Annotated in this window: 52 protein-coding genes and 1 pseudogene (2 of these 53 running past the window's edge); 20 read left to right on the forward strand and 33 right to left on the reverse strand. The window is 41.1% G+C overall.

The window, feature by feature from the left end:
- Window positions 1-599 carry the 5' portion of a PD-(D/E)XK nuclease family protein gene (locus QUB80_RS24070; RefSeq protein ID WP_289792005.1) on the reverse strand. The gene continues 235 nt to the left of window position 1, outside the view, so the window shows 599 of its 834 coding nt (coding positions 1-599); it begins with the start codon at window positions 597-599; the stop codon falls past the left edge of the window.
- 103 nt (window positions 600-702) lie between these two features.
- Between QUB80_RS24070 and QUB80_RS24075 the strand changes: the two genes are divergently transcribed.
- The 3 genes from QUB80_RS24075 (at window position 703) to QUB80_RS24085 (ending at window position 4,349) form a co-directional block, all read left to right on the forward strand.
- Window positions 703-2,142: a phosphoglucomutase/phosphomannomutase family protein gene (locus QUB80_RS24075; RefSeq protein WP_289792128.1), complete on the forward strand. Its 1,440-nt coding sequence runs from the start codon at window positions 703-705 to the stop codon at window positions 2,140-2,142.
- Between the two features lie 171 nt (window positions 2,143-2,313).
- Window positions 2,314-2,589 carry a LapA family protein gene (locus QUB80_RS24080; protein ID WP_289792006.1) on the forward strand — a complete coding sequence of 92 codons (276 nt, stop codon included), beginning with the start codon at window positions 2,314-2,316 and terminating at the stop codon, window positions 2,587-2,589.
- A gap of 728 nt (window positions 2,590-3,317) precedes the next feature.
- Entirely contained in the window at window positions 3,318-4,349 is a 1,032-nt protein-coding gene (locus tag QUB80_RS24085) for a class I SAM-dependent methyltransferase (RefSeq protein ID WP_289792007.1), read from the forward strand.
- A 583-nt stretch (window positions 4,350-4,932) separates the two neighbouring features.
- On the opposite strand, the gene QUB80_RS24090 is transcribed toward QUB80_RS24085, so the two are convergent.
- On the reverse strand, window positions 4,933-5,100 hold the full coding sequence (locus tag QUB80_RS24090; RefSeq protein WP_289792008.1) for a hypothetical protein: 168 nt from the start codon (window positions 5,098-5,100) through the stop codon (window positions 4,933-4,935).
- A 486-nt stretch (window positions 5,101-5,586) separates the two neighbouring features.
- On the opposite strand from QUB80_RS24090, the gene QUB80_RS24095 reads away from it, so the two are divergent.
- From QUB80_RS24095 to QUB80_RS24110, 4 genes are all read left to right on the forward strand, one after another.
- Window positions 5,587-6,210, forward strand: coding sequence for a hypothetical protein (locus QUB80_RS24095; RefSeq protein WP_289792009.1), 624 nt, complete (start codon window positions 5,587-5,589; stop codon window positions 6,208-6,210).
- A gap of 45 nt (window positions 6,211-6,255) precedes the next feature.
- Window positions 6,256-8,052, forward strand: a complete 1,797-nt coding sequence (locus QUB80_RS24100) for a peptidoglycan D,D-transpeptidase FtsI family protein (protein ID WP_289792010.1) — start codon at window positions 6,256-6,258, stop codon at window positions 8,050-8,052.
- A 287-nt stretch (window positions 8,053-8,339) separates the two neighbouring features.
- The gene (locus QUB80_RS24105) at window positions 8,340-9,464 is read left to right on the forward strand and encodes an iron-containing redox enzyme family protein (protein WP_289792011.1); all 1,125 of its coding nucleotides are present in this window, start codon (window positions 8,340-8,342) and stop codon (window positions 9,462-9,464) included.
- A 144-nt stretch (window positions 9,465-9,608) separates the two neighbouring features.
- Window positions 9,609-10,310 (forward strand): class I SAM-dependent methyltransferase, encoded by a 702-nt coding sequence (locus QUB80_RS24110; RefSeq protein WP_289792012.1) that lies wholly within the window; start codon window positions 9,609-9,611, stop codon window positions 10,308-10,310.
- A 396-nt stretch (window positions 10,311-10,706) separates the two neighbouring features.
- On the opposite strand, the gene QUB80_RS24120 is transcribed toward QUB80_RS24110, so the two are convergent.
- The 4 genes from QUB80_RS24120 to QUB80_RS24135 all read right to left on the reverse strand — a co-directional run bounded on the left by QUB80_RS24120 (window position 10,707) and on the right by QUB80_RS24135 (window position 14,319).
- Entirely contained in the window at window positions 10,707-11,666 is a 960-nt protein-coding gene (locus QUB80_RS24120) for a chlorophyll a/b binding light-harvesting protein (protein ID WP_289792014.1), read from the reverse strand.
- Window positions 11,667-11,777: 111 nt separating this feature from the next.
- Window positions 11,778-12,812 (reverse strand): chlorophyll a/b binding light-harvesting protein, encoded by a 1,035-nt coding sequence (locus tag QUB80_RS24125; protein WP_289792015.1) that lies wholly within the window; start codon window positions 12,810-12,812, stop codon window positions 11,778-11,780.
- A gap of 336 nt (window positions 12,813-13,148) precedes the next feature.
- The gene (locus QUB80_RS24130) at window positions 13,149-13,667 is read right to left on the reverse strand and encodes a GNAT family N-acetyltransferase (protein ID WP_289792016.1); all 519 of its coding nucleotides are present in this window, start codon (window positions 13,665-13,667) and stop codon (window positions 13,149-13,151) included.
- 34 nt (window positions 13,668-13,701) lie between these two features.
- Window positions 13,702-14,319, reverse strand: a complete 618-nt coding sequence (locus QUB80_RS24135; RefSeq protein ID WP_289792017.1) for a class I SAM-dependent methyltransferase — start codon at window positions 14,317-14,319, stop codon at window positions 13,702-13,704.
- A 57-nt stretch (window positions 14,320-14,376) separates the two neighbouring features.
- Here QUB80_RS24135 and QUB80_RS24140 point away from each other — a divergent pair, with 57 nt between their 5' ends.
- A complete protein-coding gene (locus QUB80_RS24140; RefSeq protein ID WP_289792018.1) occupies window positions 14,377-14,694 on the forward strand; it encodes a DUF2087 domain-containing protein in 318 nt (105 codons plus the stop codon).
- A gap of 2 nt (window positions 14,695-14,696) precedes the next feature.
- Here the strand turns inward: QUB80_RS24140 and QUB80_RS24145 are convergent, their stop codons facing one another.
- From QUB80_RS24145 to QUB80_RS24155, 3 genes are read right to left on the reverse strand one after another with little or no spacing between them, the layout of a single operon-like run.
- A complete protein-coding gene (locus tag QUB80_RS24145) occupies window positions 14,697-15,743 on the reverse strand; it encodes a serine hydrolase domain-containing protein (protein ID WP_289792019.1) in 1,047 nt (348 codons plus the stop codon).
- Window positions 15,740-16,849 (reverse strand): glutamate--cysteine ligase, encoded by a 1,110-nt coding sequence (locus tag QUB80_RS24150; RefSeq protein ID WP_289792020.1) that lies wholly within the window; start codon window positions 16,847-16,849, stop codon window positions 15,740-15,742. The genes QUB80_RS24145 and QUB80_RS24150 overlap by 4 nt, the downstream gene beginning before the upstream one ends.
- Window positions 16,850-16,883: 34 nt before the next feature.
- Window positions 16,884-17,702 carry a class I SAM-dependent methyltransferase gene (locus tag QUB80_RS24155; RefSeq protein WP_289792021.1) on the reverse strand — a complete coding sequence of 273 codons (819 nt, stop codon included), beginning with the start codon at window positions 17,700-17,702 and terminating at the stop codon, window positions 16,884-16,886.
- Window positions 17,703-17,976: 274 nt separating this feature from the next.
- Here QUB80_RS24155 and QUB80_RS24160 point away from each other — a divergent pair, with 274 nt between their 5' ends.
- The 5 genes from QUB80_RS24160 to QUB80_RS24180 all read left to right on the forward strand — a co-directional run bounded on the left by QUB80_RS24160 (window position 17,977) and on the right by QUB80_RS24180 (window position 21,250).
- The gene (locus QUB80_RS24160; RefSeq protein WP_289792022.1) at window positions 17,977-18,651 is read left to right on the forward strand and encodes a Mo-dependent nitrogenase C-terminal domain-containing protein; all 675 of its coding nucleotides are present in this window, start codon (window positions 17,977-17,979) and stop codon (window positions 18,649-18,651) included.
- Window positions 18,652-18,727: 76 nt separating this feature from the next.
- Window positions 18,728-19,756 carry a GTPase ObgE gene (gene obgE / locus QUB80_RS24165; protein ID WP_289792023.1) on the forward strand — a complete coding sequence of 343 codons (1,029 nt, stop codon included), beginning with the start codon at window positions 18,728-18,730 and terminating at the stop codon, window positions 19,754-19,756.
- 209 nt (window positions 19,757-19,965) lie between these two features.
- Window positions 19,966-20,247, forward strand: a complete 282-nt coding sequence (locus tag QUB80_RS24170; protein ID WP_289792024.1) for a hypothetical protein — start codon at window positions 19,966-19,968, stop codon at window positions 20,245-20,247.
- Between the two features lie 144 nt (window positions 20,248-20,391).
- Window positions 20,392-20,664, forward strand: coding sequence for a type II toxin-antitoxin system VapC family toxin (locus QUB80_RS24175; protein ID WP_289792025.1), 273 nt, complete (start codon window positions 20,392-20,394; stop codon window positions 20,662-20,664).
- 4 nt (window positions 20,665-20,668) lie between these two features.
- Window positions 20,669-21,250 (forward strand): Uma2 family endonuclease, encoded by a 582-nt coding sequence (locus tag QUB80_RS24180; RefSeq protein WP_502875319.1) that lies wholly within the window; start codon window positions 20,669-20,671, stop codon window positions 21,248-21,250.
- A 42-nt stretch (window positions 21,251-21,292) separates the two neighbouring features.
- Here the strand turns inward: QUB80_RS24180 and QUB80_RS24185 are convergent, their stop codons facing one another.
- Window positions 21,293-22,435, reverse strand: coding sequence for an acyltransferase family protein (locus tag QUB80_RS24185; protein WP_289792026.1), 1,143 nt, complete (start codon window positions 22,433-22,435; stop codon window positions 21,293-21,295).
- A 348-nt stretch (window positions 22,436-22,783) separates the two neighbouring features.
- Between QUB80_RS24185 and QUB80_RS24190 the strand changes: the two genes are divergently transcribed.
- Entirely contained in the window at window positions 22,784-23,242 is a 459-nt protein-coding gene (locus tag QUB80_RS24190) for a peroxiredoxin (RefSeq protein WP_289792027.1), read from the forward strand.
- A 118-nt stretch (window positions 23,243-23,360) separates the two neighbouring features.
- Here QUB80_RS24190 and hpf read toward each other — a convergent pair whose 3' ends face one another.
- Window positions 23,361-24,005, reverse strand: a complete 645-nt coding sequence (gene hpf / locus QUB80_RS24195) for a ribosome hibernation-promoting factor, HPF/YfiA family (protein WP_289792028.1) — start codon at window positions 24,003-24,005, stop codon at window positions 23,361-23,363.
- Between the two features lie 533 nt (window positions 24,006-24,538).
- Between hpf and lipB the strand changes: the two genes are divergently transcribed.
- Window positions 24,539-25,207: a lipoyl(octanoyl) transferase LipB gene (gene lipB / locus QUB80_RS24200; protein WP_289792029.1), complete on the forward strand. Its 669-nt coding sequence runs from the start codon at window positions 24,539-24,541 to the stop codon at window positions 25,205-25,207.
- Between the two features lie 77 nt (window positions 25,208-25,284).
- Here lipB and QUB80_RS24205 read toward each other — a convergent pair.
- From QUB80_RS24205 to trxA, 5 genes and pseudogenes are all read right to left on the reverse strand, one after another.
- Window positions 25,285-25,380, reverse strand: a pseudogene (locus QUB80_RS24205) (nitroreductase family protein); the annotation flags it as partial.
- Between the two features lie 286 nt (window positions 25,381-25,666).
- Entirely contained in the window at window positions 25,667-26,767 is a 1,101-nt protein-coding gene (locus QUB80_RS24210) for an alkene reductase (protein WP_289792030.1), read from the reverse strand.
- A gap of 179 nt (window positions 26,768-26,946) precedes the next feature.
- Entirely contained in the window at window positions 26,947-27,648 is a 702-nt protein-coding gene (locus tag QUB80_RS24215; RefSeq protein ID WP_289792031.1) for a glutathione binding-like protein, read from the reverse strand.
- Window positions 27,649-27,692: 44 nt separating this feature from the next.
- A complete protein-coding gene (locus QUB80_RS24220) occupies window positions 27,693-27,821 on the reverse strand; it encodes an SDR family oxidoreductase (protein ID WP_289792032.1) in 129 nt (42 codons plus the stop codon).
- Between the two features lie 368 nt (window positions 27,822-28,189).
- Window positions 28,190-28,516 carry a thioredoxin gene (gene trxA, locus QUB80_RS24225; protein ID WP_289792033.1) on the reverse strand — a complete coding sequence of 109 codons (327 nt, stop codon included), beginning with the start codon at window positions 28,514-28,516 and terminating at the stop codon, window positions 28,190-28,192.
- Between the two features lie 77 nt (window positions 28,517-28,593).
- Here trxA and QUB80_RS24230 point away from each other — a divergent pair, with 77 nt between their 5' ends.
- Window positions 28,594-28,932, forward strand: coding sequence for an ArsR/SmtB family transcription factor (locus tag QUB80_RS24230; RefSeq protein ID WP_289792034.1), 339 nt, complete (start codon window positions 28,594-28,596; stop codon window positions 28,930-28,932).
- Between the two features lie 69 nt (window positions 28,933-29,001).
- Complete coding sequence (locus QUB80_RS24235; RefSeq protein WP_289792035.1) at window positions 29,002-29,169, forward strand: hypothetical protein; 168 nt, start codon at window positions 29,002-29,004, stop codon at window positions 29,167-29,169.
- Here QUB80_RS24235 and QUB80_RS24240 read toward each other — a convergent pair.
- The gene (locus QUB80_RS24240; protein ID WP_289792036.1) at window positions 29,158-29,634 is read right to left on the reverse strand and encodes a GNAT family N-acetyltransferase; all 477 of its coding nucleotides are present in this window, start codon (window positions 29,632-29,634) and stop codon (window positions 29,158-29,160) included. The genes QUB80_RS24235 and QUB80_RS24240 overlap by 12 nt on opposite strands.
- A 129-nt stretch (window positions 29,635-29,763) precedes the next feature.
- Between QUB80_RS24240 and QUB80_RS24245 the strand changes: the two genes are divergently transcribed.
- Complete coding sequence (locus QUB80_RS24245; RefSeq protein ID WP_289792037.1) at window positions 29,764-31,386, forward strand: MFS transporter; 1,623 nt, start codon at window positions 29,764-29,766, stop codon at window positions 31,384-31,386.
- Between the two features lie 28 nt (window positions 31,387-31,414).
- Here QUB80_RS24245 and QUB80_RS24250 read toward each other — a convergent pair whose 3' ends face one another.
- The 13 genes from QUB80_RS24250 to QUB80_RS24310 all read right to left on the reverse strand — a co-directional run bounded on the left by QUB80_RS24250 (window position 31,415) and on the right by QUB80_RS24310 (window position 49,848).
- Window positions 31,415-32,020 (reverse strand): hypothetical protein, encoded by a 606-nt coding sequence (locus tag QUB80_RS24250; protein WP_289792038.1) that lies wholly within the window; start codon window positions 32,018-32,020, stop codon window positions 31,415-31,417.
- A gap of 146 nt (window positions 32,021-32,166) precedes the next feature.
- The gene (locus QUB80_RS24255; protein ID WP_289792039.1) at window positions 32,167-33,219 is read right to left on the reverse strand and encodes an AI-2E family transporter; all 1,053 of its coding nucleotides are present in this window, start codon (window positions 33,217-33,219) and stop codon (window positions 32,167-32,169) included.
- A gap of 43 nt (window positions 33,220-33,262) precedes the next feature.
- Window positions 33,263-34,420 (reverse strand): ABC transporter permease DevC, encoded by a 1,158-nt coding sequence (devC, locus tag QUB80_RS24260; RefSeq protein WP_289792040.1) that lies wholly within the window; start codon window positions 34,418-34,420, stop codon window positions 33,263-33,265.
- A 28-nt stretch (window positions 34,421-34,448) separates the two neighbouring features.
- Entirely contained in the window at window positions 34,449-35,630 is a 1,182-nt protein-coding gene (locus tag QUB80_RS24265; protein ID WP_289792041.1) for an ABC exporter membrane fusion protein, read from the reverse strand.
- 20 nt (window positions 35,631-35,650) lie between these two features.
- Entirely contained in the window at window positions 35,651-36,289 is a 639-nt protein-coding gene (locus QUB80_RS24270) for a hypothetical protein (RefSeq protein WP_289792042.1), read from the reverse strand.
- 589 nt (window positions 36,290-36,878) lie between these two features.
- On the reverse strand, window positions 36,879-38,603 hold the full coding sequence (locus tag QUB80_RS24275; RefSeq protein ID WP_289792043.1) for an alpha/beta hydrolase: 1,725 nt from the start codon (window positions 38,601-38,603) through the stop codon (window positions 36,879-36,881).
- A gap of 63 nt (window positions 38,604-38,666) precedes the next feature.
- Window positions 38,667-39,407, reverse strand: coding sequence for a hypothetical protein (locus QUB80_RS24280; protein WP_289792044.1), 741 nt, complete (start codon window positions 39,405-39,407; stop codon window positions 38,667-38,669).
- A 219-nt stretch (window positions 39,408-39,626) separates the two neighbouring features.
- Entirely contained in the window at window positions 39,627-39,998 is a 372-nt protein-coding gene (locus QUB80_RS24285; RefSeq protein WP_289792045.1) for a response regulator, read from the reverse strand.
- Window position 39,999: 1 nt separating this feature from the next.
- Window positions 40,000-45,177: a PAS domain S-box protein gene (locus tag QUB80_RS24290; RefSeq protein WP_289792046.1), complete on the reverse strand. Its 5,178-nt coding sequence runs from the start codon at window positions 45,175-45,177 to the stop codon at window positions 40,000-40,002.
- A complete protein-coding gene (locus tag QUB80_RS24295) occupies window positions 45,174-47,603 on the reverse strand; it encodes a response regulator (RefSeq protein ID WP_289792047.1) in 2,430 nt (809 codons plus the stop codon). The genes QUB80_RS24290 and QUB80_RS24295 overlap by 4 nt, the downstream gene beginning before the upstream one ends.
- Window positions 47,604-47,872: 269 nt before the next feature.
- Window positions 47,873-48,046 (reverse strand): hypothetical protein, encoded by a 174-nt coding sequence (locus tag QUB80_RS24300; RefSeq protein ID WP_289792048.1) that lies wholly within the window; start codon window positions 48,044-48,046, stop codon window positions 47,873-47,875.
- A gap of 32 nt (window positions 48,047-48,078) precedes the next feature.
- Window positions 48,079-48,912, reverse strand: coding sequence for a GerMN domain-containing protein (locus QUB80_RS24305; RefSeq protein ID WP_289792049.1), 834 nt, complete (start codon window positions 48,910-48,912; stop codon window positions 48,079-48,081).
- Between the two features lie 261 nt (window positions 48,913-49,173).
- Window positions 49,174-49,848: an Hsp20/alpha crystallin family protein gene (locus tag QUB80_RS24310; RefSeq protein ID WP_289792050.1), complete on the reverse strand. Its 675-nt coding sequence runs from the start codon at window positions 49,846-49,848 to the stop codon at window positions 49,174-49,176.
- Window positions 49,849-50,100: 252 nt separating this feature from the next.
- Here QUB80_RS24310 and QUB80_RS24315 point away from each other — a divergent pair, with 252 nt between their 5' ends.
- A complete protein-coding gene (locus QUB80_RS24315) occupies window positions 50,101-50,367 on the forward strand; it encodes a helix-turn-helix domain-containing protein (RefSeq protein WP_289792051.1) in 267 nt (88 codons plus the stop codon).
- A complete protein-coding gene (locus QUB80_RS24320; RefSeq protein ID WP_289792052.1) occupies window positions 50,364-55,811 on the forward strand; it encodes a PAS domain-containing protein in 5,448 nt (1,815 codons plus the stop codon). Before QUB80_RS24315 ends, QUB80_RS24320 begins: the two co-directional genes overlap by 4 nt.
- 101 nt (window positions 55,812-55,912) lie before the next feature.
- Here the strand turns inward: QUB80_RS24320 and QUB80_RS24325 are convergent, their stop codons facing one another.
- From QUB80_RS24325 to QUB80_RS24335, 3 genes are all read right to left on the reverse strand, one after another.
- The gene (locus QUB80_RS24325) at window positions 55,913-56,146 is read right to left on the reverse strand and encodes a hypothetical protein (RefSeq protein ID WP_289792053.1); all 234 of its coding nucleotides are present in this window, start codon (window positions 56,144-56,146) and stop codon (window positions 55,913-55,915) included.
- 598 nt (window positions 56,147-56,744) lie between these two features.
- Window positions 56,745-57,125, reverse strand: coding sequence for a response regulator (locus tag QUB80_RS24330; RefSeq protein WP_289792054.1), 381 nt, complete (start codon window positions 57,123-57,125; stop codon window positions 56,745-56,747).
- A protein-coding gene (locus QUB80_RS24335; protein WP_289792055.1) for a response regulator crosses the window boundary here: on the reverse strand, window positions 57,118-57,671 show its 3' end. The gene runs 4,024 nt beyond the window's last position; only the last 554 of its 4,578 coding nucleotides appear in the window; the start codon falls outside the window, past its right edge; the stop codon is at window positions 57,118-57,120. Before QUB80_RS24335 ends, QUB80_RS24330 begins: the two co-directional genes overlap by 8 nt.

Here is a 57,671-nt window from a genome sequence, read left to right on the forward strand (position 1 = left end):
TCTAAATTATAAAAGGAAGCAACAGCTTTTTGCCTGGGATAAAGATAACGAGCAGCGACCAAATAAACTAATGCTTGGCGACGGTCAAATGTAGATTTGCCTGTTTTGAAATCTAAAATATGTAAAGTGCCAGTGGACTCAATGAAAACACAGTCCATAGTCGCATACAAGCGGAAAGAATAATGCTTTTGCTCAACCCAAATTGGTTTTGGGAAACCCTCGTCGCCACGAGTTAAGAGAATAACTCTTTTTCCTGAAAGTAACGGCTCATCTTGATATTTTGTTAATATTTGCAACACGCGCTGCTGGACTTCTTGTGAAGAGTTAGCGAGTTTGAGTAACTCTGCTATTTTTTGTACGCCATCTGATTGATTTAATAGATGCCTATTGTGATGAAATTCATAAATACCTTTCTGCGCCAATAAACCAATACGCTGGGGTGCAGTAACTTTTGCTAACAGTAATTGAACTTGTGGCTCGTGCTGGCGCGCTTTGATAAATCCCCGTCTCATTTGGCAATGTAAATGTTGCTGCCCTGCTGCTGGGGCAACTAATGACCAAAGATGATAACTGGCGAAAGGTCGCTCAGAAATTGACATTGCTTAGTAACGGTAAGAAGACAAAGGGGATAAATTAGGATACACGCATTTTGCTGAAAGCTTCATGTAGTATTTAGATAATGGATGAGAAAAAGTGGCAAAAATGAACGCCAGTAGCAACTTCAGCAAAATAAAATTTGGTACTGATGGGTGGCGAGGAATAATTGCCGATGACTTTACTTTCTCTAATGTACGGAAAGTAACGCGAGCGATCGCAAGTTACATTGAAACAGCCTATACTAAAAATCGACCAGTTCTTGTTGCCTACGATACTCGCTTTCTAGCTGAACAATTTGCCTTAACAGCAGCTCAAGTCTTAGCGGACTTGGGTTGGACGGTGAAAATCACTGAGCGGGATTGCCCGACACCAGTAATTGCCTATAACGCCCGTTATTTAAATTCTGCTGGGGCATTGATGTTTACTGCCAGCCATAACCCAGCACCATACTGTGGGATTAAATATATCCCCGATTATGCCGGGCCTGCCACTCCAGAAATCACTGATACTATTGTGGCAAATATTGAAGGTGCATCGGATGCTCCACCCCCGAATCATCCAGTTGGCTATATTTCTACCTTCGATCCTAAGCCAGACTATATGCAATTTCTCTACACTCTGCTTGATGTAAAAAAAATTCGCAATGCCCGATTGAAGGTAAAGTATGATGCTCTCTATTCTACTTCTCGCGGTTATCTTGATGAAGTTTTGCAACATTGCAGCTGTGATTTTGAAACTTTTCACGCTTGGCGTGATGTTTTATTCGGTGGGGGAATGCCAGAACCCAAGGAAGAGCAACTCAATCAGCTTGTAGAAGTAGTGCGCTATGACAAAGCCGATTTGGGTTTAGCTACTGATGGAGATAGCGATCGCTTCGGTATTGTTGATGAACAAGGAAATGTTCTCACTCCCAATACTGTGCTGTTAATTTTAATACGTCATTTAATCAAAAATAAAAAGAAAACAGGTGCAATTGTCCGTACTGTGGCAACAACTCACTTGTTAGATAATTTAGCAGCTAAGTATGGATTAAAAATATTTGAAACACCAGTAGGTTTTAAGTATATTGGTGCCAAAATGCGTGAAACCAATGTGTTAATTGGTGGAGAAGAATCTGGTGGTTTAAGTATTATTGGACATATTCCTGAGAAGGATGGCATTTTAGCTAATATGTTAGTAGCAGAAGCGATCGCTTACGAAGGTAAGCCATTGAGTGCTCTTGTCCAAGAAGCGATCATAGAAGCTGAAGGGCCTACATACAACAAGCGTCTTGATTTACACCTTACTGAAGCTCATAAAGCTGCTGTCATTAATTTTTACACCAAATACACCCCTGCGGAAGTTGCAGGAATTACAGTTAAACTAGTAGGGAAGAAAGACGGTGTTAAACTCTATTTGGAAGAAGGTAGCTGGGTACTTTTGCGTCCTTCTGGAACAGAACCTTTAATGCGCATCTATGTGGAAACAAAATCTCCCGAAAAGTTAATCCAAATTGCTCAAGCAATGGAATCTGTAATTAACCAACTCCAACCAGTAGCTGTTTAGAGTAATTAGGGACTAGGGGCTATGAAGACGCGGAGATAGAAAGACGCGGGGAGTGGGAGAAATTATCAAAAATATTCCCCATGTCTCACCCTCCCCGTGTCACCTTGTCCTCTTCTTCCCAATCCCCACTCTTCCTGTTCCCTGTAACCTGTCCCCTGTACCCTTCTTCATATGAAATCCTTTGCTACTCTTGTCACAATCATCGTTATAGCTGTCTGGGTGGTGGCTGTTGCCATTCTGTCTGTTCAAAATGCTACCCCAGTATCTTTGAGATTTCTTACTTTTCAATCTATTCAGCTTCCTGTAGGTTTACTGCTAGCTTTTTGCGCTGGAGTAGGCATGATTGGTATGGCATTAATACAACCTTTGTGGGGTATCGCTGATTCTGGAGAAAGAAGTTCTACCAGAGAAGACGATACTGAATTTTTTGTAGATGAGGATTTTTAAGCCCAAGGATATATATAGTAATCCGATTTGACGACTGAATTACTTGTAGAGATAGGGAACAGGGAACAGCTTGGAAGGTAGTTAAAGGTGTACTGAGTTTTTTCAAAAATCAAATAGGAGTTCTATATCTAAAAGATATAACTAATACTATTTCACGAAAAGGCTGATATGGATGTACCCCACCGCCTACGGCACCTCCCCTTACTAAGGGGGGAGGTTGGGAGGGGTTAAATATGAATCACTCAAAAAGTGAAATGGTATAAGTAGGTGGGCATAATTAAACAAAAATGCTGATCCCCAGAAAGTAAATGGAATAAGGCTTTCTCCTTCTGCGCTCTGCTTCTACTTATTGTCTTTATATTCCTAGCCAATCACTCAATCAGCTATTGATAAAATTTATCTATTAATCCTTGCTTGCAAATTGCGACTATTCCTAGTAAAGTTATATTTAATTGATAATAAATTTCAACAAATTTCTGAATGAGGTAAATAGACAAGTATCAGCCAAATTACATAAATGCAATTTTCCTCCTCTGACCGAGCCTAGCCTAAAAATATTAAATCTAGTGGAGGGCGTCCTGACGCTCTATTTGCAGCCGCTGTATATCCAGTTGAGTACAGCGGTTTTACTTTATCTTGCTTATGCCGGATTGAATAATTAATTTGATTTGTGTGTTAAAAATGAGAAAAATTATCATTAATTATCGATAGTTCCAAGGAGTTTTCAGATGAAGTTAACTGTCAAGGCAGAAAATGTCTTGGAGGCGATCGCACTCAACAGCCGTAAGGAGCTGCAACCTTTTCTGTTGGGTATGCTCGGCATGGGAGTTAGCCAAGTTTTAGTTACTGCCATACGAATGAACGTGTTCGATGCTTTGCAAGACAATCCCAAAACCGCTACTGAATTGGCAACACAGATGAATTGCGATCCTCACGGAATGCAAGTTTTGTTAGAAAGCCTGGATGGATTTGGTTTTCTCCAGCGACAAGGACAACATTATCAACTTACCCAAGATTCTGCTCGTTGGCTGACAAAATCGGGTGGGTTGATTTATGACTTTCTCAGGTTAGGTGGTGATATTAGTCAGCAGTTGGTGTTGCTAGAGAAGGATATTCGCACCGGTGAAGTTCCCAATTTTCACTTCAATCCTCAATCTGCCACCTGTTTTGCAAATTATTACACCATGCTCAAAAGTAGTGGGCAGCAAAGCGCTCCAAATATTCTCAAGTGGGCAAAGCTAAATCCATCTCCCAAGCGGTTGTTGGATGTAGCAGGTGGCCCCGCAGAATACAGCATAGCATTTTGTCAGAAGTATCCCGACTTAAAAGCCGATATCCTGGATTTACCCAACGCGATCCAAGCCGGATTACCCCAAATCGAACAGGCAGGGTTAGGCGATCGCATCCAATACATTGAAGGTAATTTACTAGAGACTGATTGGGGCAACAATTACGATGTTGTGTTTCTCTCCAACATTCTCCATTGCCTGACAGCAGAGCAGTGTGAAATTGCACTGAGTAAGGCATTCCAAGCACTGCATTCAGGTGGAACCATATTAATTAACGACTTGTTCCATCCTGGCGAACAGGGAAAACTCTCGTCGCCGATTAGCCTGTTTTCTCTTATCTATTACGTTACCTGTGGTGGACGTATTTGGCCACAACCTACAGTTTTAAACTGGCTAACGAAGGCAGGTTTTCATCAGATTCGCACAAGTAGGTATCGACTGGCTTTATTTGTCTCAGCACAAAAACCTTAACTTAGCAGCAATTGCTGAATGGCTGTAATCCCACTGTTGTTACTAATTCTAAAGCTAGTAGGTTAGGAATTATCGCCAAACCAATACCTTGCTGAATCATTGCCTTGGTTTGGCGAGCGATCGTATCAGCCTAACCTCTGATTCGGAATTCTGTGTAAGAGTGAAGATTTGTAAAACTTGAAAAAATTTAGAAGTACGAAGAACAGATAAATGTTTTACTTACAGAAAGTATTAGATTACTCTATGCATCAAGTGTTAATCTGCTGCATTTATACTTATGTACGAAGATATCAACAACGTAAAAAGCTTATTTAGGATACGCTGCTGATATTGTAAGTGATATAGTTCAGTTGCTTGTGAACACTTCCCTACAGGGGTAATAAATTGCAGTAGCGATATCAAGAATCTCTGACTGTAATATCGCTAAATAAACTGCAAAATGCAAATAGATTGAGTAAAGCAGGGCTAGAAGCTCCCATTACTCAACTTAACATTACTTGCCGACAATATAGGAAACAACTCAATCATTGTGTAGTGAGGAGCGCTACTAAAAACCTGTTTCAAGCTGATTGGAGGCTACTATTTAGGGACTCTTAGTAGGAGTGGCAGCAGGCGCCTTAGTAGCGGCAGCGTCAGTCGGTTCACCAGGTGCTGGAGTGGTAGTAGTAGTACCATCTTGAGCATTGTCACAAGCTCCAAGCGCTGAAGCTAAACCTAGCAATAAAGCAAAACCAAGAATTTTTATTTTCATAACTCCTCTTTCACCAAATTTGGCACAATTATGAGCTTCGTTGAATACGATACCTCATTTGTTGCTTTTTTTTAATTATTTTATATCAAAAGATTTAAAGGTTATTTTGACTTGCCGAGTAAAAATGTATTATTGTATCATAAGCAACATAATTGCAACACTAAACAGGTAATTTTACTAAAATAACCAATAAAGCTATAAACCATACCAAAGAATATATATAATTTTTAGGCAAACTATTGCTCTTAATGTTCAGCATTGCCATACTTAGATGCAATGCTTAAATGCTAAAGTATCCATTTAAAATTCAAAATTGCCTCAAAATAATATCTAAAGGATGCAAACATTAGTGTAGCTATCTAGACTTCCAAAACAGAGTAGAGTGTTATTTTTAGCTAATTGCACAAAAAGCAATTGTCAGTTGAACCAAAACACACAATCAATTATTCAATTAAGACTTCAATTTTTTACCTAAAAATAAAGATTATGGCTGTTGTTCGTAAATCAGATGTTTCTACAAAGCGCAGTTGGTTCCGATGGCAAGGTTCTCTATTTGGGAGAAACACCACCAGAGAACAACAATCCAAATCAGTCAGAACTGGATCAGAACAAGCTCTGCCTACAATAGTTTCCTCTCAAAGGCAAAAACGTTCATTGCAAAATGTATCGATGAGTACAACCCAGTTCAAAAATAATGCAAGTGTAGTCTCAACCACTACTGTTTCTGATTTAAGCAAACAAGGAACAGTACCTTTATGGTTACTACGCTTGTATAGTTTATATCGTCACTCTTCAGTGATGACATTTTTACTGGTAACAGCCATGCTCGTGGTTTATGGTTGGACAGTTTATTCTCAACAAATGTGGAGTCAGGCATACCGGAAGCTGCAAACTTTACAGCGTGACGAACGACAGTTGACAACAAATAATGAAGTACTAAAAAACCAAATGGCACAGGAAGCACAAACATCAGCAGCAGGATTGGTAACACCATCTCCTGCTGGAACAGTTTTCTTGCGCCCAGCACCTGAGAATTCAAATTCCGTCGTGCCTAATACAACTCCCAATTCTGAACTACAACAGCAAAAACTTACACCACTAGGATATTAAAGTCATTAGGTTGGAATACATTGCTAATGACCAAGGATAGTCCTTATGCAGAAGTCACCAAGTAAAAAAGTCAGGCAAAGACAGCGTTCTAGCACCAGAAAAAGATTTTTTTCCTCATTTTTCTCTAAATTTATAGTACAAACATCGAAAGTTAACTCTCGGCTGTTCATAGTTTGGGCTGTATTAGTTATTGCTGCGTTTGGCTTGGCTGTTAATTTGTACAATATACAAATTATACGTGGGCCGAAGCTTACCCAGAGGGCGCGAAACCAACAGATGGTTAATTTGCGACTTTTTGTGCCTCGTCGCCCGGTAGTAGATCGGAATCGAGATATGTTGGCGATGGATCGGCCTGTATATACAATGTATGTTCATCCCAAACTATTTGACAAATCTAATCAAGAAATTGCCAAGCTACTCGCTCCGATTATGGGTAAGGATGCTACGGAGTTAGAAACAAAGTTTGAAAGCAAAAAAAGTGGTATTTTACTTTCCTCTACCCTACCAGAAGAAGTTGCCGATCGCATTTATTCGTTACGTTTGAATGGCATAGAGTTAACTCAAAGATACTCTCGATTTTATCCGCGACAAGATTTGGTAGCAGAAGTAGTAGGCTATGTTAATGTTGACCGTCGCGGTCAAGCAGGTGTGGAATATAGTCAAGAGAAGTTACTCGAACGTTCTTTAAAAACAGTACGCCTGAGTCGCGCAGGGAATGGGGCATTGATGTCAGATCATGCTCCAGAGGGTTTTATGCATTTTGATGATCTGCAACTACAACTGACTATTGACAGCCGCCTGCAACGAGCAGCTCGCAATGCATTACAAGAACAGATGGACAAATACCATGCCCAACGGGGAGCAGTAATTGTAATGGATGCATGGGATGGTTCTTTGTTGTCATTGGTTTCTTTGCCCACTTATAATCCCAACCAATATTCTAAAGCCAATGTCTCACTGTTCAAAAACTGGACTGTAGCAGATCTATACGAACCTGGTTCGACTTTTAAACCTTTGAGTGTGGCGATCGCCCTAGAAGCAGGAGCGATTAAATCTGAGGATACATTCAACGATCCTGGTTTTATTAAAGTAGCCGATCGCACGATCAGAAATGCCCAAAATAAAAGTTATGGGCAAATCAATGTTGCGCAGATTTTACAACATTCTAGCAATATTGGCATGGTGCAAATGATCCAGCGTTTGCAGACTCCTATTTACTATAGTTGGCTAGAAAAGCTGGGGCTGGGGCAAAGCCTGACTACAGATTTACCTTTTGTTGTAGCGAGTCAACTTAAAAGCCAAGAAAAATTTGCTGCCTCGCCCGTGGAAGCGGCTACTACCTCCTTTGGTCAAGGTTTTTCCTTAACGCCTTTGCAATTGGTACAATTACACGGAGCCTTAGCTAATGGTGGTAAAATTGTCACACCCCATGTAGTGAAAGGTTTGATAGATAGCAAGGGGCAAATACATTACACTCCTTCTTATGCAGCGCCACGGCAACTGTTCTCACCTACCACCAGTCAAAAAGTTGTAGAAATGATGGAAACAGTTGTCGCCAATGGTACTGGTAAAGTATCACAAATTCCGGGATATCGCATTGGAGGTAAAACTGGTACCGCCCAAAAAGCTGGTAGTTCTGGTGGCTATATCAGTGGTGCAAAAATTACTAGTTTCGTAGCTATATTGCCTGTAGAAACTCCCCGCTATGTAGTACTGGCATTGGTAGATGAACCGCAAGGCGCAAATGCCTATGGCGGTACTGTTGCTGCACCAATCGTCAAAGCAGTGATGGAAGCATTAATTACTATTGAACAAATTCCACCCAGTCAATCAACACAGTAGTCATTTGTCATTTGTCATTTTTCATTTGTTAGTAGGGGAGCCAGTGCGCTGCCTCCCGTACAGTAGTTAGTAGTTCTCCCCTGCTCCCCACCTCCTTGTCCCCGCATCCCCTTTCCCCAGATAGTACATTTTTATTGATTCTCCCCTGCTCCCTTGGGTAGAATCTTTAATTGCAGTGCTTAATTGTTCTTTACAACCCAGGGGAGAGGTAGAGAAAACTACTAAATGGAAATCTAGGTATATAAGGTGAAAGTTATCGACACCGATCGCAAAGAACCAAAGATTCCATGCAGAGCAATTTAGTTAAATCGCCTCCTGCTGCTGCGGGGGAAAGTTTACCAATTGGGGTAACAGAAACTACTATTTATGAGCGTGGTGAGCAACAATTTATACAACTGCTTGCCACAGATAATTTAGATCAAAAATTGGCTAGAGAACCCTTACTTGCCAGTGAATTTGAGGGCGCGCTTTCTTTGGGGATTCGTGCTGCTTATCATAATGGTACTGGTGATCATACGGCTCATCTTTTTCTCCAACGTATACTCTATGGTATTAATCGCTTAAACCTTTTCTGGTATGACGATTTGCGCCACTATACTAATGAGCGATCGCTCTACCTATACAAGATACGTGATCAAATCGAGACAGCTTGGCAAGAATGGGAATTAGCAAAAATCGATGTGGCAGCTTTGCAGCAGTTAGATGTCAAGCAAGCGCTGATTGAACGTACTGCATACGATTTAGATCCGCCTTTGTCAGCAGGAAGTCGTTACATCCGCGAGCAAATGACAGAAATTGGTTATCGTCATTTATTAGCGATCGGCTCATTTGATGGGTTAGTTGAGGGCAGTCGTCTTTCCCGCATTCTTGGTGGTGCTGCGAATCCAGTCCAATGTACTCTTGTCAAGGTATTACTGGAAGAATACGGTAACGGTCGCTTCTCTCGCAAGCATTCTACATTTTTTGCTCAAATGCTAGCTGAGTTTGGCATGAACACCGAACCAGAAGGATACTTTGATTTGGTACCCTGGGAAGTTTTAGCTTGTGCCAATCATAACTTTTTACTGACCGAGTGCAAGCGACATTTTCTGCGTTATAGCGGTGGTTTAACCTATTTTGAGGTTGCAGGGCCTTCTGCTTATAGAAATTATCTTACAGCCGCCCAACGTCTAGGATTATCAGATGCGGCGATGGGTTATTGGGAACTGCACATTCGAGAAGATGAACGCCACGGGCGCTGGATGTTGGATGATGTGGCTTTGCCTCTAGCAGAATTGTACCCTAATGATGCGTGGGAGCTAGTACTGGGTTATGACCAAGAAAAGTTAATGGGCGATCGCGCTGCCGAAGCAGTTGTGCAATCAATCTACCAAGTAGAACAAAGCACTCCACTCGCTCCGGAAAAACACTAAGCTCACTAATTCCAGATTTCTAATTTATTTAATTTATCTTTATTCCTTTAGTCAAAAATTCTCTACTAAAGGAGTAATTTTTGCTTGTGAATGAGATGTATACCTTACCAAAATCTGACTGATTGTAATTACTCACACACACATATGAAAGATATATTTTGTTGTCCGGAAGAGTCTAATTTCTACTCTAATTGTTTAGAAAATTTTGCATTGAGAAACTGTCAAAAATCTGAATGTATTGTGGAATTTGGTTCAGGAGATGGCACTCCGGTTATTAATTCTCTACTCAGAAACAGATTTGATGGCATAATACATGGATTTGAATTAAATACCTCTGCCTGGAAGGTCGCCAACTCAATCATTGATGAATATAATCTAGGTCAAAAATATATAGTGCATAATTCATGTCTGTTTAACTCTTCCAACCTTGAAGCTGATTACCTTATCGCCAATCCACCTTACCTCCCTGCACCAGATCAAGATATTTATATGCCACTTTTATTTGGAGGTATAGATGGAGCTACTGTTACCAATAACCTTTTGTCATTGGGTTATGAAAAGGTTTTACTGTTAATATCTAGCTTTTCTCATCCACAAAGTACGATTAATCATGCAAAAGCCAATGGATATCATGTTAGTAATTTCATAGTATTACCCTTGAAATTTGGCTACTACAGTTCTGAGCCAAAAGTCAAAAAACATATAGAGGAATTACGCAAAAACAAAATGGCATTTTATTCTGGTGATTACTACTATTTAGCTGGTGTTTTATTTACAAAGTCCCAGGAAGAACCACCCACAATTGATTTATCGAAAGAGTTAATGCAATTACTCACAAGCCTGTAGAGATTAACTCTTGTGTTTTTGAGAATAATTCTGACAAACCCTGCAAGTGTAATTTTTGGGTTCAAAGTCACGACAGCCTATTGCTTCCTCTGTACAAGCATTTATAGGATGTACTGTACATTTTAAGCGGTAATCATTTGTAAAATATTCACAACCAGAACAGGGAATCTCATGTAATCTTTTCAGATGATATATCCCTTTTTTAAAAGATAGGATAATAGTCCAAAAACTAAGAATTGAAATTCCCCAAGCACAGGTTGTAAAAAAGATTTTACTTAGCATGATTTGTCCTCAATTAGGTCTGAAAAAATAGCCTGCGACTAACTGCTATAAACCGCAGGCAGAAAACAAGACCTTTTTAGGTCAAGTTCATATTTAGGGGAAAGAAAACTCAGCTTACACTTGGCGAGAACGCCAGTAATGCCATGAGCAGCCAACAAGTGCGAAAACACCTAAGCAAAACTGGATAAATACAGACCAAAGACGGCGATCGCCATAAAATTCCTTGGGAAAAACAGTAATATTATGCTCCACAAAAATGGCAGAAATAAAAGCCATAAAAGCTAAACCAAGCAAACTGTAGGCAAGAATATCCTCGCCATTTTCAATCGGCAAAATCCGTCTTACCCACGCAAAAGGTTGTACAAGAATGTGCCACACACCACCTAAAACTAGTATTAATCCAATCCAGATGTGGCCACCGATGACATCTTCTAGATTGTCAACACTTGCCATTCCTAATAAAGTCCAATGATTATCTTTAATTCCAACTAAATAACCAAAGATTGTCATTGGATTAAGAGTGGGGTTGGCAATTAAGCGGACATCTCCCAGATGGGTGTCATAAATTCCGCCAAAAACCATTGCTTTTAGTACAAGTAAAAATGCACCAAAACCCAGAATAATTAGATGATTTCCTAAAATGAAACCTAACTTTTTTGGGTCATTCCATTCATAGTGAAATTGGGCAACCAATCCTCCGCCATTGTGTAAAATTGCTGGAGCGCGAAAGACATGAAAAAGTCCACCTGCACCCAACACAGCAGATGCTACTAAATGCAAAATGCCAATTACAAAATAAGGATAAGTATCGACTACTTCACCCCCAGCACCTACACCCCATCCCAACGTTGCTAAATGGGGTAATACAGTAAAATTCTGCTCATACATTGGTAGGCTAGGAACAAAGCGCGTTACTTCTGAGATAGTAGTTGCTCCTGCCCAAAACATCATCAAACCTGCATGAGCAATGTGAGCGCCTAATAGTTGACCTGATAAATCTATTAAACGAGCATTACCAATTAACCAAGGGAAACTTGTGTCTGCTGCGAATGTTTTATCAGTCGAAATTGCCATAATTGAATTCCTTTTTCAATATGGAATTTTGAACTTTAAGATTATGAAAAGGTACTGGGTAAATTTTTATATCCCCAATTCCCAGTACCAATCCTCAGTCACCTTTAAGATTTACGAGCTAGTCTCAATTACATCTAGTGCTCTTTCCACTCGTTTGAAGTCAAAACCTATTGCTCGTAGCGCGTGCCAGAGATGTCCTTGTAGGAAGAAGAAAGCAAGAAAGAAATGAGTGTTTGCTAACCATGCCCTTGCAGTGTGATTACCATAGGGTAATTTGATAGTGTCAGCAAAATAGGGACAAACTCCAAACTTGAGCTCTAAGGGAGCGCCATAAAATTCCACAGGATAAGCTAAAGTGTTGACTGCACAAAAGTAAGCTGCAACAAACCCTGCTAAGGCAATACCACCCAAAGAATAGGAAAGAATAGCTTCACCAGAAAAAATCAGGAGTTTTTTCGCCCAAGCAAAAGGTTCTGTCAGGATATGCCATACACCACCACCAATTAGAAGCAAACCTACATAGATATGACCACCGACTAAATCTTCTAAGTTGTCAACAGTCGCAAAGTGAGTTTGATAGCCAAAGATGACGAATGGGTTGAGGGTAGGGTTGGTAACGACACGGACATCATGAATTGTGGCATCGTACAGTCCACCCCAGTACATCGCTTTTGCCACCAATAATAAAGCAGCAGCTCCTAAGAAAATCAGATGATGTCCAAAAATAAAGCTGAGTTTCTTTGGATCGTCCCATTCAAAATGAAATTTACGCGCTCGTCCTGTTGCATTTTTTAAGTTGCGAGGCCCTTTGAAAGTATGGAACAATGCACCTGCACCCAGAACAGCTGACGAAATTAGATGTAACGCTCCAATGACGAAATAAGGATAGGTATCAACTATCTGTCCACCTGCGCCTACACCAATACCCAAGGTGGCTAAGTGCGGCAACAAAATTAATCCTTGCTCACCCATCGGTAAGTTAGGGTTGTATCGAGAAATTTCAAACCAAGTAAAAGCTCCTGCCCACAAAGTCGTCAGAGCGGCTTGTGCCACATGAGCACCAATGAATAAACCAGAAAGATTTGCAAAACGGGCGTTACCAGCCCACCAGTCATATTTGACGTTGGAATTACCGTAGGTTTGCATTGGTTAGCTGTTTACTCCTTATTGATATTTATAATCAAGAAAATACCTGCTTGTAAAAGAAAGCCATTTACAAGCAAGCTCTCTGCTTGGATATTGCAAGGAAAAATACTCTGAGAGGAAAAAGCGCTCTATGGCATTCTTAGATTTAGGAAGCCATAAATTATTTACAAACGGATTGTTCGTAAATTGAGATACACCCTGGTTTATTGAAATCAAGAACCAATAGCTTTGACTTCAAAAATAAGTTTATTGAGAATCTATACTAATAAACAAGCGTATTTACAAAACTTAATATTTACTAGGTGGATGGGGAGTGGTAAGTTTTCTTGAACTGAATTAACTAAAAACTCGGCAATATCGTAACTCTGTTAAAGACGCATCTCCACGTACATCTAGCTTAGATGCACCATCTGGATCAAATCCCAAGGCTGCATAAAACCGACGCGCTCTAGTATTGCTATCAAGTACCCAAAGAGTAATTTCATGAAATCCCTGAGCGAGAATATCTTGTATAGCTTGCTCTAATAGCACCTTGCCTAGCTTGCACCCCCAGTGAGATGCCAGTAGATAAATCGCGTTTATTTCGGCGGTTTGATGAATGTCTTTATCAGAGTCACGAGTCGCACCAAAATTTACGAAGCCAAAGATATTCTTGTCTGCAATTACCAGTGTTTTTGTCTTGCCTTGAGCTAAAATCTTTGCCCAAATAGTCTTTCTGCGCTCTACGGTATAACTTTCTATTACTGATGCTGGAATTAAGTCATGATATGTTGATTTCCAAGACGCAACATGAACCTGAGCGATCGCACCAATATCTCTTTCTTCAGCTTCTCTAATAGTCCAAGATTTTTCCATTCCTTCAAAACCTTCTCACACTTGGTGGCAATGCTCAGTAATTTTTTATTACTGCGATTCTCGTTAATTCCTTGCCTTTATAGTAGCCAGATTTACAATCATCTACTTTGAAGTTCCAAGCTCGTAAAATATCATCTACCCAAAGCAGTGACTGAGTATCTTTACTAGAGCGGTATTCAGCTACCAAAAGCTTGCCATTCGGCTGAACAAACAACTCTAGCAAGCGCCTAACAAAGCCTTCTCTCAAACTTTCGGGAACGTACAATAACTCAGTTCGGACAAAATCAAATTTGAGCGGTGGAACAAATGTCCAAGCATTACCAATAAAAATATTACTGGTGAAATTTGGCAATCTTTGCTTTGCTAAATCAGCGAGTTTTGTTGAGATATCCAAGCCGTAGGGCTGAATGTTAATTCCTCTGGCAGCTGTCCATTGTAATAAGCACTCTAGTAAGTAACCATTAGCACAGCCAATATCCAATAAATTTCCGGGTTGATCTACACAATCAGCAATTGGCTTTCTACAAGTAATCCAGCGTTCGTAAGGTCCAGAAAACCCTGATTGTTTCCAGGGTTCAGTTTCTACTGTGTAAGCATTTTCTAGTAAAGTTTTATTAGCTACAAACCATGCAGATAATTCTTCTTGATTCATTTAGATGATAGTTCTCTTATACTTCGTGATGATATCTCATAGTTCTAGGTGCAATGTATGAGTAATCTCAAGTTGGAAGCATGGGAAGAAAAAGTACTCAAAACTTACCTTGATGGTGTAAACCTTATCAAAATTCCCGCTACTCGCAAAAAACGCTTGATCATACTTAGATGGTTAGTAAGAAAATTTGAACAAGAAGTAACTTATACAGAACGTCAAGTCAACGAAATTATTGCCCGTCATCACTCTGATTACGCAACTTTGCGACGCGAATTAATTGGTTATCAATTGATGGAGCGAGAAAATGGTTTTTACTGGCGATTACCAGCATCACTTTGGAAATCAGAGAATGAAATTATGAAGTCAACTCAATAAATTTAATCGTTTTCTAATGGAGGCTGAAGCGCCAATCCGGCAAGGGATGGACAGTAATATCCAGCAATATATGCCGCAATTGCATCCGGTCGCGCTATTCTATCTAAATTACAGAACAAAATCACGGTAATTTTGTCATCGATAAAGCGGGTAATATTGCTAGCGAAACCCAGAATCGAACCATTATGAACAACTACTCGGCGATCGCAATAATTAATTACCCACCAACCTAAACCTGCCACATATTTGAGTTTGTTCCAATCATCACCAAGGTTTGGAGGATGGGGAGTCCACATTAAATCGAGAGTTGATTGCCTCAGCACAGTTGCATTGTAAAGAGCTTGTTCCCACTTCACCATATCTTCCACACAGGAGAGTTGCCCCCCAGCTGAATAGGTAACTGAAGGACTGTAGTAGGGTTTGTTCACAAGCTTATCATTAAGCCATCGGTAACCAGCAGCCCGGTGCGGCACAATATCTCTAGGAGAATTCATTACAGTTGCATTCATGCCCAAAGGAGCAAAAATGCGATCGTGCAATAAATCTCCATAGGATTGCCCCGTTATCTTTTCTAAGATTAAGCCTAATAAATAATAGCCTGTGTTGTCATAGGCACTCAATTCACCCGGTTGGAACTTGAGGGGTAAATTACTAACTAAAGCCAAAATTTCAGATTTAGATAAATCAAGACGGGTGATTTCCCAGTAATTTTTGGCATCAGTATAGCTGGGAATTCCAGATTGGTGAGACAGAATATGCTTGATTGTAACGGGCTGCCACGCTGGAGGTATATTGTCGAGGTAATTGGCGATCACCTCATCTAGAGAAATTACTCCTTCCTCAACCAACATCATTATGAGTGTGGCAGTGAAAGTTTTGCCAACAGACGCAATTTCATAAACTGTACGTTCAGTTGCCGGAACTGAGTGTTCAACATTTGCCCATCCATAGCCCTTGACTAAAACAGGTTCACCTTCCTGCACCACTGCAACAGAAAGCCCCGGAATCTGATTTTGAGCCATAGTGGCTTGGATGTAGTCATCAATCATGCCAATGCAGAGTAAGTATTCTTCAGTACTTGTTCTATTGAACCCAGCTTGTGGAAATCACGAATAAGTTGATGAGCTTTTGTTTCTCGTTTTTCGAGCATCACTTTTAATGGTGCTAGCAAATTTACATCTGGATCGTCTTCAAGGGCAAATTCGGCAGCTTGCAAAACTTGTGAGGCGATCGCATAAATATCTTGATTATCAAATCCTTGCTGTGCTGAAATTTGGTGCTTTTCGATATCTGGTATTGTTGCTCTACCAGGCAGTGATTCATCTAAAATTAGACCTTTTAATAAAGCTAACAAACCAGCATAAATTGAAAAATCATCACAACTATCAAAAGCCTTAAATTCAATCCGACCAACTTCCGCAGGTAGACGTGCTATTTTTGTCAATGAAGGCGTCGACTTAATTATTTGTTCTGGCTTTTCTACAAAAACCATTGCTGCTGCTCTTTTTCCAGTTCTAACAAAAGTCCTCACAGATAAACCGTCCCACAAACTACCTTGATAAAACGGTGAACTATAACTAAAAGGAACAATATAAGGACTGTAATAAGTTAATTTTTTGCCAATATCAATCATATTTTCATTTGATAAATCTGTCATTGATATATTTAAATCTGGCCCATAAGTCACCATATAAATGTTAGCCGTTTGTTCTTCCGGATAAGCCTGTTGTATTTGTTTAATTTCATAATCATTTAATGGCGGTTTAGGCTCAAAAATTGTTTGATAGGGATTAAAACTGATTAAAACTGGCGAAAAGCCAAACTGTAATGCTACTTTACACAGTAAACCAAAACTTTCTGTCAACTCATCAATTGTGCTTTGAATAGTAGAATTTATTGTTGTTCTAATTTCAATTCCTTTGGGAGTACAATCTATAATTTCTTGGGAATTTGCAAATCTTTCAAATCCTTCTATATACCATCTTTTCTTTCTAATGCCAGCGTCTCCAATATGTAATTGGAGATGGTCATTAGGGTATATGGGAAGTTGTTCGATAATTTGATTAAAATCAGCAAATTTTGCACCAGAAAAGTCAACAAACTTTCCTTCGGAATTGAGGAAAGAAACTTCATGCTCGATACCAAAATTAAACATGACTTATATCCTAAAATCTTTTTTGTTATTTAAATTAACCAAGCTTGACTAATGCTAAACGATAAGTATTTCGTAAAGGTGGAATATACGAAAATAAGAGACGATTAATTAAGGAAAAACGTTTTAAATATTTTGCTGGCAAATCTTTAAAAGTACAAACCTCCATAATGTGATAGCGAGAGTCCCAATCTTTTATCTTACGAATATCTGAAATTCCCCAATCGAACTTTGCCGCCATGTGTTTAATTGCATCGTGGCGCTGCTGATTCTTCACGAAAAGCGGTGATATGGAGTCAAAGGCAAACCACGAACCAGGGAACTCTTGTAAGAGATTGCTAAAAAGTTGTTGCACCTGTAGTTCGTTAAGATACATCAACACACCTTCCGCTATAAACATACAAGGTTGTGTACCAATGGCTTTAACGCGCTCAAACCAGTCTGTATCCAGACAAGAAGCAATAATAAACTGACGTCGTTCCGTTTCTTGAAAAAACTGCTTGCGCAAAGCCATCACATCCGGCAAGTCTAAATCAAACCAGCGCACTTGGTTGTTATCCAATCTTTCAAAGCGCGTATTCAATCCTGCGCCAATTTCCACAACTGAGCCTTGAGGATGCTGTTGGAGGAAATTACGTGTCCAGTTGTCGATGATCATTCCTCGCAAACAAGCACCTACTTGAGAGTTCTTGGCATGAGTAAATTTCTCAAAACCGTAATCAATCGCTGCGACAATCTCAGCCGATTTAGAGTCTAATAGAATCGGATCGGCTTGCTTTAATTCGGTAGCTCTAGCCCAGAGAGGAATTAGTAGTGTTTCTTGAATGACACCAAGGTCAATTTTAGTTTTTATCATTAAAAAATCTCCTAAAAAGGAGATTAATTAAAAAAAATCTCAATAATCTTAGCACAAGAGAAAAAAATAATCTCTATTTACTCAGCCACCAGGCAGAGCCACCAAGCCCTCGTTACTACGTTCAACCTGGTAACGAGAAATTCTCCCTACTCCCTGTCCCCTATTCGTGTACGCAATTCATCATTGTTAATTCAAAGATTTAATAAAATAAATAACATTGTATGAAGTAAGCGTCGGCTAGTATGGACTTGGGAAAAGCTAGAGGCGTGAGTTTATGACGAGTGCTGTTCAATCTCCCTATAGCAGCGAACAAATAGCCGCTTGGCTGCGTGGATTACTGACTATTGCTTGGGCAGATGGTGACTTTGATGACCAAGAAAGACAAATGATCGCCAGTATTACCCAGGATGAATTAGCTCCTGGAACTAACTTGGAATCGTTTGATGCCATTGAACCAGAAGAGTTAGCTGCAATCTTGGGTGTAGGTACACCAGCAGCAGAAAACTTCTTACGCACGGCAGTCATGGTAGCGATCGCAGACGGGACTTACTCCAAGAGTGAAGACTATCTGCTGCACCAGTTATGTAAAGCGTTAGGAGCGCCAGAAAATTTACTGGAAGCTTTGCGCCATACTTTGCCACAGCCAACAGGAAAGACACAAACTCCTGTTTTTGCACCCACAAAGCCCCAACTTGATGCATTACATCCTTTACGCGACTGGCTAGACGGATTAGACATTCAAGATCCCAGAGTAGCCCGCTTTTTGTGCAAAATGATTCCCTCTCAGTGTCCTTTTGAGCGGGATATCAAACTATTTGGACGCAAAGTAGTTCATATACCGCCCTTATGCAAGCTCAATCCGCTTTATGAACAACTCGTAAGTTTACGTTTTCGCGCCCTCTCCTATCTGGCAGATGATTGTGGAGAGGATGTTTCAGAATATATTTAGTTAATGGCTAATAGCTAGTGGTTAATGGCAATCAACAATTAACTATTAGCTATTAACAATTAACAAATGACTAATTATGCAATTCATCGATCAAGCAGAAATTGAAGTTGAAGCAGGCAAGGGAGGCGATGGTATTGTCGCTTTCCGACGGGAGAAGTATGTGCCAGCAGGTGGCCCTTCTGGCGGCAATGGAGGAAAAGGTGGTTCAATATATTTCCGTGCAGATGAGAACTTGCAAACCTTGCTTGACTTCAGATACAATCATAAGTTTAAGGCAGAAAATGGTGGTCGTGGCGGGCCAAATAACCGCACTGGGGCAAATGGTAAGGATTTAATGATTGAAGTTCCCTGTGGTACTGTCGTTTATGACGCCCAAACAGGTGATTTATTAGGGGATTTAGTAGAACCTGGGCAGACTTTGCTAATTGCAGCTGGCGGTAAGGGTGGATTAGGAAATCAGCATTTTTTGAGTAACCGCAACCGCGCTCCCGAATATGCCTTGCCAGGGCTGCCAGGAGAAGTTAAGCAACTGCGTTTAGAATTGAAACTTTTGGCAGAAGTGGGAATTATTGGGCTACCAAATGCTGGAAAATCTACATTAATTTCAGCTTTATCAGCAGCACGTCCAAAAATCGCCGATTACCCCTTCACTACCCTAGTGCCTAACTTAGGAGTGGTACGCAAGCCTACAGGTGATGGTACAGTTTTCGCTGACATACCCGGATTAATTGAAGGCGCTTCCCAAGGAACTGGGTTAGGGCATGATTTTTTACGCCATATTGAGCGCACGCGAGTATTGCTGCATTTGATTGATGCCACCAGCGATGATGTTATCAGAGATTACAATACAATTCAGCAAGAATTGCAAGCCTATGGCAGGGGATTAGCCGAGCGATCGCAAGTTTTGGCATTGAATAAAATTGATGCGGTGGATAGGGAAAGCGTAGATTTAGAGGTACTGGCGACACAGCTGAATCATCTTTCCCATGCCCCTGTTTTTTTGATTTCAGGAGTTACGGGTGCTGGGTTGGAGCCAATGTTACAGGAAATTTGGAGAATTCTCGATCAACTCAATCAGCTTGTAGAAGTAGAAAATTTGGGGTGATTAATGCAAAAGTTTTTGAGAATAAAGTAAAAACAAACTGATTACCTCAATCCAGTTGATTTGTTTATCTACCTAAACAGTATTGCTGAACAGTTTTAAGTTGAGAAATATCTAAAAAGTTTATCAACAGTTTGGATGAATCAACAGCTTATAGCCTGTTAGGTATTCATTACCTAACAGATTAGAAAAATATGAAATGAGGTAAGTTTATGACTGCAAAAGAAGAAGTAATGAAGGAAATTGCTCAAGCGCCAGACTTTTTAGTTGAAGAAGTCTTAAATTTTTTACTTTTCATTAAAAATAGACTTAAACAAAGAGTTTCTGAAAATACACCTGTAGAGTCAAACCAAAATTTACCATCTCAATCGTTTTTAGAGTTTATTGATGAGATTAGTCTACAAATTCCTCAAGAGGAATGGGTAAAACTCCCAAATGATATGGCAGCAAATTTGGATTACTATCTATATGGCTCACCCAAAAATGAGGAATGAAAACAGTATTTGCTGATACAGGTTACTGGATTGCTTTACTAAATCCCAACGACCAACTACATCATAAAGCCAAAAATGTTACTGCATATCTCATGCCTTCTTTACATATAGTTACTAGTGAAATAATATTCACTGAATTATTGAATGCTTTTTCTAAGCAAGGTAGTCTATTCAGGCGAGCAGCAGTCAATCTTATTAATCAATACCATCAGCAATCCTAATATCGAAGTTGTTTCCCAAACAAGTGACTTGTTTCTCAGCGTACTAAAGCTTTACAGTCAACGTTTGGATCTAGCTTGGAGCCATACAGACTGTACCTCCTTTAAAATCATGGAACAGCACAACATTTTGGAAGCGCTTGCTTATGATAAACACTTTGAACAAGCAGGTTTTATAGCTCTGTTACGTCAAGATTAATATTATGCAGTTACAAGAACAACGCTACTATTCACATGAAGAATACTTAGAACTAGAGGTTAATTCAGAGGAACGCCACGAATATATTGATGGACAAATTATTTTAATGGCAGGCGGAACACCCAATCACAACCAAATTGCTGGCAACTTTTATTCCACGCTAAATTTTGCTCTCAAGCGTCAGCCCTATCGAGTTTTTGTCGCAGATCAGCGTCTTTGGATTCCAAATAAGCGCATTCATACTTATCCTGATGTCATGGTTGTTGCAGGTGAACTGCAATTTACAGAAGGGAGAAGAGATACTATCACCAATCCAGTCATGATTGCTGAGGTGCTGTCAAAATCTACTAAAAGCTATGATCGCGATGAAAAATTCGCAGCTTACCGTACCATTCCCACCTTTGGGGAATATATTCTTATTGATCAGTACACAATGCACGTTGAGCAGTATTGCAAGGCTGATAACAATAAATGGATATTTTCTGAATATGAAGATGGAGATATAACTTTATCTCTAGCCTCGGTTCCTTGCCAAATTTTGCTGGCGGATATTTACGATAAAGTAGACTTTAATGCAGAAGAATAGAATAAGCGATCGCAAGCAATGGACTGGGCAATAAAAGCAGATTTAAACTTTAATAAACCAGCGTTGGCGATACATTCCATAGGCAACTGCCAACCACAACAACACAGTCGCGATCGCAAATAAAAGTGAACCATTGAACGCACCAGCCCAAGATGTAAACAGATTTTGATAAATCCAATTGTAAGTGTTGGGAGCCTTTTCTCCAGTCCCAACGGTGGTTCTAACCAAAATTTTAATCAACAGTACGGATGCGACAAATATAGATATGGCATTTAATCCTAAGATTTCAAAAGCTTTACCCCAACGCCGCACTCGTCGCACTTCTATTAATTCATAACAAGTTGCAAGTAATAATAAAGCCCATCCAGTAGTAAATACTACGTAGGAACTAGTCCAGAGCTTTTTATTAATCGGAAACGCTAAATCCCAAATTCCACCCAGAACTAGACAGCTAAGACCAAATAAGACTATATCCATACTAGTTTCAGGACTTATCTCTTTTTTACTACGTATCCACTGCCCGGTAAAGTAACCAGCTAAAACACTCACAATAGCCGGAATAGTGCTAAAAAGTCCCTCTGGATCTCCCATGAAGTTGAAGCCATCGCCTTTGTAAAGATGTGCTTTGGGAATAATCAAGCGATCTATATAAGCACCAAAGTTACCTTCCCTTGTCAGCACGCCAGCACCGTAACCGGGAACAGGCACATACATCATCGCCACCCAGTAACCGATGAGTAGCACTGTTGCCAGTATCCATTGCCCTTTGCGCGGTAGGTTGAGAACTGCCAGACTTGCCAGCAGGTAGGTAAGGCTGATGCGTTGCAACACTCCCATCATCCGGATGCTACTGAAATCAAAAGTCCAAATACCTTGATTCCAAAAGCCATTGAGAAGTAATCCCAAAGCAAAGAGAATAGCAGCACGGCGTAAGATGCGCCCGTAAGGTGGATGGGGAGTTTCTCCCTCTGCTTTGTTGTCAGTGTATTTAGAGAAGGAAAAACTCATCGCTACACCAACTATAAACAGAAAAAAGGGAAATACTAAGTCAGTTGGTGTCCAACCGTGCCATTGGGCGTGGAGTAGGGGAGGATAGACATTAGGATCGGCAATACTAGCCATGTTGACGAGAATCATGCCAGCAATGGTAATGCCGCGAAACACATCAAGAGAAGTGAGGCGCATAAATGAAATTTTACGTGGAGATTATAAATTACCTCTCTTAAGACAGACGATCAAGGAAATTTTTAAACCAATACACAAGTTAAAATTTTGTAAAGGAACTATGCCTAGCATGAAAAACTGGGTTGTTCAATAAACCCGGTTTTTATGTCCAATACCTTTGCCCAAATCCGACACCCCAGAAGGGTGCGGCTATACAAACAAAGGCTGCCTCCGCAGCCTATAAGAATTTCAGCCCACCTGCATGGGCTTTGTACGACTACCCCCAGGCTTCTAGCCTGCGGGCGTTTTACAAAATGGGCAGAGGTATTAGTGTCATGTCAATTTTGAAAAGTAAATTTGAAATTGCTTATGTCTGTAAAAGTTGGGGATACTGCGCCTGATTTTACCCTTCCCTCCCAGGACGGTACATCTGTTAGTTTGAAAGATTTTCGGGGCAAATCAGTCGTTCTTTATTTTTACCCCAAGGATGACACGCCCGGATGTACAGCAGAATCTTGTGCTTTTCGCGATCGCTATGAAGTATTTCAATCTGCTGGCGCAGAAATCATTGGCATCAGTGGCGATTCACCGGAATCTCATCAAAAATTTGCTGCCAAATACCAGCTACCATTCACTTTGTTGAGCGACAAAGGCGACAAAGTACGGAAGCTATATGGTGCTACCACAGCTTTTGGTTTAATTCCCGGTCGCGTTACCTATGTGATAGATAACAATGGAGTTGTGCAGTACGTCTTTGACTCGATGTTGAACTTTAAAGCTCACGTCGAGGAGGCACTGAAAACATTGCAGCAGCTAGTTAGTAGTTAGTCTGTACATTAGTAGGGTGTGTTGCCGCCAAGCACAACGCACCATCCAGATTTTCGGTGCGTTAGGACTATCGTCGATAACGCACCCTACGAAGGCTAACTTAACCACTAAACTAGTGTCATTTATGCACGTGCGACTGTTCCGGCGTACCAGCATGAGCCGTCTTGCCGTTTTTGCTGTTGGTATGTCCATTCCCATTGCGGGGTTGAATCACACCATAACCACCGTGATTGCGTTCATAAATAACATTAATTTCGTTAGTTTCTGAATTCCGGAACATATAAAAGTCGTGATCTACCAGTTGCAGCTGCTCCAACGCTTCGGCAACGCTCATTGGCGGCATGGAAAAATATTTTGTGCGAACTACTTCTTCCGGTAATTCGGGAGTGCGATCGCCTATTAAATCTTGGACTACAGTTTGTTGAACAACTCCTTCAATGGTAGTTTGGGCATGAGTTTTCTTCTCATGACGCCGTTCTTTGTATTTACGCAGTTGACGAGCTATTTTATCCGCTACCAAATCGATACTGGCGTATAAATTCTCGCTGCTCTCCTCGGCACGGATGACACTTCCGTTAGCATAAATAGTGACTTCTGCCGATTGCTTGGGATTAATCCGGGGATTGCGAGCTACGCTCAAATGCACATCCACTTCATTTGTGATGTTCTGAAAATGATTCACCGCCTTTTCAATTTTTTGATGTACATAATCCCTGATTGCATCGGTGATTTCAATATTTTTGCCGTGGATGACAAGCTTCATGTAAACTCTCCCGCTCAATGTTTGATGTGTATTTGGTTTGGAGAAAAGGAATTGCGGTAAGGTCTATCACTGCCGCCGGGCTAAATCGGAAAATTCCTACATCCTGCTGTTGGTGTGCTTATCCTCAGCCAACTTTAGTAATTGGCTTTCCGAATCTCTGCAATTGCTGCAACTGCAACAAAGGCATTGATACACCCACGCAGATATCATCAGCTTTACTCCTCCAAGTGGGGTGGATTTGTTTTTCTGTTCATAGACAACACGTGTCTGGTTGTAAGTTTTATCCCGTCTTAGATGCGAACAACTGATTAGACACCATCAGCTAGTACTTTCTACTTTTTTGTTAGCATGATGGTTCTTGCAGAGAATTCCTCCCAACACCATTGAGGTTATATATTCAAACTAGCATTTTGTATTTTACAAAACTGCTTCCCTTTACTTTCCTTTAAAATCCTTTGCATAGCTTGAGGTTTTTTGCCGAAAATTATGTAATTTCTAATACCCATATTTTGACACATCAGTTATTTTTTGCAATGTTCCGTAGTAATCCTTCATACTCTCATCGATGTTTGTTATACAACCAAGGCTTAACACCTTACATAGATGCTTTGAATTGGCAGCGATCGCTTGTTGCCGAACGTATCAAAGACAAGAGCTTAGATGATGTGTTCATGTTGCTGGAACATCCTCCCGTCTACACTTTAGGACAAGGAGCAAATTCTGAATTTCTTAAATTTGACATTAACCACAACAATTATGAAGTACACAAAATTGAGCGAGGTGGTGAAGTCACTTACCATTGTCCCGGTCAGTTGGTGGGGTATCCAATTTTAAATCTACAACGTTATTACAAAGACCTCCATTGGTATTTACGACAGCTAGAGCAAGTAATAATTAATACTTTACATATTTATGGTTTACGAGGAGAGCGCATATCTGGTTTGACTGGCGTTTGGGTGGAAGAACGTAAAGTAGCAGCGATTGGTATTAAAGTTAGTCGCTGGATTACCATGCATGGATTTTCATTCAATGTTTGCCCTGATATGACAGGCTTTGAAAGAATAGTTCCCTGTGGGATATCGGATAAGTCTGTAGCTAGTTTGACTGAGTGGATTCCAGATATCACTTGCGATGAAGTACGTGCAACGATAGTACAGTCTTTTGCAGAAGTATTTGATACAGAATTAGTTGAGCCGCAGTAATTAAGACACGGGGACAAGGAGTTGAGGGAGTTGAGGAAGTAATAAAAGTAAATTCTTCTCCATCTTCCCTATCTTACGACGGTTAGCTCTAGCAAATGCCGGAGCAATTCTGGAGGGATGGGATCTGTCTTGAAATATTTGATAGAACGACGCTGCAAGACGGCGCTTGGCACATTTAAAGGTTGGGTTTATAAGTTCAGTTCCTGAGTAATTGGATTCATGCAATTCCCCTGTTGTTTAATTGAAAAGGTAGAAGGCAGATGGCAGATGATTTTTTACAGAAGGGGATTCTAACCCCTCTAGGAAGCAGCCACTGAACAGGAGTTTAGTGGGGGTTCTAGACTGTTCCTCCGATCAAACTTCTCTCTGCCTCTTGTACTCTGCCTTTCTCGATGAATCTGGGAAGAGAGTACACATGAATACTTTTACCCTTCCCAGGTAGATAGTCAAGCTGTTTGGTTAGCGCAGTTGCTGTAGTTCGAGTGTTGGGTAATCGGTATAGCCCTTCTCTGTTCCACCATAAAAAGTTGATGGATCGGGTTCATTCAGAGGTGCATTTAGAGCAAAGCGCCGGGGTAAATCTGGATTGGCTATAAACAGTCTGCCAAATGCGACTAAATCCGCTTCTTTTGTTGCCAGGACGCTATTACCTTTTTCTAAGGTATAGTCTCCATTAACCATCAATGTGCCTTTGTAGCGTTCTCGGATGTGACTGGTAGGTACGACTGTTCCGCCATATCTAATATCTGCCTCCGTTGCTTCATAAATATGCAAATATGCTAAATCAAACTGATTTAGTGCTTGTGCTGCATAACCAAATGTTGCTAGTGGATTGGAGTCAGACATATCATTGAAGGTTCCACTAGGAGAAAGACGTACTCCTACCCGCTTTGCACCCCAGACACTAGTTACTGCTTCTGTTATTTCCAATAGGAATCTGGCACGATTTTCTAGTGAACCACCGTATATATCTGTACGCTGATTTGTACCATCGCGGAGAAATTGATCAATTAAGTAACCGTTAGCACCATGAATTTCTACGCCATCAAATCCGGCGACTAAGGCATTTTCTGCACCCTGACGATATTGTTCCACAATTTCTGCAATTTCTTCGGTTTCTAATGCACGAGGTGTGACAAAGGGTTTCATTCCCTCAAATGTAGAAGCTTGTCCTTTGGCTGGAATAGCAGAAGGTGCTACAGGTAAGGCTCCGTCTGGTTGCAAATCCGGGTGAGAAATGCGCCCTACGTGCCACAGTTGCAGGTAAATTCTTCCTCCCTGCTGATGCACAGCATCAGTGACTAGCTTCCATCCTGCTATTTGTTCGGGCGAATGAATACCTGGTGTAAAAGGATATCCTTGTCCTTGAGGTGAAACTTGAGTTGCTTCAGAAATAATTAGTCCTGCGGATGCACGTTGAGCGTAGTATTCTGCATTGAGTTCGTGGGGTACATTACCTTCACCTGCACGGTTGCGGGTAAGCGGAGCCATAACAATGCGGTTGTTTAGTTCGATGTCGCCAAGTTGGTAAGGAGTGAATAAATTAATGTCAGTGTTCATAGTTGATTGCCAAAAAATTGACTTTTTACTTTGTTTAGATGAAAGTGAGTACTTGCAATATTGAGCAGGTTATATGAGTTCGTAGTAAGGACTTTAGTCCTTAACTCCCAGAGCGCTAAAACGCTTACTACAAACACCTCAAAACTTACGCGATAGACTACTATCCCCAATCGCCTTTATTAACGTTTCACTGTATTCGCCGATTGGTTAAACAACAATTCTCGTGACTTGTCGGGATCGAGTGCCTGATTTTTGAATGCTTCTGCTTTTTCATAGGCGCGAATTGTTGCCGGACGTGCTTTAATTGCCTCAAACCAGCGCTTGAGGTTCGGAAAATCCTCTAAATTTTGCCCTTGGCGCTCATAAGGTACAATCCAGGGATAAGCTGCGATATCGGCAATTGAATAATTATTACCAGCCACAAATTCGCGATCGCTCAGTCGTTTGTTCAGTACAGCGTACAATCGCCCTGTCTCGTTCACATAGCGGTTGATGGCATAAGGGATTTTTTCAGGCGCATATTGACTGAAGTGGTGGTTCTGACCCGCCATTGGCCCTAAGCCTCCCATTTGCCAGAATAACCATTGGAGGACTTCTGTACGTTCTCGCGTGTTGCTTGGAATTAGCTTGCCAGTTTTTTCTGCTAAGTACAGCAAAATTGCACCAGACTCGAAGACTGAAATGGGTTCGCCACCATCAGTCGGTTCTTTGTCAATAATTGCAGGGATGCGATTGTTGGGTGAAATCTTGAGAAATTCTGGTTTAAATTGATCGCCTGCGCCAATATTTACGGGAATAATGGTGTAGGGAAGTTCGGCTTCCTCAAGGAATATTGTAATTTTGTGACCGTTAGGCGTTGTCCAGTAGTAGAGTTCTATCATGGATTTTTCTCCTGGTTTTTTAAAAAAATTACAATTACTCTGGGCTAAACTATTGAGCGCACAACACCACCATCTGCCCGCAAAGCTGCACCGTTAGTGGCTGAAGCTAAAGGGCTGCACAGGTAAACTACCATCGCTGCAACTTTTGCGGTGGTTGCAAAACGTTTAAGCAAGGAAGTTGAGCGTTTCTAGTGCTAAAGAAGAAGAACATAGAGCAACAAGGGTAAATTTGACTGGTTAGTTCATGCTTTACACTTGCTGCTTTTCTGTTAAAAATTCAGTAGGGCGGGTAAGTAATATACCCAACCTTAGTTTCAAACTAGGTAGTCATGTGAGACATCACATAACAAGGGTAGGAAAACTTTCTTTCCTACCTACGGAAGCCGCTTTGCGTCTACTGCCTCCTGCCTCTTTGCAGTCGCACTCGACGCGCTTAACCCGACGCCAGGTGCTACAACGCGCTTAACCCGCAAGGGCGCACTGGCTCCGCAAGGGCGCACTGGCTCCGCGAACGCGCTGCTCTGTGCCTTCTGCCTTATTCTCAAGACAGATGCTGTGATAGAGTTTTAGCTAAGGTTGTTTTTGGTACTGCACCTACAACCGTATCAACTTGCCGCCCGCCTTTAAACACCATGAGTGTGGGAATGCTACGAATCCCGTAATGACTGGCAACAGTGGGGTTTTGATCTGTGTTTAGTTTCACCACTTTTACCTGTCCTACGTACTCGGCAGCCACCTCATCCACCACTGGTGCCACCATACGACAAGGGCCACACCACGGCGCCCAAAAGTCTACTAATACCGGAACTTCACTTTCGAGGACTTCTTGCTTGAACGTGGCTTCTGTCACATTCGTAACGGATGACATATTTGCCCTCCCTTTATTCGTTATTTCGATATAATCGAATAATTAAAATATAATCTACTTTATGAGATAATGCAAGTATGAGATTCTTATATCACCCAGATCGAAAAAATATTTCTTTGACAGGGGTATTGTATGCCTTAGGCGATCCTGTGCGACTAGAAATTGTTCGGCAGTTGGCGACTAAGGGAGAGCAGTGCTGTGCCGATTTTGATTTTGCGATCGCCAAGTCTACCATGTCCAATCACTTTAAGATTTTAAGAGAGTCGGGCGTAGTCTGGACGCGCAAAGAAGGAACACAACATATAAATTCTTTAAGGCGGGAAGATTTAGAGGTATTGTTTCCAGGGCTATTGGATGTAGTTTTGCGATCGGCACAACCATTGATGAGTCAACAGTCAACAGTTATTAGTCATTAGTTATTAGTTAACACCAAAAACTAACCACTAACTACTGTACGGGAGGCAGCGCGTTGCGGAGCCAGTGCGTTGCGGAGCCAGCGCGTTGCGCGGGTTAAGCGCGTTGTAGCGACTGGCGTCACCTGGCGTCGGGTTAAGCGCGTCGAGTGCGACTGCCATGCGGGTTTTGTTGATTATATTTGGGTGAAAACCGACAATTTATCTTTTAAACCCGTCTCTACTATCCTAAATATCTAACCGCATTTCATTATTTGGCAAAAAACCAAGGCGCTCGTAGACTGGTTTACCTGATGGTGAGGCGTGGAGGATTGCTCGCGTACAAGCGATCGCTTTGAGATACTCAATTGCCATACTTGTAAGCTGCGTGGCAATTCCCCGACTACGGTAAGGTGGTTCAACATAAACACCCCAAATATAACCATATTTGCGGTAATCTTCTGTAAATGGCATAGGATAAAGACCAGCAAACAGCTGACAACTAGCAGAGCCGACTACTTTACCATCAATCTCTACAACAAATGCTTTGTAGTATAAATCTTGACGAGCTTTGCTGATAAATTCAAGAATCACCTCAAGCCAGTCAGAGCGGATAGATTCATCTGAAACGTTATTGTCTCGCCACAACTGATAAAAGTGTTGAGCAATCAGAGAATCTTCTTGGCAAGTGGCTTCCCGGAAACTAATATTTGGAAATACTGACATTAATTTAAAACACACGGAGTTGCTTTCCGTTCTATTATTTTTATATTCTCAAAAAGTATATATTTTTTCTCCTACCCTCTAGGGCAGTCACAAGTCACTGTCTTTACCACCCCTCTTTCTCCTTCTTTTATGACCGCACCAGCAGTATCTACATCAATGTGGAGTCCCCTGCGGCAGCCAGTATTTCGCGCTTTGTGGTTTGCATCGGCGGTATCAACTATTGGTACTTGGATGCATGATGTTGGGGCAGCTTGGTTAATGACTACTTTGGCTCCTGACTCACCTTTTTTGGTAGCGCTGATGCAGGCGGCTGCAAGCTTGCCCTTTTTTTTATTAGCATTACCAGCTGGCGCGATCGCCGATGTGGTTGATCGTCGCAAGCTACTGCTGTGGACACAAACTTGGATGTTGGCAGTAGCAATAGTACTAGGATTATTAACTCTGGCAAATATCATCAATCCTTCGATACTCTTAGCGTTGACTTTTGCTTTGAGTATTGGCAGCTCCATCAATATGCCCGTGTGGCAAGCCATTACTCCAGAATTAGTAGCAATAGAGGATTTGCCGCAAGCGATAACTCTCAGTGGTATAGTAATCAATTTATCGCGCTCAATTGGCCCGGCTTTGGCAGGTATAATCATTGCCGCCGTTGGTACTGGAGCCGTTTTTCTGCTTAATGCTGCTTCTTTTGTCGGAGTAATATTGGTAATATATCGCTGGCAGCGCACTCCTCAAAGGAGTGCCTTACCTGCGGAGCGATTTTTAGGAGCTATGCAAGCTGGAATTCGTTACGTGCGTTACGCTCCACCATTACAAACTGTATTAATTCGTACATCCGCCTATATTTTCTTTGCCAGTGCCTTGTTTGCCCTCCTACCACTACTGGGACGACAAGAATTACAGCTAGATGCATTGGGGTATGGAATTATACTTACTTTTTGGGGCATCGGTGGCTTGAGCGGAGCTTTTATTTTACCTAAGTTGAGACAACGGCTTTCTATAGACCAGCTAGTTGCTTTATCATCTTTGCTGATGGGAGTGATGATGCTAGTGCTTGCCTACCTCCGTAATCTTCCCTTGGTATGTGCCTTGATGATATTAGTAGGAATTTCTTCCCTCAGTGTGATGGTGAGCTTGGGTGTAGCAGCACAAACATCCGTTCCCACATGGGTAAGGGCAAGGGCTTTAGCAGTGCAATTGTTGGTGTTTCAAGGATGCTTGACTTTGGGTAGTTTGTTATGGGGTACAGTTGCCCAAAATACAAGTATCTCAATTGCCCTTGACAGCGCTGGTGTAGGTTTGATTGTTGCTGTTATGTTGACGGTGCGTTATCGCCTTCGTTGTGCCGAAAAATTGGATTTGCGTTCATCCTTGCACTGGGATCAACCAGCGATCGCTTTTGAACCTTGCCCAAATGACGGCCCGGTTTTAATTGTCTTAGAGTATCGTATTGATCCAGTCAACGCCAACGAGTTTACTAAAGTTATGAAGGCACTCAGCAATATTAGGCGACGGGATGGCGCAATTTGTTGGGGCTTGTATCAAGATTTATCCGATCCTGGTCGATTTGTAGAAACTGCGGTGGTAGAATCTTGGGCTGAACACAAGCGACAATTTGAGCGAGTAACTCATGCAGATAAAATGATAGAGGAAAGCGCTCGTGCTTTTCACATCGGCGATGAACCACCAAAAGTTTCTCAGATGATTTACGCCAATTACACAGATAGTAAGGGTTTGAGGCAACCGTGCTAAAGTTACGCTATATACATATGTGGTTTCGTTAAATCAACTGCAAAGAATCAAACCAAGTAAAGTGCAGATGTCCAATCATCAGAAAATCGATCAGAATGTGCATGGCAATAATTGCTACAACAGCTCGATATCTCCATGCTAACCACATCCAAATTAGGGACATAGTAGTCAGTGCTGAAATCATGACAACAGTTGCAGGTTGATGCAAGGGAAGGACTTTTGTCCAAAACAAAGCATGGATTAATCCAGAAAAAATAAAATAACTAATATATCCAAAAAGAAAAATTAATTTATGATTTTTTGAGACTATAATATGTCCGAGATAACAACCTAATAAAAACCAAAAAATAAACATAAATTGTTCTAAAACACCATTCATAACTGAAAATAATAGGAGATCTGAAATTTCATAAGTTCCTATTTCGTACTTGCGTGTAAATAAAATGTAGACACTAGACGCCATAAATGTTGTTATCCATCCCAGAATTAAGAAAGTTGTATAACCTTTGTCTAGATAGAATGATTTTGAGTAGGGACTTAGCAATTTATCAACAAAATTTCTATTTGCAACTATTAAAATAGTAGCGAGCAAACATAATAACCAGTAAATCCAAATGCTTGTTTCAATAGCCATTTTTCATCCTTTGAACTATGCTTAAGTTTGGCTTTTCAGTATTTACGGTATTCCGATTTAATTCATGCACTGAATCATGATAAAAAGAAAAAAAAGAAACTGATTTATTAAAATAAAAGAGAGATTATATAGATAAAAGCTATTAATCACAAATCTTTGTTTATCAACTCTTGTGATTTTTCTGATAAAGAGTTCTGTGTTTCTAGTGCATCTGCTCTTAACCACGCAGCAATCATTCCAGCTATGGGAATCGACAGGAATACACCTAGTAAACCAGCAATTCGCTCGCCAATAAAAAGAGCAAAAAAGAGTAGAACTGGGCTAATTTCTAAAGCGTTTCCCATAACTTTAGGACTCACAAAGTTATCTTGAATTTGCTGAAGAATTATGCAAGCTATCACAACCTTGAGAGCTAATACCCAGCCTTGAGATGCCAAAATCAATAAAGTAATTATCAAAACTGCAAGTGTTGCTCCAATTCCAGGAATGGCATCTAAAATACCGACAATAATTGCTAAGAACAATGCATAGTTTACTCCTAAAATTGAAAAGATGAGGAAACTTGTAGTAGACAAAAATAGCATTAATAATAATTGTCCTCGGAGAAATCCCAAAAAACTCCTCTGAAAAGTATTAGCAAACCGATCGCGTGAAGGAGTAGGTATCAAATTTAAAAAAGCAAACCAAAGTTTTTCGCCATCGATTAACATATAAAGACTAATAACGGCAAGGAATACGAATGTAAACACACTCGAAAAGACATTCTGAGCGATTCCTATGCCTGACATCAAGCTAGTTTGCAAGGTTTGCAAAATTCTTTCAATACTCAGATTGCCTAGAAATTCTTGAAGTGGTAGTAAGTTTTGGGTGTTCAGTGCTTGGGTGATGCGAGCGACTAATCCTTGCCCTTGAGTCATCACTTGTAATCCCAAAGCTGTGACTAAGGTAAGGAGAATAACTATAGTACCTAAAAAAGCGATCGCAATTGCTAATCCTCTGGGTACATAGCGAGATAACCACTGAACAGGATAATTTAGCAAGGCTGCAACAATAGCAGCAGTAGTAAAGATAGCAATAACGTTATAAAAATAACTAATCAGTATAACAAATGCCCAACCACAGGCGAATAACAATAACAAACGTAGTAGAGTAGAGTTATTTAATTTTTGCCAGAGGTTTGGTTTGGGAGATTGGCTCATGTCAGTTAAAGCCTTATACCAATTTTGGATTTGGATTTTAAAATTAGAATATTTCAGCTGGATCGGCAGACTTAATTTTACTCATAGCGATCGCACCAGAAATTGTACACATTAAAACAGTCAAAACAAAAACAGCGATCGCACGGCTGATTGGCATAAATAAAGGTAAATTAGTCGCATTTCTAGTTAATGTATATAGATAGAAAGAAATAGCACATCCAGGTATATAACCTAGAATTGCTAAAATTAATGCTTCTTGAAAAACAACACTCAATAAGTATATATCTCGGAATCCCATTGCTTTTAAGGTTGCATATTCTGGTAAGTGTTCTGTAACATCACTATAAAGAATTTGATAAACGATAACTGTACCAACAACAAATCCTAAAAGTGTACCGAGACTAAAAATAAAGCCAATAGCTGTATTTTTAGCCCAATAATTTTTTTCAAATTCTATAAATTCTTGCATCGTCAGTACTTTTACATCATTAGGTAAAATATTTTGTAGAGCTACAGCCATTGATTTTGGTTCGTAGCCTGGTTGGAGTGTAATTAAACCTACATTAACTTCAGATACTTTCCTTCTTGTAGAAAATAAACGTAGAAAGTTCTGATCGCTGGTAATTAAATGACCTTCAGCAGCAAAAGAAAATCCAATATTAAATGAGCCATTAATTGCTATTTTACGCTTTTCAATTTCAATAAAAACAATTTTACCTTGTACAATCTTATTAATAATTTCTTGTGAAACTCCTCGCGTTCCTCTATCAAGTAACATGGTGTCACTCAATCTGACAATATCTAATTTTTGACTCACTTCAGGTAATTTAAAAACAGATTTTTCTGGATTAAATCCTATAGTTAATATTGTATTAAACTGATGAGTATGAGGATTTTTCCATTTAGCAAAATCTAGATACAATGCATCAGCTGACATTATCCCTTTAAAGTTCATGGTTTGATATAAACGACGACGAGGAAAGGATGACATATTAATCATGCTACGAGTATTAGGACTGATTAGAACTATGTCTCCTTGCAGGCTACGTTGCAGCCTCGTATTGCTATCATAAAGTGCAGATTGAAAACCTAATTGAATAAATATGAGAATATCTGCAAAAGTAATTCCCGCCATTGCAACTAAAAGGCGATTTTTTTCTCGACTAAGTTGTAACCAAGCTAGTGGGATTCTCCTTTTCATATTTTAATTTTGCTTAAATTGCGTTATATTACTGCTGAATTAATGTCTTTACTTGTAAGTTGGTTAAACCCGCAACTTTTTGACTACTGACTCTATCTAAAGCAATTTTGACTTCCACAACCCTAGCATCTATACTTGCTGTTGGATCAGTGTCGAAAATATCTTTTTTACCAATTTGTAAACCAAATTCTTCTACAATACCGTTTAATTTCCCAACAAAAACATCACTAGTGATAATACTTTTTTGACCAACACGAACTTTACTAATATCTGTTTCATAAACTTCAGCTACAACATACATTTTATTTGTTTGACCAAGTTCAGCAATTCCTTCTTTACTTACAATTTCTCCAGCATAAGTGTGTATTTTTAAAATTTGTCCATTTTGAGTAGCTCTTACATATGCTAAATTCAAGTTTGCCTGTGCTTGTTTTACTACTGCCTCAGCGCTACGAACTTCTGCTTCGGCTACTTGCACATCAACTGTACGAACTTCTTTGATGCTAGTTAAAGTAGATTTTGCTTCGTTTAATTGCTCCTGTTGGGCTTTTTTGATTCTTTGCAAATTTGCTTTAGCTGCATTTATTTGTTGAGTAACAGTTTTTATAATTAAATGCTTACTATCAAGATTAGAGTCGGAAATAGCACCATTTTTGTACAGAAATTGATAGCGTTTATATTCTTTTTGAGCATTGGCTAACTCGGCTTGCCAACGTGCTATCTCTGCTTGAGTTGCAATAATTTGTCCTCTTTGTTCTGCTTCTATGCGGGTAATATTTGCCTTTTGAGCATTAATGTCTCCTGCTTTTGCTCCAGCTTTAACCTGAGCCAGACGAGCTTTTGCAATTTTTACGTCTTCTTTGGCTTTTTCTAAAGTTGCAAGTAGGCGATCGCGATTATCTAAAATAGCAATAATTTGACCGACTTTTACTTTGTCTCCTTGTTTAACTAACAACTGCTCTACTCGATTACCCTCTATAGAATTAGGTGCAGAAAGTTTAATTACCTCTCCCTTTGGCTCTAAACGCCCTAATGCAGCCACACCGATAAATTCAGGAACTTTAGCTACGGATGTTTTTGGATGACTTTGGTGAGTAGAAGCAAAGCGCAAGACTGTATAAGTAATCGTTCCACTAGTTGTTAAAATTGCAACTATACCGAGAGTTGTCAGCCATCCAACTACAGATTTATTAATTTTGGGAATTTGCATAAGAGTAGTCTGGGTAAATTTCAGTACAGTATTAACTCTGTTGCCAGCAATCCCAACATAAATAGAAAATCACTTGCCGAACTAACCACAACACCAAAAGTATTTTTAGGTAGAGCATTACAACAAAGCATTACCACTGTTCCTACAAACATCCACGGGCATTGTATTTCTTGCCAAATGCAAAATCCTGCCACAGCTACCAGGATTGCAGTCAAGATGGTTAGAATTGGCACCCCATAAATTTGAGGCCTGTAACGCAGAGTACCAGCAATATTTACTGGTATCAATTCCTGTTGACGAATCTCATTGAGCAAACCTAAGGTAATTATGCCAATAGTAAGTGTCCAGCAACCTTTGGCAACAATAGGGTGATTTGCCCAAGTTACGCCAGCATCACAAGCTTGTTTGAATGCGTTCACCACCAAAAGAGGCACAAATAAATTGTGAAATATAAAACGAAAGCGATTCAGTAATTTCAGCAAACCTCCTTCTGTAATCAAAGAACCTACCGAAACGATAAGATTGTCGTAAGTCATTCCAGCTAATACAAAAATCAGCATAATTGTGCTAACTTTATGTCCTTGCTGAAACAAGCTAATTGCCCAAATTGACAACACTAAACTTACTAATGTATAAATTGGATACAAAAAAGCTGCCATAAATTTATTCACACAATACTAAGCTTTATGGACTTAATCATCTAATTGCATATTTAGAGTTTTAGAAATGCTTACTTCAACTAGACGTTGAATTTTTTTAGTCAAAACTGTAAGCCTAGCCCTGATGAATGTATAAAAAATATATTTACGTAGGGAACTTGGGAATTTAACAAGTATGGGCTTTTCTGTTGACAGTCAAAAATATACCATTGACAAATTTAACAAAATACCGTCAATTTACGTAACTTATTAGTATCACAATAAGCAAAGTATAGAATGTTAATACTTACTATTTTCTAAAGTACGATTGATATGGCGATCGCTTCAGAAATAACAAGTATCAGCCTTTGGCACAAAGTATTTATACTTTCCCAGCCAATGTTTATTTATAGATATGTGCGGTCACGTTACAGTTAATACACAAGATTTTTGTGTTAGTAAAAAATCAACATAAATGCACACATAAGTAGTTGTGCAAAATAAATTATCTATTTAGGCAAGGGAACGGGGAACAGTAAAGGAATACAGCGATTTCAGTCGTGTTTTTCTCTTTCCCAGGTTAAAGCCTGATGAAGAGGAAGCAAAGCCATCACTTTTTGGGTGCGAATACCTCAACTGGAGCAGGAAAAAATTCTAAGGGTGGCGAATTTCCATAGGCTTGTTTAAGTTGGGTGGGTGTTAGCGATCGCACTAACTGAAGCTGAATTGGCTCTTGGGTGATTGAGTTTACATAGGATGCTCTTAAATACCTTTGATATTCAAGGCGATTACCAATATATATCTGCATAAAAGCTAAACTTAATGCCTGGATATATTCCCGTGTTAAGTTTGGATTAGGGCCAGCAAACAAGATATCTCTGGATGTTTGGGGGAGATTGGGGTTGCTTCCATCTCCTTGATCTGCGGCGGTATGCCCTGCATTAACCATCAAAGCTAGATATTTTTCAGGAGTTTTCAGCCACAAGAAAGGATGAATTTGTTCTGGTACGGGAGCTGTGAGAATATCATTAGTAGCACTCATGAGCATAGTTGGTATCTCAATTTCGCTCATCCCTTCTGGGCCGAAAACTATACTAGTCAGAGGATTAATGGAAATTACTGCTCGAATGCGAGGATCACCCAAACGGCGATCTATTGCAGGCAATTGTTGACTTAGGCACTGTAAATAAGTAGAGAGATTGTTACGCGTGCGATCAACAGCACAATCGTGATCAACTCGCCTCATATTGAGCCTTGCTCCTGCCACTGCTAAAGCAGTGTAGCCACCAAAAGAATGTCCAATCATGCCTACATTTTGCAGGTTAAGACGTCCTTTCAGATTCGGATCTGAATGAGATAGCCATTCTAGTTCATCAAGTGTTTGGTGAATATCTTTGGGGCGCTCAACAAAGTCTGTTGGGTAAACATTAGTGTTAATTAAACCAGCAAACAATGCTTCTTTAATCGCTTTGCCACTGCCAATATGTTCTGGTATAGCAACTGCAAAGCCATGAGTAGCTAGATGCTCACCTAAATAAGCAAATCCACTGGGTGTAGATCCCATGCCGTGGGAAATTACCACAACTGGAGCGGGTTGAGGCGAACTTTCAGGAATGTATAAATTTACTTTAAACTTACGGGTAAACCGATTTCCTTTTAGCGTTGGCATAGAACGCTGTAATTCCAGTGTGCGTCTAGCGACTTGGAATTTTCCTGATTTTCGTGGATCGGGTAACAGCGAAAAATTTATTTTAGATTCGGCAGCAGTTTCAACTTTAGCTTGTGAAGCGATCGCCCCAATGGCTGCATTTTTATAGTTGATTAGCATTAATAATACATTTTGCAATTTTTGGATATTTGCAACATCAATGCGAATACCTCGTGCAGGGTAGTTTCGCATCACATCGATTAATGTGTAACTATTTGATTTGCTAGCAGACAAAATCCAGGCGGCGCGAATTGCATGAAAACCATTTATACCAGACTCCGTTTGCACATAACGACCTATTCGTTGCAGAAAATCCTCTGACATGGGAGCATAGGTGAGTTGAGAAACGGTTGTCACTGGCAGCTCACTGCGGATCTGCAACATTCGACGCAATCGAGCCATTGCTTGATCACCTGCAAATCGAGCGTAAAACTTTAGCTCGTTGTCTACTTTACCAGTCTCAGCAAAAGTTCTCAGAGAATCTACTGTCAAAGAAAGCTTGAGTGGCCCATAAATAATGTATACTTGCTCGGCACCAAAAGCTGGTTTTGGCTTCAGTGTGATTGAAAGTATCCCCAAGCTCATGCAGCAGAGGATTGAGAAGCAGTGAACTGCTGAGTTTCTCATGTCTTGAATAAATATTTAAACCTGGGCGTGAAGTCGCAAGTATAAATCAAGTATCAATATAAACTAACTTTTTAGTAATTCAAATGAATTTAAAAAAGCATTCACAGCCCGTGTCGGTGCATTTGCCTTGGGATATTGAACTCCCAAAGCATAAATTCGTCCTTCAATCAGGTATGTACGCAGAGCGATCGCCTGATTGTTGTTTTCAAATAGGAAGTCACGACCATTATATTGAGATGACTTCACAGGATTTTCCTGCTTGAGGCTAAACTGATTTGCAGATGTGATCTTCTCCTTGATAGCGTTAAAGATGAGTTCTGGGGAATTACGTTGTGCTTTTGTGAGGTTAGGAGCATATGCTGCCAGATAACGCCCTTGATTAGAACTAGAAGACAAAGTACGAAAGCTCAGTTTATCAGCTTGAGTGTTCAGAGTCAGTGTTTCGTGACTGATAACCCCTGGCGGCATCCAGAAAGAGCAGTTCCCTTCGCGAAAAACGACTAGTTGCCAACTCTTACCACTTGGATCGATGCTGATAGCTGGATTAGAAGGGCGGTTGAATTGCAGGCGATTCTCAGATCGCAGTCTTCCTTCTTCAAAAAAGCTGGCAAAGTCACTTTGTTGAGCAATGATTAACATTGCTGGATTCGGGATATCTGTTTTCATCTGGCGCATCTCAACATTGAGTTCCGTTAAGATGTTCAATGCTGAGAGCGCCGCCTGGTTAGCCAATATTGTTGTCAAAACAGTAGTCACACTGAACAAGACGACTATTGTATTGTGCGGAAGCTGAGAATGTTTCACAAGTAATTACAGAGTATAAGGTTGGGGTTTATCGCCTTCAAAAATCAGGCGTTGCTGAATTCTAGTATGAATCTAGATGCCTATCTGACAGTTGGATTGCGATGGATGTCATCGTTCTAATATTTCCATGAGAATCTGCTGGATCTATAAATGAACAGATAGCTCAAAGAAATAAGGGATTAATAAGAAAAAAATAAGAGCTTTATATGTATATCCAACTCACCAGCCTAGAATCTCTGCTACCCGACTCCATACTGTCATGGGATCAAATGGTTTTGTAATCACACCCGCAACTCCCATTTGTTCAAAGCGTTGGCGATCGCTGGGTAGTACTTTTGCTGTTAGCAGTACCACAGGTATTGACTTTGTCGCGGTATCAGCCTGAAGCTGTTCAAAAAACTGAAACCCGTCCATATCGGGCATCGACACATCTAAAAGAATCGCATCTAGGCTTTCAGTTTTAACTTTGAGCAATCCTTCTTGCCCCGATTCAGCCATGATTGCTTGCCAGCCAGCAATCTTTTCTAGGGAAATTTGAACAACTCTGCGGATATCTTTTTCGTCATCTACAACAAGAATACGTTTACTCATCCTATTTTCTAATAATTGGCAATGTGAAATAAAATGTGCTTCCTTCTCCCACAATGCTTTCTACCCAAATGTTTCCACCATGTTGTTGGACAATGGTTTTGCAGATAGCTAATCCTAGTCCCGTTCCTCCTTTGGAACGCGAATCGGAGACATCCACCTGCTGGAAACGTTCAAAAATAGTTTCGAGCTTATCTGAGGGAATACCACGTCCTTTGTCTTTGACGGAAAATAGAAGTACAGGAGATGGAGAGGGTGGAGAAGTCACAGACTCAGAGAAAATCATCTCACTGTTTTCCTTCGAGTTTGCCAGTTCTGTTACTTTGTCGGCAAGTCTTTGTTTGTCTTGTGTGTCTACCTGATCACCACCGCTTTTGAGCGGAGTAATTTCATTTGTTCCCTCCTCAGAATCCAAAGTTCTCTGTTCCACCCTTAACCAAACAGTATTACCAGCAGACGAGAATTTAATGGCATTGCTTAACAAATTGATCAAGGTTTGCACGATCGCATCAGGAGCTAACCAGATTTGGATATTGGGAAATTGTACAGCAAGTGTGATGTCGGCGTCATCGGCTATTGTCTGTACTGATTCTGTTGCCTGCCTCACCAAAGTAGCAACTTCGCATACTTCCATTACAAGTTTGACTTTACCCGACTCCAGCCGTTCCAAATCGAGGATATCGTTGACAAGACGCACTAGGCGATCGCTATTGTTAAGGGCAATTTGCAACAGTTCTTTGGCTTGCTCAGGTTCATGATCTAAAACGCCCATTTCTAAAATTCCTAGAGAGCCGCGAATTGCCGTTAAGGGAGTACGGAGTTCGTGAGAGACGATGGAGATGAACTCATCTTTCATGCGATTAACTTTGTAGCGATCGCTAACGTCTTGAATTTGGGCAATAAAATAAAGCGGTTGCCTTTGTTGATCTCTCACAAGGGAGATTTTTAAAAGAACCTGGATGATTCTGCCTGATGAGTGTATATACCGTTTTTCTGCTTGATAGACACGAATTTCACCTGCTAAGATTTGTCGTCGGCTTTCGAGATCTGGTTCGAGATCCTCAGGATGAGTGATATCACCAAAAGAGAGTGCGAGCATTTCTTCTTCGTTGTATCCAACAATTTCGCACAGGGAGGCGTTGACTTTGAGGAACTGTCCGCTCAGTGACACTAATGCCATACCGATTGGTGCATTGTCAAATGCTTTGCGGAATCGTTCTTCGCTACGACGCAATGCTTCCTCTGCTTGTCGGCGCTCACTCAGCTCAATTTGTAACTGATTGTAAAAGTTAGCTTGCTGAATTGCGATCGCCAGTTGATCTGTGACTGCAATTGTCAAATCCACTTCAAACTGTTGCCAAGCAGAAGGCGGATCTTTAACTAATGTCAGGCTTCCCCAGATTTGCTGTTCAACTTTGAGGGGAACTATCAAACAGGCTCCTTGATATTTTAAACAAGCTCCTTGATATGTTTGGGCAATTTCATCTTCTGAAATTGGAGCATCAATAAAAAGTTGTACAATCTCAAACTGCTTGAGTTTTGTTGCTATAGGGTTAGTTGTGTCAGGAATTTCTAACCCGATAGTATTTCCTAAGCTTGAATCTTGGACATAATCTGCTACACTCAGCCAAACACCGCGCCCTGGTAGATACTGCATAATATTTACTCGCATCACTTGTAAAAGCCAACCCATCTCCGAGACTGTAGTTGCAAAAATCGTGTCCAAATCTAGAGAATTGCGAATTGCTTGTACTAGCCGATTAAGCGTTTGTTCTCGTTGAGCTTGCTGGCGAGTCTGCTGATATAGCTGACTTTGCTGTATTGCAATTGCCAATTGATTACTAATTTGTTGCAAAAATTCTGCTTCTGATTGTTGCCACTGACGATGTTGAGAGCAGGCATGAACAATCAAAAGTCCCCAAATTTTAGTTGATGAGTTTTCTGTTGTTTGCACAATAGGCGCAACTATTTTAGATTTAACTCCAATTTCTCGCATAAATTCTACAAGACAGGAGCTAAAGTCTTCTGCAAACACATCATTAACAACGCGAGGTTGCCCTTGGCAATAATACTCATAGCATTCTTCAGGAAAACAATTATCAGCCAAAAGCATTGACTCAGTAACTGGGTATTCTGGAAGTACAGCCTCTTGAATTACTTGCCCTGAACCATCTTCACAGAGGCGGAAAATCAATGCCCGATCAGACTGGAGTGTTTGCAGCACTTCATTCACTGTTGTGCCTAAAATTTGTTCGAGATCGAGTGATTGACGGATGCGTTGAGTAATTCCTCTGAGTAAATGTTCGCGTTCAGCTTGTAGTCGTACTGCTTCTTCAGCTTTTTTGCGCTCTGTGAGATCGCGAATTACCACCAAAACTTCATCGGCATCGAGCGGCGTTACTCGTACTTCTTGCCAGAGAGAATTTCCTTGAACGACAAATGGAAACTCATAAATTTGAATTTCTCCTGTTTGCAGGGCATTTTCTATGGCAGCCATTCTTTGTTGTGCTACTTGAGGAGAAAGAATGACTCTCACATTTTGCCCTACTACTAGGGGTGAGGCAGAGCTGAGAAATGCAGTTGTTGGCTTGACATCTAAATAAGTTCCATCCCGATGCATCCGAATAATCAAATCGGGTAGCGCATTGACGATCGCTCGATTCAGGGCTTCGCTTTGGCGTAGGGCTTCTTCTGTCCATTTGCGATCGCTAATATCTATTGATGTACCAATTAGCTTAATAACTCGTCCTTGAGCATCACATAAAGGCTCACCTCGATAATCCAGGTAGCGAATTGAACCATCTGGGCGCACGATTCGTAAATCTAGAATAAAGGGAATTCCCTGAGCGATCGTCTGTTCAAAAAATTGGTTAAGAATTTCTCGATCCTCAGGGTAAACTCTTTGCAACAGTTCGGTATAACTTGGTTCGCCTTGAGTTGAATCGAATCCCCAATGATAGAATGTTTCTTCTGACCAAGTAATATTTTGGTTTTCTAGATCAAATTCCCAACTGCCTACTTGGGCAACACGTTGAGCCATTGTCAAGCGAGTTTCGCTTTGGCGTAAAAATTCTTCAATCCGCTTGCGATCGCTAATATCAAAAGTAATTCCTAATATTTGTTGAATTTCGCCTTGTTCATCCAGTAAAGGTACGTATTTGACAATAAATGTGGCAGGCTTTTGCTTCGGCAACCTAACGGTAAACTCTCCGGTTTGCAATTTTTTTGTCGAAATTGTTTTTTGCAAAATCGGCAGATAATGTGCAGTCAACTCAGGTGCGAACAAATCTTCGTCTCGATAACCAATAAAGCGATCAAGTGTCCATCCTGTTCGTTCTCGCGCTTTTTCATTGACGTACAAATAACGGCGATCGCGATCGTAAATTACAAACACATCGGGGGCTTGATTGAGCGCCAATCGGAATCTTTCTTCGCTCTGGCGCAAGGCTGCGGTTTTTTCGTCAACCCAGCGTTTTAGTTCTCGTTCGTAGTCTGAGCGCAGTTTTTCAGCTTGACGTCGTTCTGTAATATCCTGGAAGGCATTGATAGCATAAGCTACATTGCCACTATCATCGAAGACAGGAATGGTGTGTACTTCTAGCGGTATTCTTCTGCCATTGACGACAATTTCAATATCATCGATCAATGCGGTTTCTCCCTGCAATCCTCGTGTCGCTGGTAATTGCTCGGCAGGGTAAAGTTGGTTGGTTCCTGCCACGTAAATCTGATAAACTTCAGGATGTTGAGCTAGCCGGATGTCAGACACTAAGCCACGTCCGAGAATTTCTTCACCAACTTTATTAATCAGAATCGGATTTTCTTGGGCATCAAAAACGCTAATTCCAATGGGAACATTGCTCAAAAGGGTTGCAAATTTGTGCTCGCTGGCTTTTAGTGCTTGAAACGAACTATCAAGCTGATTTGACATCAGCCGGAAAGCTTGAGCTAATTGAGCAACCTCACCAACTCCATCTGTGGCGATCGGATGATCCAAATCCCCCCTAGTAATAGCTTGGGCTGCATTTTGCAAACGACGAATTGGGCGAGCAATCCAGCAAGCTGTGACAATTCCTGTACCAATTGCTAATACTAAAGTAAATCCAGACAAAAACAGTATTCTTTGGTTGTTACTATCAATGTCTATCATCAAATCGGACTCTGGCAATACTGTTACGATTAGCCAATCTAGATCAAATCGATCCCGAAAAGGGTTGACTTGGAGAAATAATCGTTCACCTTGGATCTCAAACTGAAGTTGTTTTGGTGCTTCTATCTTGGTTAAGTCACCAAAATAGGAAAGCAAATGTTGGGCTGTAGAACGAATTAGTGGCTCTTGACTTTCACTTGCTTTGAGTCGTCTGGTTTGTTTGTTATTGGCACTTATAAAAAAAGGAAGTTCGGAGGTTGAAGAAGCTACAATCAGTCCAGACCGCTCTAAAATCAAAACCTCTCCTTGCGTGAAAAGATTTAGACTACTTAGGAATTTATTTATTTTTGTCAACTTTATATCAGTTGATAAAACACCTTGGAGTCGATTTGCTTGATCGTAGAGAGGATAGCTAGCGGCAATCCCTAAACCCTCAGAAGCAGGAATATAGCCATAAATAGGAGTCCATATCGGCTTACCTGCTTTTACCGCATTTTGATAGAATGGTCGCTGACTAGGATCATAATTTTGTTGATAAACAAGTTGTTTTGTGCGATTGCCTTTGCGATCAACTCCGTAGACATAAAGAGTTCCTTTGGCAAAATTGTCTGTGAATGCAACCGAAAGCCCGCGTTTATCATTGCCAGCAGAAACTTGTCCGCCCTGTGAATTGCTAAAACGAATCCTATTTACCGAATCAAACGTTTGAATTTGCTGTAAAAAATGGCGTTCTAAACTTGTGGGATTATTGATATCTAGTTGATTTAAACCGATAGCATTAGCGTTAAGACGATTAATGAGTTGAGGAGTTTCTAAATAATCACTCAAATAGTGCTGTACGCGATCGCCAACTTCTTTCATTACCTGGTTTGCCACTTTTTGTGTGGAGCGCTGCCAAGCTGCATAGCAAAGATAGCCAATGACTCCGACAGTTGCTAAAAGTTGCAATACAAATGGCACTACGATTAGTACGCATAGCGGAATTTTGGCAAAATATTCTTGCAGGCGTTGAAATGAATTTGACGATTCGGTCATGATGGATACAAGCAGTAAGTATTGCCTCCTCTTGATTTGGCAGCATACAGTGCTTGAGTGGCGATCGCAATTGCATTTTGGAGAGATTTTTCTTGTGTTGGTATGGTACTGGTGACACCTAAACTCACAGCAAACTGACGAGTTGGATTTGATGAATTGTGAGGAATCTGTAGATTAGCAACTCTATGTTGAATCTGCTCTACAATCTGTAATGCAGCGTTGGGGCTAGAATTTGGTAAAACAATGGCAAATTTATCCCCCCCATATCGAGCTACGAGATCGCTATTGGGGTTAATGCATTCTTTGACTGCGTTGGCAATTTGCTGCAAGCAAAAATTTCCTGCTTGAAAACCGTGACTATCGTTATAGGATGTAAAGTTATCTACATCGCATAAAATCAGGGAAAGAGGGGCTTGCTCGCGGCTCAGACGTTGCCACACCTGAGCGAGAAATTCATAAAAATATTGTCCAGAGGCAACCTTTGTGAGTGAATCTGTGTTTACCTCACTCTGCAATGTCTGAGGTTCATCTTGGGGAAGTTTTAGCTGTTGTTGGTGTGAGCGCGAATTGCCTCCAGCAAAGCTACGTGATCGCTCAATCCGATTAATCACGCGAGTGACTAAGTCGGAACCGACAATTGGTTTGCAAAGAAAATCATCAGCGCCTGCTGCCAATGCTTGCTGTATTGAATCTATATCGGTGTGAGCAGTTACAACCACAATCGGTAAATCTGCGTAGGCAGAATCTTGTCGCACGACACGACATAGGTCTATACCATCAAATGTCGGCATCTTCAAGTCTAACAGCAATACATCCGGATCTGTAAATTTTAGTATGTGCCAAAACATCTCTGGATGAGGAACAGTTGTGACTTGCAGCCCACAGGGTTGCAACAGAGCAGTGAGTGTTTTTAGCACTATTGGATCGTCGTCAACAACCATCACCTTGGCATCAGAAATTGTATTTTGCGCCAGAATTTTCGTGATCGTCTTAAATAAATCTTCTGCTATTGTTGGTTTGAGAAGATAACGAACATTCCGAAAGCGAGCAAGAGTAACTCGCTCATCTAAACGATCTTGCTTGGCAAGTACTAGTACTGGTGTTGCTGGGAACTGCGACTTCAGATTTTGGAGCACAGACAGTTCATTTTCTTGCATAGAAGTACTGTGAAGACTCAACACAATGACGCTTGGAGGCTGTTGTACTTCCCAATGCCAATCATTTACTTGCCGAGAAGCAACATCGACTCGAAACCCTCGATTTTTTGCTTCTTGTCGTAATGCTTCTAGGAAGGAATTGTCATCATCTATAACTAACACCAATGGAGTAGAACCAGTTTGTGGAGTATTAGTATTTGAAGTTGAATAAGTTGGTGGCTTGGCAATTTCTTGCTTTAGTTCCTCCAACAAGTAACTAAATTGGGTATGAAGCTGCTCTCCATGAAGCGTTTCTTCCACAAACAAATGTTCAAGCGATCGCGCCAATTCCGATCCCCTGATATATCCAAATGTTCCTAATCCACCTGCCAATCGATGTGCTTCTTCTACGACTTGTTCTCGTTCCGAGGAATCGAGATGATTTAGTTGGAGCAATGTCTTAGCTCTGTCCAAAACTTCAAGCCGTTTCTCCAAGGAAGCTTGAAAATCTTGGAGTGCTTCATCAAATAGAACCAAACCTTCTTGTCTAAGGTAATTTTCTTGTTGCTGTGTCCAATCTACCTTTTCTTCGTTCTGTTTTTTGTCTCCTAGTGGTGGAACTCTTAACCGATATCCCAATCTATACACCGTTTCAATCACATCCTCCATAATGCCCGCCGATTTTAACCTGCGTCGCAAATCTTTAATCAAGTTAGTCACAGCAGCATCAGTGGGTGATTCATCAATTGACCACAGATGATCGATAATGGCACTACGGCTAAAAATGCGTTGAGGATGGCGTAAAAATAGCTCTAGTAAACTATATTCTTTAGGGCTAAGAGTAATGATTTGTTGCTGATAAGTTACTTGAATCAAACCTGGATCGAGACACAATGCTCCCCATTTTAAAACTGGAGATGAGACAGCACTTCCCTGACGGCGCAACAAAGCACGAATTCGTGCTATCAACTGAGAAGGCTCACAAGGCTTTGTCACATAAACGTCCGCACCAGCATCCAGTCCAGTTACAATATCTTCATCTGAGTCTTTCGCTGTCAGGATCAAGATTGGAGTCTGACATCCCTGACGGCGTAAATGACGGCATAGGCTGAGTCCATCTATCTTAGGAACCATGAGGTCAAGTAAGATGGCACCATACTCTCCTTGATTAGCTAACTCCAAGCCCAACTGACCGTCTGCTGCGGTATCTACAGTATACCGATAGGCAGTCAGCGCATTGGCAAGAAATTGAGCTACAGATGGATCATCTTCAATTAATAAGATTTTCATGAAGGAATAACCTTCACCCAAGTGAACTCCTAGTAATGGTAATATCCAGGGTTTCAAGAAATCTGGATCAGAGTCAATAATAGTTTTTTTGGGAATTACATCATCTTATATTCTTATCTACCCGTAACAATATTTTTTAATCATCCTTTGGATAGATTTATATTGATAAACTTATAAATTGTCATTAGTCATTTGTAATAGCAAAGACTAAGGACAAATGACTAATGACGTTCATAACGAAAGATATAAAACGCCCAGCGTACATTATTTCAGTCTTTTTTCTTAGCAGATTCTCCCTCAAATGGTTGTACTCCTGTTTCAGGGTAATTGTCATCTGGAGGGCTAAAAATTCTCATGGCGGCGCTAGAGACATAACTAATGACTTTCTGAGGAAGCTCTAATATTGCTTGTAAGATTCCATGTTGCTTTGGATTGTGAGTCATACAAATTTCTCCTGATTTTTATAGTTGAAATTTTATGCTTGAATGGCAAAATCTTGAGCAAACTGCTGTCGCGTCAGAGGTTCTGTTAATATTATTCCTTCACCACCCAAAGGATTCTCCTCATCTAGGAGTCGCCCTTCTACGAGAAGATATACTTTGGCTTCAGGCTCGATACTAGTGGCGGTATAAAGTACCTGCGCCACCCTACCGATCATGGAAGTACTGCCTCCTCCTTGAGTAAACTCTTTTGAAAGGTTCACATAAATTCCTGTTTTGGTAACTTGCAAATCAAGTAATCGAGTACCAGCAGGAATTGTAGTAGTCAAGTTAGAAGTTTTAGAACTGGTAAAAAGATTGTCAAATGCGGTTTTAAGGGCAACTTCTGAGGAATCTTCTGGCTTAAGGGCAACCTCTTGTGGTACTAAACGAATTTGCTCATCTGTCGCTTGCAGCCAGTAAGTTTGTGCTTGTAGTTGTGTAACTTGCTGGTTAATTTTTGGCGTTGATGTCGTTAATGGCGTAGGAATTACTGTTGGTGGTACCGTTGCAACAGGTGGTTTTTGGGTTTGGTGAGGAATTACTGTTGGTGGTACCGTCATCACAGATGGTTTTCGGGTTTGGTAAGGAATTGCAGTTGGTGGTACCGTTACAATAGCTGGTTGTTGTGTTTGGTAAGGAATTACTGTTGGTGGTACCGTTGCTACTGGAGGTTTTTCTACTCTTGAAGGAATAGGTGTTTGCTTTAGTGATTTAGGTGTTGTAGTTTGCCATACCCACCACGCACCTCCTCCCACAGCAGCTAGCAGGAGTAGTGCAAAACCAACAATAGCCTCTTGATGAATTAAATGAATATGTTGGGTTTTCATAACTATCTCCCGCTAATTAATAAACTTGAAAATTTTTCCAGAAATATCTATGCTTTTTCTGATAATTTGCTCTCTAATAAAGATTTTTAAGTGAGCATAAGTAGGTAGGGAAGAATCAAAGCAACGTGCATTCAGGAATGTAAAATAGCTGGAAATACGGGCGGGTTTTAACAACAAATTCTCTAAAATAACGAAATATCTAAATAAACCTGCCCCAATGACTAATGACGACCATTACTAGTTATCTCTATTTGTACTAGCCTATTTATCAGGTGTACTTACTTCAGTTGCTGCACGAGTGTGCATTGTATCTTGCAAGTGTTGTTTGTAGTGGCGTTCTTCAGCCAAGGATTCTCTAGCTTCTTCTTTAATACTATTACTAGTTTGTTTTGCTAATTCTTCTAATGTGCGAGCGTGCATTGTATCTTGCAAGTGTTCTTGGTGTTGCCGCTCTTTAGTCATTGCTTGACGCGCTGCTTGTTGCGTAGTGAGATCGAGTTTTACTACGTTGCGTTTGGCTGCCTCAACTTTGGGAAGGGTAAGTGTGAGAACACCATTCTTAAATTCTGCTTTGACGCGATCGCTTTGTATTGCTACGGGCAAAGGTACTACTCGCTGAAACTGCCCATAGCGAAATTCAGAGCGAATAAACCCTTTGTCTGGTTCGCGTTTTTCTCTTTGGTATTCTCCAGCAATTAACACTGCATCTGTGCTAACTTCTACATCTAAATCTTTAGCTTCAATACCTGGAATTTCGGCTTTGAGGATAATGTCTGTGTCGGTTTGTTTGAGTTCAATTGCCGGAACCCAAGCCAAATTTGATGTTGGCAACAAGCTTGTTGTACGCTCACCATGTATCCACTCATCAAACAGACTATTCATTTGTTGCCGTAGAGCATTAATTTCTCTTAAAGGTTGCCAATGAATTAAAGACATATCCTTTTCCTTTGTTACACTTTATAAAACTTTGCTTTTGTGCCAGTAAATTAACAGGGATCAACCTTTGTAAATTCTGGCTCTATCTTCAAGTTAGGAAAATAATTTGAGGAACTTGTGAGGATAGAAGGGGACAAGGAATAGGGACACGCTGAGATGGAGACACGTTACTGTCTATCTTTGGATAGATAGACATCGCATTACATCAGTTGAAAATTGATAAATATAAAGCTCTTTATACCTCTTGTTGCAATGGCTTTGAAGGTAAAGCGGCTCAGTCCAGAACAACCGTCAATCGGCAAACTAGTTCGAGAACTACGGCAAGCAATGAACTTATCTCAGGAAAAGTTTGCCCAGGAATTAGGAATGACTTTCCCCACGATTAATCGCTGGGAGAATGGACACGCTACACCTTCTCCTCTAGCACTGAAGCAAATTGACATTTTGCTAAGACAGTTAGGTGATCGCGGCGAGGCATTGCGAACAAAATATTTTCCAGAAGGCAAGTCAAAATCATGAGTGCAACGCAACCACAGGCGATCGCAGCAGAAATTTTTGTTGGCGACAGTGAGATGGCGCTACTGATGCGCTTGCACGATTGGACACAGACGCCCCTCGGCTCTGTTGAGCATTGGCCACAGAGTTTGAAAATAGCAGTCAATATCTGCTTGAACTCGCGTTTTCCAATGGTGATTTGGTGGGGTGAAGAGTTGACCCTACTGTATAATGATGCATGGCGACCGATTTTGGGCAACAAACATCCGCAAGCACTAGGCAAACCAGGACAGGAAGTTTGGTCAGAAATTTGGGACATTGTTGGTACGCAGCTGCGTGGTGTCCTAGCGACTGGCAAAGCAACTTGGTCAGATGATCTATTATTATTAGTTAATCGGTACGGATATACCGAAGAAGCCTATTTCACCTATTCTTACAGCCCTATTTATTTAGAAACAACAGAAGTGGGAGGAGCTTTCACAGCAGTTGCTGAGACAACCCAGCGAGTCGTAGGAGAACGTCGATTAGCCACATTACGTAATTTAGCGGCTCAAACTGGGCAATCCAAAACGGTTGGGCAAGCCTGTCAAAAGGCGATACAGACTCTTTCAGAAAACTCATCAGATATTCCTGTTGCCCTGCTTTATTTGTTAAATTCTGAGCAAACCCAGGCAAATTTACAAGCCCAAACTCCTCAAATTCAGGCTTTGATTGCCCCGGCAGAGCTGGATCTGAACCAACCCAATGATTTATTTACACAAGCACTTGCTTGGGTAATACAAAACAATCAACCCCTTATTTTAGATAATTTAGCGCAATCTTGGGGAGAATTTCCAGTCGGTTCTTTACAAATTCCCCTTGAGCAGGCGATCGCCATGCCAATTCGAGCTTCAACCCAAGACTCAATGGTGGGGGTGCTGGTGCTGGGGGTGAATCCCTATCGGGCGTTAGATGACGATCAAAATCAATTTTTGGAGATGACAACGGGGCATATTGCCAACGCGATCGCCAGCGCCCGCGCCTACGAAGAAGAGCGCAAACGGGCTGAGGCTCTAGCAGAAATTGATCGCGCTAAAACCATATTTTTTAGCAATGTCTCTCACGAATTCCGCACACCACTAACGCTCATGCTAGGGCCTTTAGAGGAAATACTGGCAAAACAGAGCTTAATTCCACCCGAACAACATCAACAAATTGAACTCATCCATCGCAACTCATTACGGTTATTAAAACTGGTTAACAACCTGCTCGACTTCTCACGTATCGAAGCCGGGCGAATCCAAGCGGTATATGAACTAACAGATTTAGCCGCATATACAAATGACTTAGCCAGTATGTTTGAGTCGGCAATCAAGCAAGCAGGCTTACAGTTTATTATCAACTGCGAACCACTATCGGCAGAGATTTATGTTGATCGCCAGATGTGGGAAAAAATTGTTCTCAATCTCCTCTCAAATGCGTTTAAATTTACCTTTTCAGGCGAGATTGCTGTCACTCTTCGGCAAGTGCATAACCAGGTTGAATTGACTGTACGCGATACTGGCATTGGCATTCCAACCGCAGAATTGCCTCGTTTGTTTGAAAGGTTTCACCGGGTTGAAGGGGCAAGAGGAAGAGCCCAAGAAGGTTCTGGGATTGGTTTGGCACTCGTGCAGGAGCTAGTACGGCTACATGGAGGACAAGTACAGGTTCAAAGCATTGAGGGAGAAGGCACAACATTCACCATCATCATCCCAACTGGGATAACTCATTTGCCCCCAGATCGAATTCAAGCAACACGAAACCTGGCTTCGACTGCCTTAGGTGCAGCTCCTTACGTGGAAGAAGCTTTGCGTTGGCTACCGGAAGAGGACACGGGGAGGTGGGGACACGGGGAGGTGGGGAAAGAGGACATGGGGGATAATTTTGATAATTTCTCCGCGTCTGGGCATCTGGTTATCTCCGCGTCTTCAGAAGCGTTTCCCCATCACCCTGTTACCCCATCACCCCTTCCAGCCAGAATCTTGCTTGTCGATGACAACAACGATATGCGCAACTATGTAAAACGGTTGTTGCTCAGCCAGGGGTATGAGGTAGAAACTGCCGCAGATGGCATGGCAGCGTTAGCTATGATTGAGCAACACATCCCCGATCTCGTCCTCACGGATGTGATGATGCCCCAATTAGATGGCTTCGGGCTATTGCGGGAGTTGCGAACAACCTCAACTACGAGAGAAATTCCTATTATTATGTTGTCTGCTCGCGCTGGAGAAGAAGCTCGCGTTGAGGGGTTAGAGGCAGGAGCCGACGACTATTTAATCAAGCCATTTTCTGCCCGTGAATTGTTAGCGCGAGTTGAGGCAATCTTGAAACTGGCGCAACTGCGACGCGAAGCTAGTCAACGGGAGCAGGCACTACGACGAGAAGCAGAAGCCGCCAAGCAAACCGTTGAAACCATTTTGTCAAGCATTAATGACGGGTTTTACGTCCTCGATCGCAACTGGTGTTACACTTACGTCAACGCTCGCTATTGTGAAATGGTAGGAATGCCGCGATCGGCGCTGCTGGGGCAAAGCATTTGGAAGCTTTTTCCTGATGCAGTTGATACCGATGCTTACGTGCAATTTCACAGGGCAATAACTGAGCAAACGCCAATTCAGTTCGATTATCTTTACGTCCCTTGGCATTGTTGGCACGATCATCGAATTTATCCTTCGCACGATGGACTGACGGTTTTTCTGGCTGATATTACCGAACGCAAACAAATTGAGTCAGCACTACACCAACGAGAAGCGCAGTTTCGTCAGCTAGCTGATGCAATACCGCAGCTGATTTGGATCTCAAACGCGAATGGCGAAGCCGAATATGTGAGTCAGCAATGGATAGAATATACCGGACTAACACTCGAACAGACTAGAGACGGAAACGAGATTCAACAGGTTATCCATCCCGACGACATAGAGTTGACGTTTGCAACTTGGAAAAAATGTCTTACATCTGGAACTTTGTATCAAACTGAATTTCGTCTCAGACGTTCTTCTGACAAAGCTTATCGTTGGTTCTTAAGTCGGGCGATTCCCATTCGTGACGAGCAAGGGCAGATTGTGCAGTGGTTCGGCACAAACACCGATATCGATGATCGCAAGCAAACAGAAGAGGCATTGCAGAAAAGCGAAGAACGTTATCGAGTTCTGACGGAACTATCGCCGCAAATCGTGTTTATGAGTCGAGCAGATGGCTACCTCACTTATTACAATCAAAGGGGACTAGAATTTATTGGTCGATCACTCGAAGAGTTGCAAGGAGATGGTTGGGCTGAGTATATTCATCCAGATCATCGCGATCGCATCTACAAAATTTGGCAAACTGCAACTAGAGAAGTTTCTGACTACGACATTGAAATTCCATTCCGCCGCGCTGACGGCGTTTATCGCTGGCTCTACACCCGTGCGCTGCCTGTAAGTGATGAAAGCGGCAAGATTGCTTATTGGCTCGGTGTTGCCCTCGATATTACTGATCGCAAACAAGCAGAGGCAGAACGAGAACAACTGCTGCAACGCGAACAAGTTTTACGCTCCCTAGCAGAAGTTGCAGAATCTAAACTGCAAGAGATTTTAGCAAGTATTCGCGAAGATTTTGTTTTGTTTGATCGCGATTGGCGAATTGTCTATCTCAATGCTCAAGCTGCCGAAACAATGAGAATGCCCCACGAAGAGATTTTAGGCAAGAGTATGTGGGATATGTTTCCCGATTTGGTTGGGACTGATTTTTACGATCACTTGCATCAAGTCATGCGCGATCAAATCCCGACTCAGTTTGAGTATTACTATCCCACTTGGGATCGCTGGTTTGAAAACCGAGTATATCCAACCCCAGATGGCATTGTGAATCTTTGCATTGACATTACTGTTGCCAAGCGCTTTGAGGAGAGTCGCAAACGCACCGAAGAAGAACTGCGGCAAAAGAATGCCATTTTGAACGTGATTAATGAGTCAGCACCCACACCGATTTTTGTCAAGGATCGACAAGGACGTATTATTTACGCCAATCCCGCGACACTGGAAGTACTCGGTAAGACTGCTGAGGAGGTGATTGGCTATCGAGATTGCGATCTGTATCCTAACTCTGAAGACGCAGCCAGAGTGATGGAAAATGATCGACGGATTATGGAATCTGGACACACGGAAGTGGTTGAGGAATCACCTGATGGTGTGCGGACATTTTTGGGTATGAAAGCGCCCTACCGGAACGAGGCTGGGGAAGTGATTGGGTTGATTGGAATTTCCAACGATATTAGCGAGCGAGTACAACTTGAACGCGATCGCGAACGGGTTTTGCAACAAGAACAAGCCGCACGAGAAGCAGCAGAGCAAGCAAACCGGATTAAAGATGAATTCTTAGCAGTATTATCCCACGAGTTGCGATCGCCCCTCAACCCGATTCTCGGTTGGTCAAGACTATTGCAAACACGCCAATTTGACGCAAAAGGGGCGAAAAGTGCTCTACAAACAATTGAGCGTAATGCCAAACTGCAAGTTCAACTGATTGAAGATTTACTAGATGTGTCTCGAATTTTGCGAGGCAAGATGGCATTAAACGTTTGCCCTGTCAACTTGGTTACCATTGTTGAATCTGCTCTAGAAACCGTACGACTGGCAGCAGAAGCTAAACAGATTCAAATCCGAACTGCTATATCACTCAGGAATACACAGGTTTGTGGAGATGCTGCACGGCTACAACAAATTGTTTGGAATTTGCTCTCCAATGCTGTTAAATTTACCCCTGATGGCGGAGAGGTCGAAATTAGCTTAGAGCAAATTGGTAATTATGCCCAAATTCAGGTTAAGGATACTGGAAAGGGCATTAATCCAGATTTTTTACCCTATGTATTTGACTACTTCCGCCAAGAAGATGGCACCACAACTCGCAAGTTTGGTGGATTAGGCTTAGGTTTAGCGATTGTTCGCCATTTAGCTGAACTGCATGGGGGAACCGTTGCTGCACAGAGCTTGGGAGAAGGACAAGGAGCTACATTTATTGTGAAATTGCCTTTAATGACTAAAGGGGAATCACAACAAGAACATTTAACCACCGAGCAATCTGTTGATTTAAGTCAATTAAGAATTTTAGTGGTTGATGACGACGAGGATATGAGGGAGTTGATACAGGTGATTTTAGAACAGCAAGGAGCGCAAGTAATAGTTGCAGCCACCGCAGCTGAAGTACTGATGGTGTTTGATCACCAACCCCCCGATATCTTCATTAGTGACATTGGGATGCCAGAGATTGACGGCTATATGCTGATGCAGCAAATTCGCAGCAGAGCGCCCGAACAAGGTGGGTTAGTAAACGCGATCGCTCTCACTGCCTATGCTGGAGAATACGATCAAAAACAAGCACTAGCATCTGGATTTCAACAGCATATTCCTAAACCTGTAGAGCCAGATGTATTGGTAAACGCGATCGCCGCTCTGGTAAATCGGAAGTGAAGACAAGTGTGTATCCCAGTTGCTCGTGTAAAGCATGATCAGAAAAACTCTCCGTGTCTGGTGTGTCACTGCGTCTCCGTGTCAACCATAATGATAGGTGTTCAACCGGACTTAATATTACCTATCATCTGCCACTTGTTATTTCCTAAATACCTAAAAGTTTCATTACTAGCATTAACACCAAATACTCTACCGTCTGCTGTCACAGAAATAGATTTTATGCAGGCGCTAATTTGTTCATTTTCAGTTTCATTCACATTCACACTTAATATTTGAGATACACAACTAGATAAAATCTGTTTAGATTCTTGATTAATCTGATAGCACTCGTTCATAGAATTTCTTGTTATGAATAGCCAAGAGATTTAGATATTTCCTAATTAATAAACCTGTAGACAAAACTTGATGGATAAAAGCCTGAATAAAAACTGGAACTTTTACCCTTAATAGAATGATTGCAAGGAGTTTATTGAGTTATGGTAATAATCTCATTGTTATAATAAGAAGACAAGAGCAACTAAGATAGTTAAAGAACTAAATTAAAAAAAAGAAGACAGTTAAGAAACTTAAGACAGTTATAACTGGTTAGTCATTGGTCATTAGTTAGTGGTAGGGGCGGGTTTAAAAGAGAAATTGTCGGTTTGAACCGAAAAATAATCAATGATAGTATGTCCAGTTAATCACACTGAATAAAAATATTTGCTCGTAGTGAGGACTTTAGTTCTCAAGTCAGGACTGAAGTCTTTACTACAAACTGTTATTATGGATAATTTGGCGGACATCATCTCAAACCCGCACGGCAGTCGGACTCGACGCGCTTAACCCGCAAGGGCGCGCTGCCTCCCGTACAGTAGTTAGGGGTTGGTTGTCTATTACTCTGCTTACTCTTCCCTTCTTTGCTATACCGCTTGCAGTAAGAGTGGTGGCAGAATCTCAAAAACTCCATCCCAAAGCTGATGCCACTTGAGGTGCTAACTCTAAAGGATTGAAAGGTTTGGCGATCGCTGCTTTCATACCTAATTGGGCGTAGCGACGGCGATCGGAAGCTTGAATTTTAGCCGTCAACAGAATTACCGGAATCGATTTTGTTGCTGGATTATTTTGTAATTTCTCAAATGTCGCCAAACCATCCATATCTGGCATCATTACATCTAAGAGAATTGCATCGGGTTGAAAAATCTCGGCTTTAGTGATACCTTCTTTGCCAGAACTTGCTGTCAGCACTTCCCATCCTGCCACAGTCTCTAAGCAAATTTTGGCGACTTCTTGAATATATTCTTCGTTATCCACTACCAAAATTTTTTTATTAGTCATTATGACCATCCTGTGCGGAATTTTGAGTAATTTCGTGTAGTAGCATCATTACTCGTTGCTCAAATTCGTGGGGTGTTACTTGCCCTTTGTTGAGAAATTCCGTATGTCCTAACTTCAATCGCGTTCTCTCTGATTCCTCCAATTCTTTAGCCGAATAAACCATCAGGGGAATTTTACAAAGATGATTGTGCTGTTGCAACCATCCCACAACACTAAAACCATCGCCTTCAGGTAGAACTAAATCGAGGATAAGCAAATCGGGATTTACCTCTTGCGAGAGGTGGATTGCTTCCCGTCCAGTTTTGGCATGGAAGGTTTCAATATTATATTGCTCAAACAAAGTTTGTAGTACTTCTGCCAAGTTAGGATCGTCCTCAACCAACAGTACGCGGACTAGTTTGGAGGAATGTTGCAGTGCCTGTTGTAATGACTGAAATAGCAAGCTTTCTTCCAGTGGCTTACTCACCCAATTTACAAAATCCTGCTTTTTTTGGCTAGTATTAACAAGTCCGCAGACACTACAAATAATGATTGGAATATTTTGAG

The organism is Chlorogloeopsis sp. ULAP01 (genome assembly GCF_030381805.1).
Taxonomy (GTDB): domain Bacteria; phylum Cyanobacteriota; class Cyanobacteriia; order Cyanobacteriales; family Nostocaceae; genus Chlorogloeopsis.

What these genes read in the sequence shown, in the direction of transcription:
- QUB80_RS24075 (WP_289792128.1), top strand. Translation starts at nt 703, where the DNA reads ATGAACGCCAGTAGCAACTTCAGCAAAATAAAATTTGGTACTGATGGG.
- QUB80_RS24080 (WP_289792006.1), top strand. Translation starts at nt 2,314, where the DNA reads ATGAAATCCTTTGCTACTCTTGTCACAATCATCGTTATAGCTGTCTGG.
- QUB80_RS24085 (WP_289792007.1), top strand. Translation starts at nt 3,318, where the DNA reads ATGAAGTTAACTGTCAAGGCAGAAAATGTCTTGGAGGCGATCGCACTC.
- QUB80_RS24090 (WP_289792008.1), bottom strand. Translation starts at nt 5,100, where the DNA reads ATGAAAATAAAAATTCTTGGTTTTGCTTTATTGCTAGGTTTAGCTTCA.
- QUB80_RS24095 (WP_289792009.1), top strand. Translation starts at nt 5,587, where the DNA reads ATGGCTGTTGTTCGTAAATCAGATGTTTCTACAAAGCGCAGTTGGTTC.
- QUB80_RS24100 (WP_289792010.1), top strand. Translation starts at nt 6,256, where the DNA reads ATGCAGAAGTCACCAAGTAAAAAAGTCAGGCAAAGACAGCGTTCTAGC.
- QUB80_RS24105 (WP_289792011.1), top strand. Translation starts at nt 8,340, where the DNA reads ATGCAGAGCAATTTAGTTAAATCGCCTCCTGCTGCTGCGGGGGAAAGT.
- QUB80_RS24110 (WP_289792012.1), top strand. Translation starts at nt 9,609, where the DNA reads ATGAAAGATATATTTTGTTGTCCGGAAGAGTCTAATTTCTACTCTAAT.
- QUB80_RS24120 (WP_289792014.1), bottom strand. Translation starts at nt 11,666, where the DNA reads ATGGCAATTTCGACTGATAAAACATTCGCAGCAGACACAAGTTTCCCT.
- QUB80_RS24125 (WP_289792015.1), bottom strand. Translation starts at nt 12,812, where the DNA reads ATGCAAACCTACGGTAATTCCAACGTCAAATATGACTGGTGGGCTGGT.
- QUB80_RS24130 (WP_289792016.1), bottom strand. Translation starts at nt 13,667, where the DNA reads ATGGAAAAATCTTGGACTATTAGAGAAGCTGAAGAAAGAGATATTGGT.
- QUB80_RS24135 (WP_289792017.1), bottom strand. Translation starts at nt 14,319, where the DNA reads ATGAATCAAGAAGAATTATCTGCATGGTTTGTAGCTAATAAAACTTTA.
- QUB80_RS24140 (WP_289792018.1), top strand. Translation starts at nt 14,377, where the DNA reads ATGAGTAATCTCAAGTTGGAAGCATGGGAAGAAAAAGTACTCAAAACT.
- QUB80_RS24145 (WP_289792019.1), bottom strand. Translation starts at nt 15,743, where the DNA reads ATGATTGATGACTACATCCAAGCCACTATGGCTCAAAATCAGATTCCG.
- QUB80_RS24150 (WP_289792020.1), bottom strand. Translation starts at nt 16,849, where the DNA reads ATGTTTAATTTTGGTATCGAGCATGAAGTTTCTTTCCTCAATTCCGAA.
- QUB80_RS24155 (WP_289792021.1), bottom strand. Translation starts at nt 17,702, where the DNA reads ATGATAAAAACTAAAATTGACCTTGGTGTCATTCAAGAAACACTACTA.
- QUB80_RS24160 (WP_289792022.1), top strand. Translation starts at nt 17,977, where the DNA reads ATGACGAGTGCTGTTCAATCTCCCTATAGCAGCGAACAAATAGCCGCT.
- obgE (WP_289792023.1), top strand. Translation starts at nt 18,728, where the DNA reads ATGCAATTCATCGATCAAGCAGAAATTGAAGTTGAAGCAGGCAAGGGA.
- QUB80_RS24170 (WP_289792024.1), top strand. Translation starts at nt 19,966, where the DNA reads ATGACTGCAAAAGAAGAAGTAATGAAGGAAATTGCTCAAGCGCCAGAC.
- QUB80_RS24175 (WP_289792025.1), top strand. Translation starts at nt 20,392, where the DNA reads ATGCTTTTTCTAAGCAAGGTAGTCTATTCAGGCGAGCAGCAGTCAATC.
- QUB80_RS24180 (WP_502875319.1), top strand. Translation starts at nt 20,669, where the DNA reads ATGCAGTTACAAGAACAACGCTACTATTCACATGAAGAATACTTAGAA.
- QUB80_RS24185 (WP_289792026.1), bottom strand. Translation starts at nt 22,435, where the DNA reads ATGCGCCTCACTTCTCTTGATGTGTTTCGCGGCATTACCATTGCTGGC.
- QUB80_RS24190 (WP_289792027.1), top strand. Translation starts at nt 22,784, where the DNA reads ATGTCTGTAAAAGTTGGGGATACTGCGCCTGATTTTACCCTTCCCTCC.
- hpf (WP_289792028.1), bottom strand. Translation starts at nt 24,005, where the DNA reads ATGAAGCTTGTCATCCACGGCAAAAATATTGAAATCACCGATGCAATC.
- lipB (WP_289792029.1), top strand. Translation starts at nt 24,539, where the DNA reads ATGTTCCGTAGTAATCCTTCATACTCTCATCGATGTTTGTTATACAAC.
- QUB80_RS24210 (WP_289792030.1), bottom strand. Translation starts at nt 26,767, where the DNA reads ATGAACACTGACATTAATTTATTCACTCCTTACCAACTTGGCGACATC.
- QUB80_RS24215 (WP_289792031.1), bottom strand. Translation starts at nt 27,648, where the DNA reads ATGATAGAACTCTACTACTGGACAACGCCTAACGGTCACAAAATTACA.
- trxA (WP_289792033.1), bottom strand. Translation starts at nt 28,516, where the DNA reads ATGTCATCCGTTACGAATGTGACAGAAGCCACGTTCAAGCAAGAAGTC.
- QUB80_RS24230 (WP_289792034.1), top strand. Translation starts at nt 28,594, where the DNA reads ATGAGATTCTTATATCACCCAGATCGAAAAAATATTTCTTTGACAGGG.
- QUB80_RS24240 (WP_289792036.1), bottom strand. Translation starts at nt 29,634, where the DNA reads ATGTCAGTATTTCCAAATATTAGTTTCCGGGAAGCCACTTGCCAAGAA.
- QUB80_RS24245 (WP_289792037.1), top strand. Translation starts at nt 29,764, where the DNA reads ATGACCGCACCAGCAGTATCTACATCAATGTGGAGTCCCCTGCGGCAG.
- QUB80_RS24250 (WP_289792038.1), bottom strand. Translation starts at nt 32,020, where the DNA reads ATGGCTATTGAAACAAGCATTTGGATTTACTGGTTATTATGTTTGCTC.
- QUB80_RS24255 (WP_289792039.1), bottom strand. Translation starts at nt 33,219, where the DNA reads ATGAGCCAATCTCCCAAACCAAACCTCTGGCAAAAATTAAATAACTCT.
- devC (WP_289792040.1), bottom strand. Translation starts at nt 34,420, where the DNA reads ATGAAAAGGAGAATCCCACTAGCTTGGTTACAACTTAGTCGAGAAAAA.
- QUB80_RS24265 (WP_289792041.1), bottom strand. Translation starts at nt 35,630, where the DNA reads ATGCAAATTCCCAAAATTAATAAATCTGTAGTTGGATGGCTGACAACT.
- QUB80_RS24270 (WP_289792042.1), bottom strand. Translation starts at nt 36,289, where the DNA reads ATGGCAGCTTTTTTGTATCCAATTTATACATTAGTAAGTTTAGTGTTG.
- QUB80_RS24275 (WP_289792043.1), bottom strand. Translation starts at nt 38,603, where the DNA reads ATGAGAAACTCAGCAGTTCACTGCTTCTCAATCCTCTGCTGCATGAGC.
- QUB80_RS24285 (WP_289792045.1), bottom strand. Translation starts at nt 39,998, where the DNA reads ATGAGTAAACGTATTCTTGTTGTAGATGACGAAAAAGATATCCGCAGA.
- QUB80_RS24290 (WP_289792046.1), bottom strand. Translation starts at nt 45,177, where the DNA reads ATGACCGAATCGTCAAATTCATTTCAACGCCTGCAAGAATATTTTGCC.
- QUB80_RS24295 (WP_289792047.1), bottom strand. Translation starts at nt 47,603, where the DNA reads ATGAAAATCTTATTAATTGAAGATGATCCATCTGTAGCTCAATTTCTT.
- QUB80_RS24300 (WP_289792048.1), bottom strand. Translation starts at nt 48,046, where the DNA reads ATGACTCACAATCCAAAGCAACATGGAATCTTACAAGCAATATTAGAG.
- QUB80_RS24305 (WP_289792049.1), bottom strand. Translation starts at nt 48,912, where the DNA reads ATGAAAACCCAACATATTCATTTAATTCATCAAGAGGCTATTGTTGGT.
- QUB80_RS24310 (WP_289792050.1), bottom strand. Translation starts at nt 49,848, where the DNA reads ATGTCTTTAATTCATTGGCAACCTTTAAGAGAAATTAATGCTCTACGG.
- QUB80_RS24315 (WP_289792051.1), top strand. Translation starts at nt 50,101, where the DNA reads ATGGCTTTGAAGGTAAAGCGGCTCAGTCCAGAACAACCGTCAATCGGC.
- QUB80_RS24320 (WP_289792052.1), top strand. Translation starts at nt 50,364, where the DNA reads ATGAGTGCAACGCAACCACAGGCGATCGCAGCAGAAATTTTTGTTGGC.
- QUB80_RS24325 (WP_289792053.1), bottom strand. Translation starts at nt 56,146, where the DNA reads ATGAACGAGTGCTATCAGATTAATCAAGAATCTAAACAGATTTTATCT.
- QUB80_RS24330 (WP_289792054.1), bottom strand. Translation starts at nt 57,125, where the DNA reads ATGACTAATAAAAAAATTTTGGTAGTGGATAACGAAGAATATATTCAA.